Annotated in this window: 44 protein-coding genes and 1 pseudogene (2 of these 45 only partly in view); 20 read left to right on the forward strand and 25 right to left on the reverse strand. The window is 71.7% G+C overall.

Annotated features, from left to right (window positions below):
* From AQI95_RS38230 to AQI95_RS38255, 6 genes are all read right to left on the reverse strand, one after another.
* On the reverse strand, positions 1-1,728 hold the 5' portion of the coding sequence (locus tag AQI95_RS38230; protein WP_067135214.1) for an ABC transporter permease. It extends 39 nt beyond the left edge of the window; the window shows 1,728 of its 1,767 coding nt (coding positions 1-1,728); the start codon lies at positions 1,726-1,728; its stop codon lies off the left edge, out of view.
* Positions 1,729-2,128: 400 nt separating this feature from the next.
* Entirely contained in the window at positions 2,129-3,658 is a 1,530-nt protein-coding gene (gene amaB / locus AQI95_RS38235) for an L-piperidine-6-carboxylate dehydrogenase (protein ID WP_067135097.1), read from the reverse strand.
* Positions 3,659-3,681: 23 nt separating this feature from the next.
* A complete protein-coding gene (gene hglS, locus AQI95_RS38240) occupies positions 3,682-5,073 on the reverse strand; it encodes a 2-oxoadipate dioxygenase/decarboxylase (RefSeq protein ID WP_067135215.1) in 1,392 nt (463 codons plus the stop codon).
* A 28-nt stretch (positions 5,074-5,101) separates the two neighbouring features.
* The gene (locus AQI95_RS38245) at positions 5,102-6,274 is read right to left on the reverse strand and encodes an NAD(P)/FAD-dependent oxidoreductase (RefSeq protein WP_067135099.1); all 1,173 of its coding nucleotides are present in this window, start codon (positions 6,272-6,274) and stop codon (positions 5,102-5,104) included.
* Positions 6,275-6,793: 519 nt separating this feature from the next.
* On the reverse strand, positions 6,794-8,374 hold the full coding sequence (locus tag AQI95_RS38250; RefSeq protein ID WP_067135101.1) for a hypothetical protein: 1,581 nt from the start codon (positions 8,372-8,374) through the stop codon (positions 6,794-6,796).
* A 112-nt stretch (positions 8,375-8,486) separates the two neighbouring features.
* Positions 8,487-9,086, reverse strand: coding sequence for a PadR family transcriptional regulator (locus tag AQI95_RS38255; RefSeq protein ID WP_067135103.1), 600 nt, complete (start codon positions 9,084-9,086; stop codon positions 8,487-8,489).
* Between the two features lie 73 nt (positions 9,087-9,159).
* Between AQI95_RS38255 and AQI95_RS38260 the strand changes: the two genes are divergently transcribed.
* The 4 genes and pseudogenes from AQI95_RS38260 to AQI95_RS45565 all read left to right on the forward strand — a co-directional run.
* A complete protein-coding gene (locus AQI95_RS38260; RefSeq protein WP_067135105.1) occupies positions 9,160-9,630 on the forward strand; it encodes a hypothetical protein in 471 nt (156 codons plus the stop codon).
* Between the two features lies 1 nt (position 9,631).
* The gene (locus tag AQI95_RS38265; protein ID WP_067135107.1) at positions 9,632-10,798 is read left to right on the forward strand and encodes an FAD-dependent oxidoreductase; all 1,167 of its coding nucleotides are present in this window, start codon (positions 9,632-9,634) and stop codon (positions 10,796-10,798) included.
* 262 nt (positions 10,799-11,060) lie between these two features.
* Positions 11,061-12,062: an XdhC family protein gene (locus tag AQI95_RS38270; RefSeq protein ID WP_067135109.1), complete on the forward strand. Its 1,002-nt coding sequence runs from the start codon at positions 11,061-11,063 to the stop codon at positions 12,060-12,062.
* A 286-nt stretch (positions 12,063-12,348) separates the two neighbouring features.
* A pseudogene (locus AQI95_RS45565) lies at positions 12,349-13,317 on the forward strand (methyltransferase domain-containing protein); the annotation flags it as partial.
* Between the two features lie 373 nt (positions 13,318-13,690).
* Here the strand turns inward: AQI95_RS45565 and AQI95_RS38275 are convergent.
* From AQI95_RS38275 to AQI95_RS38300, 6 genes are all read right to left on the reverse strand, one after another.
* Complete coding sequence (locus AQI95_RS38275) at positions 13,691-14,962, reverse strand: SGNH/GDSL hydrolase family protein (RefSeq protein WP_244188977.1); 1,272 nt, start codon at positions 14,960-14,962, stop codon at positions 13,691-13,693.
* A gap of 86 nt (positions 14,963-15,048) precedes the next feature.
* The gene (locus tag AQI95_RS38280) at positions 15,049-17,475 is read right to left on the reverse strand and encodes a glycosyl hydrolase family 95 catalytic domain-containing protein (RefSeq protein WP_067135113.1); all 2,427 of its coding nucleotides are present in this window, start codon (positions 17,473-17,475) and stop codon (positions 15,049-15,051) included.
* Positions 17,476-17,569: 94 nt separating this feature from the next.
* Positions 17,570-19,456 (reverse strand): alpha-galactosidase D, encoded by a 1,887-nt coding sequence (locus AQI95_RS38285; protein WP_067135115.1) that lies wholly within the window; start codon positions 19,454-19,456, stop codon positions 17,570-17,572.
* Positions 19,457-19,617: 161 nt separating this feature from the next.
* Positions 19,618-20,769: an ROK family transcriptional regulator gene (locus AQI95_RS38290; RefSeq protein WP_067135117.1), complete on the reverse strand. Its 1,152-nt coding sequence runs from the start codon at positions 20,767-20,769 to the stop codon at positions 19,618-19,620.
* A 137-nt stretch (positions 20,770-20,906) separates the two neighbouring features.
* Complete coding sequence (locus AQI95_RS38295) at positions 20,907-21,563, reverse strand: response regulator transcription factor (protein ID WP_067135119.1); 657 nt, start codon at positions 21,561-21,563, stop codon at positions 20,907-20,909.
* Positions 21,503-22,816, reverse strand: a complete 1,314-nt coding sequence (locus AQI95_RS38300) for a sensor histidine kinase (protein WP_067135121.1) — start codon at positions 22,814-22,816, stop codon at positions 21,503-21,505. The genes AQI95_RS38295 and AQI95_RS38300 overlap by 61 nt, the downstream gene beginning before the upstream one ends.
* Before the next feature lie 223 nt (positions 22,817-23,039).
* Between AQI95_RS38300 and AQI95_RS38305 the strand changes: the two genes are divergently transcribed.
* Together AQI95_RS38305 and AQI95_RS38310 are read left to right on the forward strand one after the other, a co-directional pair.
* Positions 23,040-23,705, forward strand: a complete 666-nt coding sequence (locus AQI95_RS38305; protein WP_159056650.1) for a VC0807 family protein — start codon at positions 23,040-23,042, stop codon at positions 23,703-23,705.
* Positions 23,706-23,741: 36 nt separating this feature from the next.
* Entirely contained in the window at positions 23,742-24,485 is a 744-nt protein-coding gene (locus AQI95_RS38310; RefSeq protein WP_067135125.1) for an SDR family NAD(P)-dependent oxidoreductase, read from the forward strand.
* Positions 24,486-24,609: 124 nt separating this feature from the next.
* Here the strand turns inward: AQI95_RS38310 and AQI95_RS38315 are convergent, their stop codons facing one another.
* The 3 genes from AQI95_RS38315 to AQI95_RS38325 are packed head-to-tail and all read right to left on the reverse strand — an operon-like array spanning position 24,610 to position 26,760.
* Complete coding sequence (locus AQI95_RS38315; protein ID WP_067135127.1) at positions 24,610-25,668, reverse strand: LLM class flavin-dependent oxidoreductase; 1,059 nt, start codon at positions 25,666-25,668, stop codon at positions 24,610-24,612.
* Positions 25,668-26,174 (reverse strand): SRPBCC family protein, encoded by a 507-nt coding sequence (locus tag AQI95_RS38320; RefSeq protein WP_067135129.1) that lies wholly within the window; start codon positions 26,172-26,174, stop codon positions 25,668-25,670. The genes AQI95_RS38315 and AQI95_RS38320 overlap by 1 nt, the downstream gene beginning before the upstream one ends.
* Before the next feature lie 55 nt (positions 26,175-26,229).
* The gene (locus AQI95_RS38325; RefSeq protein ID WP_067135131.1) at positions 26,230-26,760 is read right to left on the reverse strand and encodes a winged helix-turn-helix transcriptional regulator; all 531 of its coding nucleotides are present in this window, start codon (positions 26,758-26,760) and stop codon (positions 26,230-26,232) included.
* Between the two features lie 181 nt (positions 26,761-26,941).
* Between AQI95_RS38325 and AQI95_RS38330 the strand changes: the two genes are divergently transcribed.
* Positions 26,942-27,559, forward strand: coding sequence for a TOPRIM nucleotidyl transferase/hydrolase domain-containing protein (locus AQI95_RS38330; protein WP_067135133.1), 618 nt, complete (start codon positions 26,942-26,944; stop codon positions 27,557-27,559).
* On the opposite strand, the gene AQI95_RS38335 is transcribed toward AQI95_RS38330, so the two are convergent.
* Positions 27,546-27,782, reverse strand: coding sequence for a hypothetical protein (locus AQI95_RS38335; protein ID WP_067135135.1), 237 nt, complete (start codon positions 27,780-27,782; stop codon positions 27,546-27,548). The two genes, AQI95_RS38330 and AQI95_RS38335, sit on opposite strands and share 14 nt — an antisense overlap.
* Before the next feature lie 470 nt (positions 27,783-28,252).
* On the opposite strand from AQI95_RS38335, the gene AQI95_RS38340 reads away from it, so the two are divergent.
* Both AQI95_RS38340 and AQI95_RS38345 read left to right on the forward strand, forming a co-directional pair.
* The gene (locus AQI95_RS38340; RefSeq protein WP_067135137.1) at positions 28,253-29,140 is read left to right on the forward strand and encodes an alpha/beta fold hydrolase; all 888 of its coding nucleotides are present in this window, start codon (positions 28,253-28,255) and stop codon (positions 29,138-29,140) included.
* A 133-nt stretch (positions 29,141-29,273) separates the two neighbouring features.
* On the forward strand, positions 29,274-29,621 hold the full coding sequence (locus AQI95_RS38345; protein WP_067135139.1) for a DUF1330 domain-containing protein: 348 nt from the start codon (positions 29,274-29,276) through the stop codon (positions 29,619-29,621).
* Between the two features lie 18 nt (positions 29,622-29,639).
* On the opposite strand, the gene AQI95_RS38350 is transcribed toward AQI95_RS38345, so the two are convergent.
* The 3 genes from AQI95_RS38350 to AQI95_RS38360 form a co-directional block, all read right to left on the reverse strand.
* The gene (locus AQI95_RS38350; protein ID WP_079071799.1) at positions 29,640-32,075 is read right to left on the reverse strand and encodes a SpoIIE family protein phosphatase; all 2,436 of its coding nucleotides are present in this window, start codon (positions 32,073-32,075) and stop codon (positions 29,640-29,642) included.
* Between the two features lie 147 nt (positions 32,076-32,222).
* Positions 32,223-32,438, reverse strand: a complete 216-nt coding sequence (locus AQI95_RS38355) for a DUF4177 domain-containing protein (RefSeq protein ID WP_067135141.1) — start codon at positions 32,436-32,438, stop codon at positions 32,223-32,225.
* A 111-nt stretch (positions 32,439-32,549) separates the two neighbouring features.
* The gene (locus tag AQI95_RS38360; RefSeq protein ID WP_067135219.1) at positions 32,550-34,925 is read right to left on the reverse strand and encodes an ArnT family glycosyltransferase; all 2,376 of its coding nucleotides are present in this window, start codon (positions 34,923-34,925) and stop codon (positions 32,550-32,552) included.
* A 489-nt stretch (positions 34,926-35,414) separates the two neighbouring features.
* Between AQI95_RS38360 and AQI95_RS38365 the strand changes: the two genes are divergently transcribed.
* Positions 35,415-36,587, forward strand: coding sequence for a carboxylate-amine ligase (locus AQI95_RS38365; RefSeq protein WP_159056651.1), 1,173 nt, complete (start codon positions 35,415-35,417; stop codon positions 36,585-36,587).
* A gap of 134 nt (positions 36,588-36,721) precedes the next feature.
* Here AQI95_RS38365 and AQI95_RS46785 read toward each other — a convergent pair whose 3' ends face one another.
* Positions 36,722-37,594: a lipocalin-like domain-containing protein gene (locus AQI95_RS46785; protein ID WP_067135143.1), complete on the reverse strand. Its 873-nt coding sequence runs from the start codon at positions 37,592-37,594 to the stop codon at positions 36,722-36,724.
* Between the two features lie 263 nt (positions 37,595-37,857).
* Here AQI95_RS46785 and AQI95_RS38375 point away from each other — a divergent pair, with 263 nt between their 5' ends.
* Positions 37,858-39,174: a C1 family peptidase gene (locus tag AQI95_RS38375; protein ID WP_244188978.1), complete on the forward strand. Its 1,317-nt coding sequence runs from the start codon at positions 37,858-37,860 to the stop codon at positions 39,172-39,174.
* A gap of 49 nt (positions 39,175-39,223) precedes the next feature.
* Here the strand turns inward: AQI95_RS38375 and AQI95_RS38380 are convergent, their stop codons facing one another.
* Both AQI95_RS38380 and AQI95_RS38385 read right to left on the reverse strand, forming a co-directional pair.
* Positions 39,224-39,646: a hypothetical protein gene (locus AQI95_RS38380; protein ID WP_159056652.1), complete on the reverse strand. Its 423-nt coding sequence runs from the start codon at positions 39,644-39,646 to the stop codon at positions 39,224-39,226.
* Between the two features lie 481 nt (positions 39,647-40,127).
* Positions 40,128-41,261 carry a hypothetical protein gene (locus AQI95_RS38385; RefSeq protein ID WP_067135147.1) on the reverse strand — a complete coding sequence of 378 codons (1,134 nt, stop codon included), beginning with the start codon at positions 41,259-41,261 and terminating at the stop codon, positions 40,128-40,130.
* Positions 41,262-41,888: 627 nt separating this feature from the next.
* Here AQI95_RS38385 and AQI95_RS38390 point away from each other — a divergent pair.
* Together AQI95_RS38390 and AQI95_RS38395 are read left to right on the forward strand one after the other, a co-directional pair.
* Positions 41,889-43,391: a serine/threonine-protein kinase gene (locus tag AQI95_RS38390; RefSeq protein ID WP_067135149.1), complete on the forward strand. Its 1,503-nt coding sequence runs from the start codon at positions 41,889-41,891 to the stop codon at positions 43,389-43,391.
* A gap of 271 nt (positions 43,392-43,662) precedes the next feature.
* Positions 43,663-45,255: an alpha/beta fold hydrolase gene (locus tag AQI95_RS38395; protein ID WP_159056653.1), complete on the forward strand. Its 1,593-nt coding sequence runs from the start codon at positions 43,663-43,665 to the stop codon at positions 45,253-45,255.
* 22 nt (positions 45,256-45,277) lie between these two features.
* On the opposite strand, the gene AQI95_RS38400 is transcribed toward AQI95_RS38395, so the two are convergent.
* Genes AQI95_RS38400 through AQI95_RS38410 form a run of 3 tightly spaced genes read right to left on the reverse strand, consistent with a single transcriptional unit; the run spans position 45,278 to position 48,485 of the window.
* Positions 45,278-46,123, reverse strand: coding sequence for a carbohydrate ABC transporter permease (locus AQI95_RS38400; protein WP_067135155.1), 846 nt, complete (start codon positions 46,121-46,123; stop codon positions 45,278-45,280).
* On the reverse strand, positions 46,123-47,067 hold the full coding sequence (locus AQI95_RS38405; RefSeq protein ID WP_067135156.1) for a carbohydrate ABC transporter permease: 945 nt from the start codon (positions 47,065-47,067) through the stop codon (positions 46,123-46,125). The genes AQI95_RS38400 and AQI95_RS38405 overlap by 1 nt, the downstream gene beginning before the upstream one ends.
* A 53-nt stretch (positions 47,068-47,120) precedes the next feature.
* Entirely contained in the window at positions 47,121-48,485 is a 1,365-nt protein-coding gene (locus AQI95_RS38410; RefSeq protein ID WP_067135225.1) for an ABC transporter substrate-binding protein, read from the reverse strand.
* A gap of 248 nt (positions 48,486-48,733) precedes the next feature.
* On the opposite strand from AQI95_RS38410, the gene AQI95_RS38415 reads away from it, so the two are divergent.
* The 7 genes from AQI95_RS38415 to AQI95_RS38445 form a co-directional block, all read left to right on the forward strand.
* Positions 48,734-49,231, forward strand: a complete 498-nt coding sequence (locus AQI95_RS38415) for an ATP-binding protein (protein ID WP_079071802.1) — start codon at positions 48,734-48,736, stop codon at positions 49,229-49,231.
* Positions 49,232-49,271: 40 nt separating this feature from the next.
* Positions 49,272-50,255, forward strand: coding sequence for a sugar-binding transcriptional regulator (locus tag AQI95_RS38420; protein WP_067135229.1), 984 nt, complete (start codon positions 49,272-49,274; stop codon positions 50,253-50,255).
* 44 nt (positions 50,256-50,299) lie between these two features.
* Positions 50,300-53,122, forward strand: a complete 2,823-nt coding sequence (locus tag AQI95_RS38425; protein WP_159056654.1) for a helix-turn-helix transcriptional regulator — start codon at positions 50,300-50,302, stop codon at positions 53,120-53,122.
* A 168-nt stretch (positions 53,123-53,290) separates the two neighbouring features.
* On the forward strand, positions 53,291-54,778 hold the full coding sequence (locus AQI95_RS38430; RefSeq protein ID WP_067135160.1) for a Y4yA family PLP-dependent enzyme: 1,488 nt from the start codon (positions 53,291-53,293) through the stop codon (positions 54,776-54,778).
* Positions 54,775-56,094, forward strand: coding sequence for a pyridoxal-phosphate dependent enzyme (locus tag AQI95_RS38435; protein WP_067135162.1), 1,320 nt, complete (start codon positions 54,775-54,777; stop codon positions 56,092-56,094). Before AQI95_RS38430 ends, AQI95_RS38435 begins: the two co-directional genes overlap by 4 nt.
* A 7-nt stretch (positions 56,095-56,101) precedes the next feature.
* Positions 56,102-57,310: an aminotransferase class V-fold PLP-dependent enzyme gene (locus tag AQI95_RS38440; RefSeq protein WP_067135164.1), complete on the forward strand. Its 1,209-nt coding sequence runs from the start codon at positions 56,102-56,104 to the stop codon at positions 57,308-57,310.
* Between the two features lie 91 nt (positions 57,311-57,401).
* Positions 57,402-57,671 carry the start of a class I SAM-dependent methyltransferase gene (locus tag AQI95_RS38445; protein ID WP_067135166.1) on the forward strand. The gene runs 495 nt beyond the window's last position, so the window shows 270 of its 765 coding nt (coding positions 1-270); its start codon is at positions 57,402-57,404; the stop codon falls past the right edge of the window.

The following is a 57,671-nucleotide window of genomic DNA, read 5'->3' on the forward strand; positions in this document are numbered from 1 at the left end:
GCGCCACAGCAGGCGGTTCAGCCCGACGACGTACAGGCTCATCACCGCGACCCCGGCGATCAGATGCGGGTAGTCGCCGCTCTCGGTGGCCTTCGCGATGTACGCGCCGAGGCCCGTGGCGGTGAGGGTGGTGCCGCCGAAGGTGACGACCTCGGAGACGATCGAGGCGTTCCAGGCACCGCCGGACGCGGTGATCCCGCCCGTGACGTACGAGGGGAAGATCCCCGGGATGATCAGCCGCCGCCACCGCTGCCAGCCGCTCACACCGAGGTCGTCCATGGCCTCGCGCAGGTCGCTGGGGATGGCCATGGCGCCGGCGATGGTGTTGAACAGGATGTACCACTGGGCGCCGAGCGCCATCAGCAGCGTGCCGCCGATGTTGATGGACACGCCGGTCCGCAGGAAGAACCACACCGCGAGCGGGAAGAGGAAGTTGGCCGGGAAGGACGCCAGCACCTGCACGACCGGCTGGGCGATCCGGGTGAGCCGCGGCGAGAAGCCGATCTTCACCCCGATCGGCACCCAGACCACGGTGGCCAGCGCGACCAGGACCACCACCCGCGCGAGGGTGGCGAGACCGAGCAGCAGCGGCTCACCGAAGACACCGAGACCGGTGCGGTCGTAGAGGTAGTGGCCGAGGTCGATCAGGCCCCACAGGATCAGCCCGCCGGCGACGGCGGTGAAGACGATGTCACCGGTGCGCTGCCGTGTGCGGTCGACGACGAGCGGGCGGTCGTCGCGGCCGAACACCCGCCCGGCGGTGCTCAGTGCGCGCCCCGCCGGCCGCAGTACCCGGCCGAGGAGTCGCGGCCAGTGCGAGCGGCGCAGGAAGTCCAGGACGAAGGACCGCTGCACCTCGCTCGCCTCGGACTGCTCGTTCTTGAACTTCTCCGCCCAGGCGGTCAGCGGCCGCCAGAACAGGAAGTTCACGCCGATCACCATCACGGCCATGGTGAGGATGGCCCAGCCGACCTTGCCCAGATCGCCGTCGGCGATCGCGGCGCCGGCGTAGGAGCCGACGCCGGGCAGCGCGTACTGCTGGTTGTTGACGCTGATCGCCTCCGAGGCCACCAGGAAGAACCAGCCGCCGCCGAAGCTCATCATGCCGTTCCAGACCAGGCCGATCATCCCGGCCGGCACCTCCACCTTCCAGAACCGCATCCAGCGGGTGAAGCCGAACGACCGTGACAGCTCGTCCAGTTCACGCGGCAGGGAGGTCAGGGACGAGTAGAAGCCGAACGTCATGTTCCACGCCTGCGAGGTGAAGATCGCGAAGATCGACGCGCACTCCAGTCCCAGCATCGAGCCCGGGAACAGGGCGATGAACCCCGTCACCGCCACCGTCAGGAAGCCCAGCACCGGCACCGACTGCAGGATGTCCAGCGTCGGGATGAGGATCCGTTCGAGCCTTCTGCTCTTCGCGGCGGCGTAGGCGTAGCAGAAGGTGAACGCGATCGACAGCGTCAGCGCGGCGAACATCCGCAGCAGCGAGCGCGCCGCGTCGTACGGCAGCTGAGTCGGATCGGTGTCCACCCTGACGTTCTGGTGGGTGTTGAAGGCCACGGTGGTGCCGTGCCCCACGCGGAGCACCACATAGAGAATCACCAGGACCGCGGCGGCCACCGCCGCGTCCACCCAGGAGAACTGGGACAGGCGTCCGGGCAGCCTCGCCACCAGCGGTGTACGTTCCACCGTCTCGGCAGGCTTGTTGTCCGTACGGATCGACATCACGAAGACCTCCGCCCCCACTCTGGGCACGCCGGCATGTCCGGCCCCGGCGGGCGCACCGACGGCAGGACAGGGGTCACCCAGGCAGCATGGGAAATACAGGTAAGTAGGAAGGGCCCGCCCGGTCGGCTGCGGCCGCCTCAGCGAGACGGACGGCCGTGCCCGGCGCGGGAAGCGGGGGCCGAGGGGCCCCGGTCGGTCAAAGTCAGCGAATGCCCCGGAGGCAGCGCGGACTGGGAGGGTCTGCACCCATGGCTGCCTCCGTTCCGTGATGTGGCTCCGCCCCGGGCGCGCTCGGCGCGCACAGGACCCGACTCCAAGAGTGTGCCCGTTGTTGCGTCGATGCGCAAATAGCCGGACGGGGTCTCGGCTGCGGACGCCGAGGATCGGAGGAAGAGGATCAGAGGAAGCTGACCCCCTGGGCGAGCGAGAGTCCGGTGGAGTAGTTGATCGTGTTGGTGGCCGAGCGCATGTAGGACTTCCAGGCGTCGGAGCCGGACTCGCGGCCGCCGCCGGTGTCCTTCTCGCCTCCGAAGGCGCCGCCGATCTCGGCTCCGGAGGTGCCGATGTTGACGTTGGCGATGCCGCAGTCGGAGCCGGCGGCCGACAGGAAGATCTCGGCCTCGCGCTGATCACGGGTGAAGATGCTGGACGACAGCCCCTGCGGGACGTCGTTGTGCAGGGCGATCGCCTCCTCCAGAGTGTCGTAGGTGAGGACGTAAAGGATCGGTGCGAAGGTCTCCTCCCGTACGACGTCGCTCTGTTCGTCGACGCGGACGAGGACGGGCTCGGTGTACGCGGCCGCGGGCGCCGCCTCGGCGAGGCGCCGGTTTCCACCGGCGAGGATCTTGCCGCCCTGCGCCTGGACCCGGGAGAGGGCATGGCGCATGGCGTCGAGCGCGGCCGTGGAGATCAGCGGGCCGACGAGTGTGGTGTCGTCGAAGGGATTGCCGACGGGGAGCCTGGTGTAGGCGCCGGTCAGCCGCTCGACGAGGGTGTCGGCGATGTCGCGGTGGACGATGAGGCGGCGCAGGGTCGTACAGCGCTGGCCCGCGGTGCCGGCCGCGGCGAAGACGATCGCCGGGACGGCGAGGTCCAGGTCGGCGGAGGGGGCGACGATCGCGGCGTTGTTGCCGCCGAGTTCCAGCAGGCTGCGGCCGAAGCGGGCGGCGACGCGCGGGCCGACCTCGCGGCCCATGCGGGTGGAGCCGGTGGCGCTGACCAGGGCGACGCGCGGGTCGTCGACGAGCCTCTCGCCGACCGCCCGGTCACCGAGGAGCAGCCGGTGCACATCACGCGGCGCGCCGACCTCGTCGGCGGCGCGCTCCAGCAGACGCGCGCAGGCCAGGGAGGTCAGCGGCGTCAGCTCCGACGGCTTCCAGACCACGGTGTCGCCGCAGACCAGGGCGACGGCGGTGTTCCAGGACCACACGGCGGCGGGGAAGTTGAAGGCGGAGACGACACCGACCACGCCGAGCGGATGCCAGGTCTCGGCCAGCCGGTGGCCGGGGCGTTCGGAGGCGATCGTACGGCCGTACAACTGCCGGGACAGACCGACGGCGAAGTCGCAGATGTCGATCATCTCCTGGACCTCGCCGAGCGCCTCGGAGCGGATCTTGCCCGCCTCGATGGTGACCAGGTCGGCCAGGTCGCCCTTGTGCTCGCGCAGCAACTCACCCAGGCGGCGCACGAGTTCACCACGGTGCGGGGCGGGCGTGGTGCGCCAGGCCAGAAAGGCCGTGCGGGCGGCGGCGACGGCCGCTTCGGTGTCGGCGTCCGTGGCGGCCGCCAGCCCGAAGAGCTGCCCGCCGGTGAGGGGCGTGCGGGCGTGGAGACCGTCCCCCTCGGCCACGTCGACGCCGATGTGCCGCAGGGACGTACGGGCACGGGCGCGCAGCTCGTCCGTGCCGGGCAGTGCGGTGCTGGTCATGGCGGTCCTTGAGGGGTGAGGGGTCAGCGGAGGATGCCGGTGAGACCGAGTGCGCGGGCGACCTCTTCGAGGGAGCGGTTCTGCTGCCGCTCGTAGAGGACGAAGGGGTCCAGGACGTCGCGGCCGATGACGCCGGAGAGCCAGTCGGCGTCGTGGACGGCGCCCTGCCGGTCGTTGTCGCGGCTGCCCCGGCCGCTGAGGTTGGACTGGAAGATGCCGGCGGCCGAGCGGGGCAGGAAGTCCTCGTGGACGAGGGGCTCGGCGCACACCCAGCCCTGCCGCACCAGTGCGCCGAGACCGGCGGGCGGTCGGCTGCCGTCGCGCGGCCGGTCGGGGCCGGGCCGGTAGGTGAAGTAGGCCAGCCCCTCGGCGGCGAGTTCCTGTTCGCTGCCGGGCATGTGCCGCTCCCACACCGCGCGCGCGATGTCACCGCGGGCCTCCCCGGGGTTCTGGGCGGCCTGCTCGGCGACACGGTCGAGGAGGCCGTCGTACAGGGCGCGGCCCTGGCGGGTGAGGGCGATGCCGCGGGCTTCGACCTCGCCGAAGCGGACCCGCAGGGCGCCGGTGACGACGTCGCCGTCCGGGGTGCGCATCGCTCGGGGTTCGGCCAGGGCCCGGAAGGAGGTCTGACGCAGCAGGACGTCGGGGCCCTTCCAGGCCGGTGGGCCCTGGATGGTGTCGATCATCTCGATTCCGCGCTCGGTCATCCTCCGGTGCAGCTCGTCGATGTCCAGGACGCGCGGGGTGAGGTGGTTGATGTGGGTGCTGCGCACGCCGCCGATGTCCGCGGCGACGGCGGAGATCCGCTCCAGGGTCTCGTACCAGGCCTGGTCGACCGGTTCGGCGGACAGCTCGAAGGCCGCCACGGCGAGCCGCAGGAACCGCTCGGCCTGCTCCTCGGGCAGCTCCCGCTCGGCGGCGGCACGGTCGGCCAGCGCGAGCAGCTCGGGTGGGAAGAGTTCGCGAGCGGCGAGGAAGGCCTCCAGCCGCGCGCGCAGATCGGCGTCGAAGAAGCGCGGGTGGGCGGGGGTGAGCAGGGAGGTGAACACCCGGAAGGGGTTGCGTGCCAGTTCCTCGCCGTCGACCGGCCGGAAGGCGGTAGAGACGACGGGGACGGCGCTGGCCGCGGCCTCCCGCAGATCGTAGAAGCCGACCGGGTGCATGCCGAGCGCGCCGAAGACGCGGGCGACCTGGCGCAGTTCTCGCGGGGTGCCGACGCGGATGGCACCGTGCCGCTCGGCGGTCACCCGGCCGATGGACCCCAGGCGTTCGGCGTCGGCTCCCCGGGCCCGCAGGACATCCTCGTTGACCTCGCGCGAGACGTCGACGAGCGTGGTGTAGGAGGGCACTTCCCGTCCGTACATCCGCGACAGGCGCTCCGCGAACGCGGCCCGCAGCCGCCACTGACTGATCATCGCCATGGTTCGGCCTTTCGGTCGGGGTTCACACCACGTGGGCTTCGGGGCGGGCGCCGGCGCCGGGGCGGAACCGGTCGGCGCCGAGCGGGGAGACGTCGGTGAACGGCTCGCGCTCCAGGTACAGATCGCGTACGACCTCCCCGACCGCGGGCGCCTGCAGGAAGCCGTGACCGGAGAATCCGGTGGCGTAGAGGAAGCCGGGCAGCTCGTCGGAGCGGCCGATCAGCGCGTTGTGGTCCGGCGTGTCCTCGTACAGGCCCGCCCATCCGTCGCCCGTGCGCATGTCGGCCAGGGCGGGGGCGCGGTCCCGGGCGACCGAGCGGAACATCTCCAGCCAGTGCGGGGTCCAGGTGGTGTCGAAGCCGTCCTGCTGACCGGGGTCGGCCAGCCCGAACAGCAGGCCGTCGTCGCTGTTGTGGAAGTAGGCCGTGGAGGAGAAGTCGATGGTGAACGGGATGCGCGGGGCGGGCGGTACCAGCGGCACGGTGAACGCCAGCTGCCGTTTCACGGGCCGTACGGGCAGGGCGATGCCGGCCATGGCGCCGATCCGCGCCGACCAGGCCCCTGCCGCGCAGATGACGGTGGGGCACGCGATGCGGCCGTGGCCGGTGCGCACACCGACGACGCGGTTCCCGGCCGTGTCGATGCCGAGGACCGGGGTGCGGGTGGCGAGGGTGACGCCGGAGCGGGCCGCGGCCCGCGCGTAGCCCTGGACGACCAGGGCGGGGCGGGCGTGTCCGTCGGCGGGGGAGTACGCGGCGGCCACCAGACCGCCGGTGCCGAGGTAGGGGCACAGGTGCCGGGCCTCGTCGGGGCTGATCATGCGGCTCGGCACGCCGAGGCTGTTCTGCAGCTCCACCGCGGCCGCGAAGTCGTGCGCCTGCTGTTCGCCGTCGAGCAGGAAGAGGTAGCCGACGGTGTCGAGCCGGATGTCGGCGCCGGGCCGGCGGTGGAAGTCCTGGTAGGCGCGCAGGCTGCGGCGGCCCAGCTCGATGTTGAGCGGATCGGAGAACTGGGCGCGGACGCCACCGATCGGCTTGCCCGAGCTGCCGCAGCCGAGGTCGCCGCGCTCGACGACCACGATGTCGCGCACGCCGGCCTCGGCGAGATGGAACGCGATGCTGACGCCCATGACGCCCCCACCGACGATCACGACATCGGCGCGGGCCGGAACGGCTCGGAAGGCGGAGGAGGACAACGGGCCACTCCCTTCCAGAGGCCACCGCGACGGACGGGGCCCAGGTCCGGGCGGCGGCGGGACGGTCGGTGACAGGGGATGCCGATCAGCTGTCTCCGCGTCATCGTGCAGCAAGCCGACCGTTGACGTCCATCAACCGTCCATGGCGTTGACCTTTTAGGGTCGCTGTACGGACTCCTGCGGGTCGGGCCGTTCGCCACGGCCGCGGCTGAGATCCTGCCCCCGGCCCTCGGCCGGATGCGCGAGAGGCATCCGGGTGTGATCGTGCGCAGCCGGGACATGGACGTGGACGAGGTGTACGACGCGGTCGTCGGCGGACCCCGCTCGCCGACGCCGCCGGCCTGGGCTGGATCCTGCCGTCGGCCGACACCTGCTGCGGCTGCGGCCGTCCCGCCTCGATGTGCTGGAGCTGCGGGAGACGCTGGAGCGGCACGTCGTGGTGGTCTTCCGCTCCTTCGCCGAGCACCGGCCGACGGTGGCGGCCCTGGTCGACGTCCCGGCCGGGACCGCCCGTGACGGTCAGCCGCCGTCGCGCACGGCGGCCAGGCCGTTGAAGGCACCGACATAGGCGGTGCCGTCGGGCCCCAGGGTGATCGGCGCCCAGTTGTTGTCGTAGCCGACGCCGGTGCCGACGAGCTGCTTCCAACGGGTCCGTCCCGTGCGGAAGTCCACGGCGGTCAGATACCAGGCGTCGATGCCGAGCCGGTCGGGATCCTTGGTGTACAGGTAGATCAGCCCGTTGCCGGTCGACAGCTTCGGCACGACGGACGGCGACCGCTCGGCGCTCTCCCACACGGTGTCGCAGCCGCTGCCGTCCGGGCGGACGTCGATGCGTGTGACCCCGCCGACGACGCTGCGGCCGAAGGTGAGCGAGGTGATGTTCTCGTAGCCGTAGTTGTTCTCGACCACGAGGCTGTCGCCCCAGCTGATCATGGAGTTGTCCGTCGTCGACGCACCCGAGCCGAAGACGGGGATCTCGCACACCAGCCGCCGGGCGGCGGGGACGTCCGCGCCGCGCCGGTAGACCAGTACGTGCATACGGTCGTCGGCGTTGTCGGTGACGGCGACGTAGCGGCCGCCGTCGCCGAAGATGTCCGGGGTGGTGCCCGAACCCTGGTTCACCGAGCCGGGCTTGGTGCCGGTGCCCCGGTCGTAGGTCTGCCGCCACACCACGGTCGGTGTTCCGTCCGGCGCGGCGGTGAATTCGTACAGCGCGTGGTCGGAGACGATCGACACGCCGTCGGCGGCGACGGAGAAGGAGTTCTGGATCTCCTCGCCGTCCAGACGGATGGAGCGCACGGTGCCGGTGGCGGGGTCGACGGTGCCGATACGGCCCTGCCGGGTGACCCACCAGATCCGGCCCTGCCAGTCCGGCATGACGGAGGTGACGGGGTCACAGGTCCCGCTGGGGTGCAGATTGGTCCAGGTCACGCAGTCGTGGGGGACCTGCGAGGTCAGGTCCCAGTCGTCGGCGACGGTGAACTCCCAACTGCCGTCCGGCTTTTGCGTGTGGGCGAGACGCAGGATGTGCTGCCGGGAGTCCGCGAGCACCAGCCGGTCCTCGTTGTCGAGGTACGAATAGGCGCCGCCGGACGTGTCCTTGAAGATCTTCGAGAAGTCCAGCCGGGTGATCGCCTCCACCGTGGACGGGCGCTGCGGCAGCTTGTACTCGGCGAGCGTCGCGAGGGTGTGCGGGTCGAGCAGCTTGACCAGGAAGCCGCTGAACGTCCCGCAGACGGTGACGATCCGCCCGGCCCGGTCGAAGGTCACCGTGGCGCACTCACCGCCCAGCAGCGCCATCCGCTCGCTGCCGACCTTCGGGTGATCACCCAGCGGACCCGGCCACGGGTACGTCGCGCTGCCCCAGCTGTCCGCGTGCATCCCGGACCGGCCGTTCGCCGCGAGATACGGGTTGTGCGGGGGCTGCGCCCCGGGCAGCGGCTGGGCCGCGGCCGGGGCGCCGGAGTACGCGTCGACCAGACGGTGGCCCGGGGCCTCGGGTATCGGATCGGCCGACGCGGGCACGGGCCCGGCGACGACCGTCCCCGTGACCACGGCCACGGCGGCGGCCGCGGCACGGCTGAACGTCCAGCGGGACATACGGCTCCTCGGAATGCTGAAGACATGGGGTCGCGCCGCCGCGACCTTAGGAGCGAGCCGCCGAAGAGTCCATGGAAACGTGAGGATTGTTCACGATCCCGCAATGGCCGACTCAGGTGGGGTCCGTGGTCCGGGCGAGGGCGGCCAGGGTTTCGAAGTCCCAGGTGAGCGCGCCCGAACGGAGGTCGGACGTGACCGCGTCGAGCCAGTTCAGCTCCGCGATCAGGACCGCGCGGCGGTACTCGTCCTCCAGCATCGTGACCCGGGGCAGCGCGAGTTGGCGGGCTCCTTCGGCTGCGGACTCCAACTCGCCGAGCCGGGCGCGCACTTGGGTGGCGCGAGCCGACAGATCGGCCTCGACCTCCTGTGGCAGCAGCATCATCGTGAACGAGAGCGCCGCCGGGAACTCCGGGTACTCCGCCCGGGGTGCGACCAGCATCTCCCGCAGCCACTCGCGCGTCGCCGCACGGCCCGCGCCGGTCACCTCGTAGACCGTGCGTTCCGGGTACTGCTGATCCCGGCTCGTCTCACGCACGGCGATCAGCCCCGCCGCCAGCAGCCGGTCGATGGTCCGGTACAGGCTCGCCCGCTGGCTGACGTTGACGACCTGGTCCTTCCCCCACTGCTTGATCAGCCGCTGGATGCCGTACGGATGCAGCGGCCGCAGGTGCAGCAGCGAGAGGACGGTGAGGCCGAGAGGGGAACTGCGCATGTCCGGAGCCTACCGGAACTGATCACAAGGGAACTAGTTGACGAGATACTAGTTTCATTGCAACTATGAAGCCATGACGACAGCGACTCCGCTCGAGTCCGCCGAGCGCATCCACGCGGACCACACCACCGTCAAACACCTGGGCCACTGGACCGAGGCCACCGCATTCGACGTGCGCGCCCGCCGCGCCGGCGTCGTGCTGGACCTCCGCTCGCCGCGGATCGGCTGGGACGAGCCGGTCACCGTACGGCTGGATCTCGTGTCCGCCGCAGTCACCCTGCTGCTGCCCGACGCCGTCACCGTGGACGGCTGGGACCTGGCCTTCGTCCGCCGCGGGCGTGTGAAGGACGCGCGGCCCGGTGCCGGACCGGCACGGCTGCGGCTGGTCGGAAAGGCCACCGACGGCGAGATCCGGATCCGTCGCGGCGGCACCGCCCAGCTCACCGCCATGTGCTCGCGTGCCTACCTCGACGACCTGCGCCGCGCCCACCGCGAGGGCGGTCTGCCCGTCGTCGACGACCCGACCCGTGAAGGGACCCGCTGACATGACCCGCACCCGTACCGCCGTCGTCGTGGGCGGCGGCATCGCCGGCCCCGTCGCGGCACTCGCACTGCGCCGGGCCGGGATCGAGGCCGCCGTGCACGAGTCCCATACGGCGACCGCCGACGGCATAGGCGGAGGCCTGGGCGTCGCGCCCAACGGCCGGGCCGCACTCGATCTGGTCGGCCTCGGCCGGGTCGGCGCCCCGATGAACGCCATCGTGCTGCAGAACCACAAGGGCAGGACCATCACCGAGATCCGCCAGCCCATGGAGTTCAGCTGGCGCGCCGATCTGTACCGGCGGCTCTACGACCTGGCCCTGAGCGAGGGCGTCGCGGTGCACCACGGCCATGAGCTGGTCGACGTCCGCGAGAGCGCGACCGGTGTGCGGGCCGTCTTCGCCGACGGGACCACCAGCGAGGAAGCCGACGTGCTGATCGGGGCGGACGGTCTGCGCTCCACGGTGCGCCGGCTGATCGACCCCCGGGCGCCCCAGCCGCGCTACTCGGGACTGCTGGGCTTCGGCGCCCGGGTCGAGGGCGCCGGACTGCCGCCCACCGGGGACCGCATGTACATGGCCTTCGGCCGCCGGGCGTTCTTCGGCTACCAGTCCTTCGACGACGGCACCGGTGTCTGGTTCGCCAACCTCCCGCACCCCTACCTGACATGGCAGCAGGTGCGGCAGACCTCGAACGAGCAGTGGCTGCACCGGCTGGGCGAGGCCTTCGCCGGGGACACCGTCCCCGCCCTGGACCTGCTGCGGCGCACCCCGCCCGAGGACCTGCTCGCCGTCGGCCCCATGGAGGACCTTCCGCATGTCCCGCACTGGCATCGCGGCCGCGCGGTGCTGGTGGGCGACTCCGCCCACGCCACCTCCCCCAGCTCCGGCCAGGGTGTCTCGCTCGCCGCGGAGAGTGCCGTGGAACTCGCCCGTGCGCTGCGGGATCTGCCGTACCCGCAGGCGTTCGCCACCTATGAGCATGCCCGCCGCGCCCGAGTCGAGCGAGTGATCGCCCAGGGCGCCCGCAGCAACACCGGCAAGACGGCCGGGCCGGTGGGCCGGGTGGTCCGGGACGCCCTCCTGCCCCTGTTCGCCCGCCTCGCCACCCCCGAGAAGATGGCCTGGCAGTACGACCACCGGATCCGCTGGGAGGACCCTGTCGCCGCGTGACGCGCCCCCCAACGGACGCCGCACGACCGGGCGTTGCCGACCCCGCGCCGCACGCGGGCGCGGCGGACAGGGCAGGACCGGCTGACGCGGGACCGATGTGTCACCGGACGGGCCGGTGGACGGCCCGGTGGACTGCCGGGCGGGTGCGAACACGACGGCGCCCTGATGCGCGGCCGTGCTCCTCACTAGACTTCCCGTGACGGCGCCCCCGCCGACCAGGCGGTTCCCGGTGCCGATGCCCGGAACGAGGAGGACCGCGAACATGCGTGAGCTGGCGGACACGGCACGGCAGTGGGTGGCACAGGGGCGTACGGGCGTGCTCGCTCGCCCCCTCACCGAGCAGGGCTTCGGCCCCCGGCACCCCGCCGACGCGCTCCTGATCGACCAGGACGGACAGTGCCACGGCACCCTGTACCGCGGTGTGTTCGACGAGTACCTGGCCGCGGAGGCCGCCGCCATGCCCGCAGGCCGCACCGCGTGTGTGCGTGCGGTGGCCGTCCACGACGACGGGGTGAAGCAGGCGGGCATGACCTGCGGCGGCCAGGCCGAGGTGCTGCTGCAGTCCCTGCAGACCGTGCCCGCCCGCTGGTGGGACCTGCTCGCCGAGGGCGCCGACGCCGCCCTGATCAGCCGGCTGGACGAGGCACAGACCCGCGTGACCAGCACCGTGGCGACGACGGCGGCACAGGAACCGCAAGGCGAGGACGGGCCCGCCCAGGCCGTCGCACGCGCTCGTGAACTGCTCCACCGCCGCCGGGCCGGCCGGGACGCCCGCTACACGGACGACGGACTCGTCCTCATCGAGACGTTCCCGGCCGTACCCCACCTGGTCATCGTGGGCGGCGGCGAACTCGCCGACCTGCTCACCGCGCAGGCCCGCCTGCTGGGCTGGCACGCCACGGTGGAGTCCGCCGCTCAGGAAGCCGTCCGACGGCTCGCCGAACGCCCGGCCGCCGCCTGCCTGATCGTCCTCAGCCATGAACCGGACGTCGACATCCCCGTCCTGTCCGCCGCGCTGACCGGCGACATCCCCTACGTCGGCGCGCTGGGCTCACGCCGCACCCAGGCCCGGCGCGCCGAGGGTCTCGCCAGGGCGGGCCTCGACGAGACACACGTCAAGCGCATCCACGGCCCCATCGGCCTCGACCTGGGCGCCCGGACCCCGGCCGAGACGGCGCTCGCCGTCTGTGCCGAGGTGCTCGCCGCCCTCGACGGGCGCGAGGCCCGTGTGCTGCGCGAGGCCGCCGGGCCGATCAACGCCTGACCGGACCGTTCGCTCCCGCCTGCCCCCGGGCGCAATTGCATGGCGGCACGGCGAGAGACGTGCGCGAATACGGGCCTCCTCCGGCTTCTGTTGTCTCATCTGCGTTTGTCGGTTCCTGCTGTCCGGGTACGGACGAGCGGGAGGTGATGGGCCGGTGATCCAGATCGTGGAGCACACAGCGCAGGCGGGGTCCCGCGCCGTCGACGCCGCGCTCGGCTCGGCCGGGCTGCCGGTCCGGGTCTGCCGGACCTGGGCAGGTGACCGCGTCCCGGACAGCGTCGACGCCATGGTGGCCCTGGTGGTGCTGGGCGAGTCGGCCGCCGCCCACCGGGACGTCCCCGGACACGGCGCCGAACTGGCCCTGCTGCGGGCCGCACTGGAGGCCGAGGTGCCCGTGCTGGCCATGTGCCTGGGCGCTCAGCTGCTGGCGATCGCGGCGGGCGGTGTCGTCCGGCCCGGCACCGGGGCGCGGATCGGCTGGGGGGAGGTGCGGACGACCGCCGCCGCACACACGGACCCGCTGTTCGCGACCGTGCCCGAGCGGCTGCGGGTCCCCCATCCGCACAGCGGCGGCACGATGGACCTACCCGCGAGGACGACGCTGCTGGCGTCCTGCGACCACCACCCGGCGCAGGCGTTCCGGATCGGCGGCTCGGCCTGGGGGATCCGCTTCCCCTGGGACCCGGACCCGGCGGAGTCGGCGTCGGCGGAGTCGATGGCACGGGCGAGCCTCGCGCGGCACCGCGACGCCCTGTTCACGTGCTTCGCCGCGTTCGTCGCGCAGCGGGCCGAGCGGACGGCGACGCGCGCGTTCTTCACCCGACGGGCGGCCACCTGGGAGGAACGCTTCGCCGACGACACCCCCCGGTACACGGCGGCCGCCGAGCGGATGGAACTGCGCCCCGGCCAGCGCGCCCTGGACGTGGGCTGTGGCACCGGCCGTGTCCTGCCCGCGCTGCGCGCCCAGGTCGGCGACGGGGGAACGGTCCTCGGAGTCGACCTCACCCCGGCGATGCTCACGGCCGCGGTGCGCGAAGGCCGCGCGGCGGACGGCTCCTTGCTGCTGGCCGACGCCTGCCGGCTGCCGCTGCCGGCCGACGCGGTCGACGCAGTCTTCAGCGCGGGCCTGCTCGACCACGTCCCCGACCCCGCGGCGGCACTGCGCGAGTGGGCCAGAGTGACCGTGTCCGGCGGCGTCCTGCTGCTGTTCCACCCCTCCGGCCGCGCCGAGCGCGCCGCCCGCCACGGCCGGCCCCTCGACCCCGCCGATCCGCTGGCCGAGGACAACCTGCGGACCGCACTGCTGGCCACCGGCTGGCATCTGACGCACTACGAGGACGCCCCCCGCCACTTCCTGGCACGCGCCGGGCGGCGTGCCCGCGCCGACCATCCGGTGCGCGAGGTCCGCCACGAGCGGATCGACGGCGCGGCCCCGGGCCTCCCGGAGAAGGTGATCCGCGCTCTCCTCGGGAGACAGGGCCGCGGTACGGAGGGTGTTGCGGTACCGGCACACGTCGATGCCCGGTGCGAGAACGACGAACAGGCCCCGTCGAGCCGGGCCGAGCGGGGCAGACGCTCGGCGATCAGTCCGGTCACCGTCGACTTCCCGGCCCCGGCCCCGAGGGACATCAGGCGCGCAGGAGCCGCAGGTCGACGGCGTCGGCCATGGCCCGCATGCCCGCGTCGCCGGGGTGGAGGTGGTCGCCCGAGTCGTAGGCCGGGGCGAGGGCGGCCGGGTTCGCGGGGTCGCGCACGGCCCGGTCGAAGTCGATGACGCCGTCGAAGGCGCCGCCGGTGCGGATCCAGCGGTTGACGGCCTGCCGGATCGCCTCGGCGGCAGGCGTGTAGTAGCCGTTGCCCTCGTCGGGCATCAGGGTCGCGCCGATGACGCGGACGTGGGCGGCGTGCGCCTCGCCGATCAGCGTGCGGTAGCCGTCGACGAGGTCCTGGGCGGTCAGCGGCTGTCCGTCGGGCCCGGCGTTGTTGCCGATGTCGTTGATGCCCTCGAAGAGGATCACGTCCTTGACGCCCGGCAGGCCGAGCGCGTCGTGGCCGAACCGCTTCAGGGCGCTGACCCCCTGCCACAGGTTCGGGACGTCGGTGAGGACGCGGTTGCCGCCGATACCGGCGTCGACGACACTCAGCCGCTGCGGGCCCGGTCCGGCACCCAGTCGGCGGCCGAGGAAGTCGGGCCAGCGGGTGTAGGTGCCCGTCGAGGAGTGGTAGCCGTCCGTGATGGAGTCGCCGAAGGCGACGACCGTGCCCCGTGCGGTCGTTGACACGACGTCCAGCCCTGCCAGGTAGTACCAGGAGGTCGTGGTGGTGCCGAACGCGTCGGCGCCGTCGTCACCGGTGTGGTTCCCGGCGGCGAGGTAGGTGGTGTCGAACGCGTCGGAGTGCCAGGTCGACATGCCCGTGGTGCCGGGCACATAGACACTGACGAGCAGGTTCTCCCCGGCGGCCACCGAGATCGGGACGACGTCGCTGACCGACTCCGTGCCGGCGGGGATCGTCACACGGCCGGACGCGCCGAAGGTGACGTTCCGCGTGGTGCCGCGCACCGCCTCTCCGCCGCTCGCCTGGACGGCCACGTCCACGGCGCCGATGTCGAGCGGGGTGGCGCTGTACCGGTTGGACAGGGTGATGCGTGCGCCCGAGCCCGAGATGCTGCTGTGCACCACCATCCGGATGGTCCGGTCGTCGAAGGACGGGCCGCCGGTCGTCATGCTGGGCGCCCAGGCGCTGACCCGGGTGCCCCTGCCCTGCGCCGACGACGTGGCGGCGCCGGCCGCGTGCGCGGTGCTCGGCGGAACGACCGCCAGGGCCAGTCCGGTCACCGCGCCCAGCAGGGACAGCAGGGACCTGCGCCACGGTCGTCGACCCGCCGCCGTTCTTCCCATGTGCGGGGACATCCTCGATCTCTCCACTCTTCTCGTCGGGGCCTTCTTTTCGTCGGGGCCTTGCGGCTGTGTCTGACGACCCGATCTCAGGCGAAGCCGCCGAGCGTGACGGAGCCACCGGGCCTGAGGCTGATCCGGCGCGAGGTGCCGCCCGCGACCACGGTCGTGTCACGGCCGCCGACGCTCTTCAGCGTCACCTGCGTGATCCTGCCGTTCTTCCATCTGAGGTCGGCGACGAAGCCGCCGCGGACACCGACGCCGGACACCGACCCGGATGCCGCCCACGCGGCGGGCAGTGCGGGCAGCAGTTCCACGTGGCCCGGCCGCGAGTAGACCAGCATCTCGACGATCGCGGAGGGGGTGCCGAAGTTCGCGTCGATCTGGAAGATGCCGCGGCCTTGTCCCATGTCCATGATGTCGAACAGGTTCGGCGCGGTGCCGTTGCCGCCGCTCACCGACGGCTTCAGGTTGGTGACGACGAGCTGGTACGCCTTCTCCGCGTCCTTCAGCCGCGACCAGCACAGGCTGCGCCAGGCGTTGGACCAGCCGTAGCTGTTCATGCCACGGGCGGTCAGCAGGGCCGTCGCGCCGGCGAGTATGTCCTTCGGCGTGGAGTCGTCCGGGCGGATCCGGTCGCCGGGGAACAGGCCGAAGAGCGGCGAGAGGTGCCGGTGCGTGGTCTCGCCGAGGTTGTCGGGCGACATCCACTCCTCCAGCCAGCCGGTCTTGGGACTGACCACGGGCAGGTACAGGCGTCGGCGCAGACCGTCGACCGTCGCGCCGTAGGAGGTGTCCCTGCCGAGCACCCGGGTCGCGGTGAGGTAGTTGCCGAACAGGTTCCACACCAGTTCCTGGGCGTAGGTGATGCCCTTGGCGTCCAGCGGCCCCTGCTCGGGAGACCAGTCGCTGTCGGCGATCAGGACCTCGCGCGAGGCTCCGGAGCCGTCGGTGACGGTCGTGGCGATCAGACGCGCCTCCCAGAACTCCACGGCTCCCTTGACGAGCGGGTAGATCCTCTCCAGGTAGGCGCGGTCCTGCGTGTACTCGTAGTGCTCGAACAGGTTGTGGCACAGCCAGGCATTTCCCGCCGGGTGCCACCACCAGCCACCACCGCCGTAGGGGTTGGTGGAGATGGCCACGGTCCAACCGGCGATCTTCCCGCTGGAGTTGCGGTACCGGTTGGTCGCGCTGTTGAACAACCTCTGCGTGACGTCCGTCCAGGACGGCAGCTGAGCGAGGCAGTAGTCGGCGAACGCGTCGAAGCAGCCGGACAGGCCGGTGCGATCGGCCATCCAGTAGTTCATCTGGACGTTGATGTCGGTGTGGTAGTCGCCCATCCAGTCCGGGGCGTTGCCGTCCAGCCACGGTCCCTGCAGACCCATCGGCAGGCCGCCCCGCGACCCCGAGATCATCAGATAGCGGCCGAACTGCAGGTAGGACGCCTCGAGTTCGGGGTCCGGGACATTGTCCCGGTAGCGGGCCTGGACCCGCTGCCAGGTGTCCAGCCCGCGTTGCGAGGCCGACGACGTACCGAGGTCGATGTCCAGTTGCTCGAACGCCGGGCGGAAGTCGGCGACATGGGTGCGCAGCAGGGTGTCCACGGAGTGGCCGGCCGCGTCGAGGACCTTGGTGCGCGCGAGGTGCTCCGGGTCCACGGACGGATCGCGGAAGCCGGCGTCCGCGTCGGGAGCGTAGTCGGTGCCGCCGCTGACCACGACGGTGAGGTCCTTGCAGCCCGTGAAGGAGATCGCTCCACCGTCGACGGCGACCGTGCCGGTGCTGCTGCGGGCCGTGACGGCGGCGCCGTACGTGAGCCCGTTGGCGAGGGAGGCGCCGAACGAGGCGCAGCGCCCCGTGCCGGTCGCGGTGGTGGACTCGCCGTGGGTGCCGGCGAGGGAGACGGTACCGGTGTATGTGCCGCCGCCCTGCTGGGAGAAGTGCAGGACGATGACGTCGTCGGGGCGGCTGGCGAAGATCTGCCGCCGATAGGTGACCCCGGACAGCTCGTACGACGCGGTCACCAGGCCCTGGGCCAGGTCCAGGGTGCGGCGGTAGCCGTCGACGGAGCCCAGGTCGTGCCCGGGGATGTCGACGGTGAGCTCGGCCAGCAGGGTCAGTGAGCCGAAGTCGTCCCGGCCGTAGGGGAATTGGCCGTCGCTCTGCAGGGTGTCGTTGAGACCGCCGGTCCACAGCGTGGCGTCCGTGATCATCAGCAGTTCACCGGAGGGGTCGTTGCCCGCCAGTGCTCCGAGGCGGCCGTTCCCGACCGGAAGGCCCTGCTGGATCATCGAGCCGGAGGAGGCGGGGGCCTGCCACCACAGCTGGTTCCTCGCGGCGGCGGACGTGGACAGCAGTGGTGAGGAGGTGGGCCGCGCGGGGGCCGCCGACGCGGTGAAGGCGGGCAGTCCGCCGAGGGCGGCGGCCGCGCCGGCCGTGGCGGCGAGGGCGAGGAAGCCCCTGCGGCTCGAGTGGTTGTCGCGCGATTCGGTGTGCTCGGTGTGCTCGGTGTCCACGTGTGCACTCCAGGTCCGGGGGAACGGCGCATGCGGGGGTGGGGCGGGGGCGGTCCGTGGGTGCCCGGGGCGCGTCCCCGGGACCCACCGGGTGTCAGAGGGACTTGGGTACGTCGATCCTGTCGATGTCAGGTGCGTAGCCCGAGCCGCTGTCGAACGTGATGGTGTTGGAGCCCGCCTTCAGGGCCAGCTGGACGCTGACGGTGTCGACCGTGCCCCAGTCGCCCGTGGAGGGGAACTTCACACTGGTGCCGTTGCCGCTGTCGGAGGAGACGGTCACCGAGCGGGAGTCGCCGCTGACGTAGGCGACGCCGACGGTGTAGATGCCGTCCTTCCTGACCGTGACGTCGTTGAACTGCAGCTTGCCGCCCAGGTAGAGGTTGCCGACCTTCTTGCCGCCCGAGCAGGAGTCGCATCCGGCGACCGAGGCGTTGCCGGTCAGGGTGTTGTCGGCGGACTCGGCCTCGTAGCCGGTGGTCGCGAGCCGTCCGCCGCCCGGCCTCACGGTGAAGAGCCGTGAACCGTGGGCGGGCAGCGTCGCGGTGATCCTCTTCTTGTACGTGCCGAGGTTCTGGTGGTTCCACAGATCGCGCACGGAGGCCGAGCCGGTGAAGCCGAAGGAGGCCCAGTCGGCGGTCACCGAGGACGCCGAGGCGCCGAGGTTGAACAGCGCCACGGTGTAACTGCCGTCGGGGTTCTCGGTTCCCCAGACCTGCTGGTCGCCCATCGGGGTGACCGGGCGCGCGACGGGGGAGTCGCTCTGGTCGACGCCGATGACCTCCTGGTTCGTCAGCAGGGAGAGGCCGTAGCCGTCCAGCTGGGTGAGGTCGTCCCCGGTGAACAGCGGTGACTTGCTGATCGCCCACAGGGTCATGTAGCTCTGCCGTTCGGCGCGGGTGAGGCCGTCCATCGCCCCGTTGCCGACGTCGATCGCGTCCAGGTCGTTCCAGCCGCCGGGGCCCGCCTCATGGCTCCACGCGGGGGCGTCGTTCCACCGGTCGTCGACCGAGTTCTCCCACGTGACCAGGGTGTCGCAGTAGCACTCGACGTCGGTGTCGATGCGCCAGCCGTTGGAGTACGTCTTCCAGTCGGCGGCGTGCCCGATGTCGAGCGACCAGGAGATCTCCAGGTGGATCGGGCGGCCGGTGGCGGCGATGGCCCGGTGCCAGGCGGCGACGTCCGCGACGTTGTCGTAGTTGTCACCGGACTTGGAGGAGCCGGGGCCCACACCGTCCAGCTTGAGGAAGTCGAACCCCCAGTCCGCGAGCATCCGCGCCTGTGAGTCGATGTACTTCTGGGCGCAGGGCTTGCCGAAGTCCAGCTTGTAGGCGCTGTCCCAGCCGTTGGTGGTGCGCAGGTCCGGGTAGACGACGTCCGCGGTGGTGCAGCCGGGGGCGTCGCGGACCGGTACCTTGCCCGCGCCGTACGCGCCCTTCTCCAGACCGACGGGCAGGTAGATGCCGGCCTTGAGCCCCTTGGCGTGGATGTGGTCGGCGACCGCCTTCATGCCGTGCGGGAAGCGCACCGGGTCGGGCGTCTGCCGGCCGTACCGGTCGAACTCCGATGTCCAGGAACTGTCCATCCACCAGCCGGCATCGATGTTGACGTGGTCGTAGCCGTACTTCTTCAGCGTGGTCGCGAGCGCGTCCGTCTGCTTCAGGACGTTCGCCTCGGTGAGATAGCTGTAGTCGCCGTTCGGGTTCAGGCCCGGGTAGTGGGACGACTGCATGCTCCAACTGGACCAGCCCATGTACGGCTTGGCCGCGATGGGTGGGGCGGAGTCGGGTGTGCTCGCGGCCGAAGCGCCTGAACCGGTGGCGGAATCCAGGGACTTGGGAGCCACGGCCATGGCCGGTCCGGCGGCGGCCGGGACCGCTGTGGCGAGTCCGGCCGCGACGGCCAGGACCAGTGTCGCTCTGACGGTGCGGCGCGGGCGGCCGGGGAGGGCTCCGCGCAGGGCTCTGTACGGGGATGACCGCATGGGTGGTCGCCTCCAGGGGTGAGGTCAGCGGAAACGTGCGGTGACACCGGTGGGGCAGGGGCGTCGGCGGCGGACGGGAGAACGGACGTGCGGTGCAGGGCGCGGGGGAGAGGCGGCCGGGGCGCCGGACCGGCGGCTCGGCCGCCGCCCGAGCCGATGGTTCATCGAGGCTCCTCCCACATGCCCGATCCCATGAACGACTGGATGGCGGTGGCCGCGGCCCCCCGCGCCCACTCCGCGAAGGGCAGGGGGCGGGTCGTCACGTCGCACTGCGAGGCGGTGCCGAACGCGGACGCCGCGAACGCGCCCCGGACGCCCTCGGCGACCAGGTCGTAGGCTGCCAGGCCCTCCCCGGAGATGATCACCCGCTCGGGACCGAGGATGTTCACCAGAACTCCGATGGCCTGGCCGATGGCTTCACCGGCCCGTGCGTAGACCCCTGTGACACCCGGGTCTCCGCCGTGGGCCAGAGCCAGTGCGTCGGCGGCGTCGGTCACCGGCCTGTCGGTGGCGGCGCGGACCGCGCGCAGGATCGCCGGATCCGACGCGATCGCCTCCACGCACCCCCGGTTGCCGCAGTGGCACAGCGGGCCGAGCGGGTCGATGGGCAGGTGCCCGATCTCGCCGGCCACGCCGTGCGCGCCGGACACCACCTGTCCGTGCACCACGAGACCGCAGCCGATTCCGGCGCCCACGGTCACCAGGGCGAAGTCCGAGAGACCGACACCGGCTCCGAACCAGTGCTCGGCGACCGTGAGCGCCCGTACGTCGTTGTCGACCGTGACCGGCAGGCCCGTCTCCGTCGCGGCGATGTCGGCGAGGGGCACGTCCCGCCACCCCAGGAAGGGGGAGTAGCGGACCACACCGCCGGCGCGGTCCACGTCCCCCGCGATCGCGATGCCCAGCCCTTCGACCCGCACACCGAATCCGTCGGCCTCGGTGAGCAACTCCCGCACCAGCGCGGCGAGGGCGGGGAGCACCGTCCACGGCTCCCGGCCGGTGAGCGGTACGTGCCGGACCAGCCGGATACGGCAACGCAGGTCGGTCAGTACGGCGATGATCTCGTCGCCGGTCACCTTGATCCCGATGAACAGCGCCCTCCCCCCGTCCACCCACACCAGGTTGGCGGGGCGTCCCACCGCGGGCCGCGCCTCCTCGTCCTCGCCCTCGACCAGGTAGCCGAGCCGCATCAGCGGGCGCACCGCCTTGGTGACGGCGGCCGGGGAGAGGCTGGTGCGGCGCCCCACCTCGGCCCGAGTGAGGGGGCCGTGGGAGAGCAGGGTGGTGAAAACCGAGGAGGCGGCCGAGCGCATGGCCGGAAACTTAGAGAGGTTCTTTTTCGCTGTCAATGAATTGCGCATACCCCTTTGCAAGGGCATGAGTCGACCGCACGTCGCCTGGAAATCAGAGGCACCGAGGCCGAGTTGCCGTGGACCACAGAAGGCAGACGTCAGGGGGTGGCAGACCCGTTCAGGTAGGTCAGCACGGCCTGTACCCGACGGTTGGTCTCCTCGGAGGCGGTGATGCCCAGCTTGCCGAAGATGTTCGCGGAGTGCTTGCCGACGGCGCTCTCGCTGACGAACAGCCGGGTGGCGATGGCGGTGTTCGAGTAGCCCTCGGCCATCAGCGCCAGCACCTCACGCTCACGCGGCGTGAGCGCGGCGAGGGGATCGTCGCGGCGGCGGCCGCCGAGCAGTTTCGCCACGACCTCGGGGTCCATGGCGGTGCCGCCGTCCGCCACGCGGCGTACGGCCTCGACGAACTCCGCGGCGCCGAGCACCCGGTCCTTGAGCAGATAGCCGACACCGCCCGAGCCGTCGGCCAGCAACTCGCGGGCGTACAACTGCTCGACGTGCTGCGAGAGCACGAGCACCGGCAGCCCCGGCCGGCTGCGGCGGGCCTCCAGTGCCGCCTGCAGGCCCTCGTCGGTGAAGGTGGGCGGCAGCCGCACGTCCACCACGGCGACGTCCAGTTCCTCCTCGGCCAGCGCGCGGCGCAGCTCCGGCCCGCTGGCCACGGCGGCGGCAATGGTGAAGCCGTGCGCCGTCAGGAGGGTGCAGAGCCCTTCCCGGAGGAGGAAGAGGTCTTCGGCGAGGACAACACGCAAGGCAGCTCCATCGTCACCAGGGTCGGCCCTCCGACCGGGCTCTGGATGGCGATGCTACCGTCGAAGGCCGACAGGCGGCGGCGGATGCCCCGCAGGCCGCTGCCGCCCGCCCCGAGCACCGGCCCGTCCTCCTCGTGGGCGCCCCCGCACCCGTCGTCCCGGACCGCGCAGCGCAGCACTCGGCCGGTGTGGCTCAGCTGGATGCGGGCGTGCGTCGCGTCCCCGTGCCGGGCGGCATTGGTCAGCAGCTCGGCGACGGCGAAGTACAGCGCCGCCTCGATCGGCCCCTCCGCACGGCCCGCCAGCCCGTCGGCATCGACCTCCGCCTCCAGCGGGGCGTCCAGGGCGAGCGCACGCAGCGCGTCCACCAGCCCGCGCTCGGCGAGCACCGGCGGGTGGATGCCCCGGACCAGGCCACGCAGTTCGGTCAGGGCGCGCGCCGAGTTCTCGCGTGTCTGGCGCACCAGCTCGCGCGCCCGGTCCGGGTCGGTGTCCATCAGTGTCTCCAGGGCACCGAGGGCGAGGCCCATGGCCACCAGCCGGGCCTGCGCACCGTCGTGCAGGTCGCGTTCGATGCGCCGCAGTTCCGCCTCGCGGCTGTCCACGGCCGCGGCGCGGGTCTCGGTCAGTTCCTCGACGCGCTCGGCCAGCCGACGGCGCTCCACCTCGACGGCCACGGACGGGGCGGGCCCGAGCAGCAACGGCAGCCAGCGACGGCTGTGCAGCCGGGAGGCGGGGCCGGCCAGCCGCAGCCCGGCGTAGTAGAGCGCGAGGCCGGCCGGCAGCGCCACGGCCGGCGAGTCGAGCACCGTGCCCTGGGGCAGGCCGCCCCGGCTGCCGAGGAGCGTGGCGATGCCCGGAGCCAGCAGCCCGAAGAGGCCGTACCACACGAGCGCGCCGGGCCCGAGCAGCAGCACCGGCCCGATGAGCGACTCCAGCGCGAGAAAGGCGAGGTCGCGGCGGGTGGCCGGGTCCTCGCGCGGCGGTCGGTCGCGCAGATGGGGGCGCACGATGGCGCTGCCGCCGAAGCGTCCGGGCACCTTGCGGTACATGTCGGTCAGCTTGCGCCTCGCGCGCAGCAGGCCCCGGTCGGGGTCGCCGTCCGTGAGAAGGCTCGCCGGCAGACACACCAACAGCATCACCAGGGCCGCGGGGCTGCACCAGCCGACCGCCCAGCAGTACCCCAGCTCCCGGTGCCGCCGCCCGAAGCGGCGCAGGGCGGTGCCGGTGACGCGTCCGGCGGTCGTGGTCATGGGGGCAGCCTCCCGAAAGGGTCGCGCGGTTCCTCACCTGAACCGGTTCACCAGTGTGACGCGACCGGAGGCCGGACACGGTGGGGCCGGGGCCCGCCCGGGGGTGGGGCCAGCCCCACCCGGCGTCGGCGTCTGGGCCCAATGTGCGCGTTCCCGCAGCTCCGTAGCGTCGAAGGCAACAGGAACGGACACCGATCACGGACCGGGGACCAAGGTGAGGGACATGACGGGGACACGTGGTGTGAACAAGCACGAGAGGGCGTCGAACGGGCCGCTGCTGCAGAGTCTGGCGCTGAACGTCGTCGGGCCACTGGCCGTGTTCTACGGCTTGCGGGCGGCCGGGGTCGACCTGTGGTGGGCGGTGCTGGCGAGTGCCGTTCCGCCCCTGGTGGAGGCGCTGCTGACCGTGGTGCGGGAGCGGCGCGTCGGGATGCTGGGCATCCTGGTGCTGACCATGGTGGCCCTGGGCGCGGCGCTGTCGGCGGTGACCGGCAGCCCGCGGTTCATGTTCGCCAAGGACGGCTGGATGACGGGGATCGTCGGGCTGGTGTTCCTCGCGACGCTGCGCGGACAGCCGATCATCTACCGGATCGTCCTTTCGGTGGCGAAGGGGAAGAAGCGCGCGGAGCTGGAACACAACTGGCAGGCCTCGCCCACCTTCCGTCATGTGATGCGGCTGCTGACGGCGGTCTGGGGCATGGGTCTGCTGCTGGACTCGGCGGTGCGGGTGATGCTCGCGTACACGCTGCCCGTCGACTCGGTGATGCTGGTGACCACGCTCCAGTACGTGGCGCTGTTCGTGGCCCTGGAGATCGTGAGCCGTCGCTACGGGCGCAACCCGGCGCGTGTCGCCGTCATTCACGGCGAGGCCGCGGCGACGGCCGCCTGAGAGAGCCATCGGGACCGAAGACGCAGGAGCGGGATCATGACGCGGGTGGTAGTGGTCACGGGGGCGGCGAGCGGGATCGGTGCCGCGGTGGCGCGGCACTTCGGCCGGCTCGGTGCGCAGGTGGTCGTGGCGGACATCGACGTGGCGGGCGGTACGGCCGTCGCCGAGGAGGTGGGCGGGCTGTTCGTCCGTACCGACACCACGCGGGAGGAGGACAACCTCGCGCTGGTCGCCGCCGCCGTGGAGGCCTACGGCGGGCTGGACTTCGTCCACCTGAACGCCGGGATCGGCGACGGCGGCGGCTTCGGCCGGGACGACTACGACGCGGCGCGGCAGCACCGGGTGCTCACGGTGAACCTGCACGGTGTGATGTTCGGGCTGCACGCGGCCCTGCCGGTGCTGGCCGCGCACGGCGGGGGCTCGCTGGTGGTGACGTCCAGCATGGCCGGGGTCGGCATGGCGCCCTTCGACCCGGTGTACGCGGCGACCAAGTACGGCGTGATCGGCCTGGTCCGCTCGCTGGCCCCGCCGTGGCAGGCGCAGGGGGTGCGGATCAACGCGATCTGCCCGGGCTTCGTCCGTACGCCGATCCTGCCGCCGGAGGCGATCGACCACATCGTCGGTGAGGGCTTCGCCCTGGCGGATCCCGCCGAGATCGCGGCGTCGGTCGCCGAGATCGCGGCGGGCGAGGAGGTGGGGCAGGCCTATGTGCTGCAGGCGGGCCGCGCCCCGGAGCCCGTGGCCTTCCCGCGGCTCGACCTGGCGCGCGCCGACGCCTGAGGGCCGTGCGGCGACCTGGTCGCCCGCCTGGACCTCGCGGTGCCGGCGAGCACCGCGGACGTCCTGCTCGCCTCGGCCGGCCCGCCGGGCGCCCGGCGCGGCACGGGCCCTCGGGCGGCGGCGCTCACGAGGTGCGGTCGACCTCGCGCACCAGCTCGATCGCCCGTGCCAAGGTGCCGAGCCGGGCTTCCAGGGTGTTGCCCGCCGGGTACAGGCGCACCGTGTCGACACCGGCGGCGCGCCACACCCGGAGCCGTTCGCGGACCATGGCTTCGGTACCGATCAGCGTCGTGCCCAGGACCATGTCGTCGGTCACCAGTGCCGCCGCGCTCTCCCGGTCACCCGCCTGCCAGCGCTCGCGCACCTCGGCGGCGACCTCGGCCCAACCCTGGCGGCTGTAGGCGTTGTTGTAGAAGTTGGTGGACGCCGAGCCCATCCCGCCCAGGCTGAAGGCCAGCTCCTTCTTGCGCCGCGCGGTCATCGCGCCGAGGGCCTCCTCGTCGGACGCGAAGGCGACCTCGGCGCCCTGGCAGATGTCCAGGTCGCCGCGTGTGCGGCCGCGGCGGGACAGGCCGTCGTCGAGGTGGGCGAAGTAGGCGCCGTCCGCGCCCTCGGGAACGAAACTGGTGCCCAGCCAGCCGTCGGCGACTTCCCCGGTCAGACGCAGCATGGCCGGTGACAGAGCGGCCAGGTACAGCGGGATCCGATGCTCGGCGCGCGTCGACAGCCGCATCGGAACCGCGTCGCCGTCGGGCAGGGGGATGGTGAACTCCCTCCCGGAGTAGGCGAGTCTGCCGCCGTCGAACAGCTGCCGGACGATCTCGACGGTCTCCCGCATACGGCGCAGCGGCCGGGCGAACGGCACCCCGTGCAGCCCCTCCATCACCTGCGGGCCCGAGGCTCCGAGACCGAGCAGGAAGCGGCCGCCCGAGAGGTTCGACAGCGTGATGGCGGTCTGCGCGACGGCGGCGGGGGTGCGGGTGCCCAGCTGTATGACACCGGATCCCAGAAGCATGCGGTCGGTGCGGGCGGCGTAGTAGCCCAGCGCGGAGGGAGCGTCGGAGCCCCAGGCCTCGGCCACCCAGCAGATGTCCAGGCCCAGCTTCTCCGCCTCGACGACGAAGTCCGCCTGCTGGGTCCAGTTCTCGCTGCCCGAGGCCTCGACCGTGGTGGCCGTACGCATCACGCCTCCGCCCGCTTCTTGATGTGCCCGAGCGTCGAGGCGATGTTCCGCTCGAACTCACGCAGTCGTACGAACACGATCTTCTGCTCCTTGTCCGGCATCCGGTCGATGGCGGCCGACAGCCCCGAGCGCCCCGGGCCCAGCTGCATCCACTCCGACAGTGCCGTCCCGCCGTTCTCCGGCCGAAGGCGGAAGCGCCAGATCGCGGAGGGGTTCGCGGGGTCCTGCACCGCCCAGGCGAAGACCCGCCCCGGTTCGCACTCGATGACGTGCGAGGTCGTCGACCATGCGCCGAGCGCCTCGTGCCCGCTGTGGCCGACGAACCGGGCGCCCACGGCCGGACCGTCCGCACCGTCGAGCCAGGCGACGGACCGGAGTTCCCCGCTCATGCCCGGCATCAGGGTGACGTCGCTGACCAGTGCCCACACCCGCTCCGGTGGGGCGTCGATCCAGGTCCCCACCTCGACCGTGGGTTTGTCCGCGTAGCGCGCGCCCGTCCACTCCACGTCCGCAGGCCTCCTCGCCGTAAGGGGTGTGACCTCCAGAGTTGCTTTATGAGACTCACCTGTCAAGGGGGCCGGACGGCCCCGGTCGGGCCGTACCGAATCGGCGCACCACATCCGGCCGGCGTGCGAGCCGCTCGGGATAGCCGGGGCCCATCCGCATCGAGGTCTCCTGGGCCGCCAGGGGCTTTCGGCAGACGGAGCACACCACCTCGGCCGTGGTGTCGTGGCCGCACGCGTCGTGATGGAAGACCACCGGGACGCCCTCCTCGCCGGCCAGCCATCGGTCGCCCCATCTGGACATCGCGGCCAGCACCGTGAACAGGTCGCGGCCCATCTCCGTGAGGACGTAGTCGTAGCGCGGTGGCTCGCTGTCGTAGAGCCGCTTCTCCAGGACCCCCTCGTCCACCAGGCGGCGCAGCCGGTCGGTCAGGGTGTTGCGCGCGATGCCCAACTCCTGCTGGAACTCGTCGAAGCGGCGGATGCCGTAGAACGCCTCCCGTACGACGAGGGGCGTCCAGTGGTCACCCAGCAGGTCGAGGGTGCGGGCGATGGAGCACGGCCAGTTGGCGAACGACGTCCGTTTCATGTCTCCGATGATAGGCAGTCTCACGAAGAGACTCAGCAGATGGAATTTCCTTTGAGTGAAGGGCGGGACTCCCGATCGAGGGCGAACGCCGGGCCGCCGCCGGGCTGCGCCGCTCGGCCACTGTCCGCGCGCCGACGGATATTCGCTGGCCGAGCGGGCGGAAAGGGCGGACGCTCGTCCCATGGCTGACATGGGGGCGTTCCGGCAGGCGGTCACCGCATGGGCGGCCGGTGGCCCCGGTGACCCCGCGCACGAGCTGGCCTTGCGGCTCGCCGTGCGGACCGCCGTCCTGCTGGAAGGGCCGAGCGACGCGGCGGCGGTCGACGCACTGGCCGCGCGCCGCGGCCGGGACCTCGCGGCCGAAGGAGTCTGCGTCCTGCCGATGGGCGGTGCGATGAACGTCGGACGCTTCGCCCGCCTGCTGGGACCGCCTGGCCTTGGGCTCCCTCTCACGGGACTGTGCGACGAGGCGGAGCGCCCCTACTACGCTCGCGGCCTGGAGCGGGCCGGTGCGGCAGCGCGAGGGTTCTTCGTCTGCGCGGCGGATCTGGAGGACGAACTCATCCGCGCGCTGGGCGTCGCGCGGGTGGAGGAACTCGTCCGGGCGGAGGGCGACGTGCGCGCCCTGCGGACCTTCCTGCACCAGCCGGCACAGCAGGGCCGCACCGCACAGCAGCAGATGCGCCGCTTCCTCGGCACGAAGAAGGGGCGCAAGATCCACTACGGCCGTGTCCTGGTGGAGGCCCTCGACCCCGAGCGCGTACCCGCCCCGCTCGACGGCCTGCTCACGAGCCTGTGACGGCGGAGGGCGCCGGTTCGCCGACGCCACCGGCGATCACCAGTGGATCCGCACCGACCGGAGCGTCGGCGACAAAACGACCGCCGTACAACCTTGGCGCCGGGTGACCGGTCTTCATCGCCGTACGGTGCCCGCTCACCGGCAGCGGTGCCGTCTGCCAGTTCTCCACCGCGAGCACGGAGCCCGCGCCGCTCACCGTGAGCCTGCTGATCACACCGTCCATCGGCTGTTCCGGGCCGGCGCACTACGTCGTCAAGCAGGGCAGGGTCTTCGCCGGCTGATCCGCACCCGCCCCGCGCCCGCTCCGCCCATGAGTCGGCGCGGGAACGTCGACCGGGAGGCGGCCCGTGCTTGAGAGGCGTCCACCGGACGCATAAAGTGCGTCCGGTGGACGCGTAGTCCGCCCGGCGTCGGGCGGGCGTGCGGTGCGTCCGCGACGCCATGCCCGTGTTCCCTGCCTCACGCTTCATGTGCCGCCGCGTCCTGCTCGTACACCGCGCACTGCCTGCACCTGCTGACGCGGGGTCACCTCCTCGGCCCCCACGCCCCGCGCGCCCGCGAACGCGGACTCGCGCTGCCGACCGAGGCGGGCCGGCCCGCCGACAGCGCCGTACGCATCCATCTGACCGTCACGCACTACGTCGTCGGCGCCGTACTCCTGGACGGCGTGACCGCGACACGAGAGGCACGCCGATGACCCGGAACACCCTGCCCTCCGGCACGCATTGGGCATCCGGAGGCAGCAGGATCACCGTGCACGGGCGCACCGGAGACCACACGCTGTTCGTCCGCCAGGACGGTCCCACCGCCGGCCCGCCCGTGACCCTCGTGCACGGCTTCCCCACCTCCTCCCACGACTGGTCCCTGATCGTGCCCCGGCTGGCGGCACGAGGGCACCGGGTCACCACCTTCGACCTGCTCGGCTTCGGACACAGCGACAAACCCCGCCGGCACCCCTACTCCGTGCTGGAGCAGGCCGACCTGGCACAGGACGTCTGGCGCCGTCTCGGCATCGGCGACACGGCACTGGTCGCCCACGACTACGGCGTCAGCGTGGCCCAGGAACTCCTCGCCCGCGCTCCCGACCGGATCACCCGCATGGCCTGGCTCAACGGCGGCCTCTACCCGGACCTGCACCGGCCCGTGCGCGTACAGCGGCTGCTCCACGGCCCGTTCGGCCCGCTGCTCGCGTACGCCGTCACCGAACGCGGCTTCCGCATGACGATGCGCCAGATCCTCGGCAGGGACGTCCCGGACGACGATCTGCATACCATGTGGGAGAGCATCCGCCAGGACGGGGGCCGCCTGCTGGCCCCGCGGCTGCTGCGCTACATCGACGAGCGGCGCACCCATCAGGCGCGCTGGATCCCGGCCCTGGAGGGCTACTCGGGCCCCACCCTGTTCCTCTGGGGACCCGCCGACCCGATCAGCGGTGCCCATGTGCTGCCCCGGATCCGGCAGCGCATGCCGTCCGCCACCGTCATCGAACTCGCCGGACCGCCCGCCGTCGGCCACTATCCGCAGGTGGAGGCGCCGGACGAGGTCGCCGCACACCTCGAACGCTTCCTCGGCACCCGGTGATCCGGCCCCACCGGATCACCGCACCGCTCACCGCGCGCCCCACGGTGATTACCTGACACGTCATCGACCGCAGCGGCGCCCCGGTGACAGGATCGTGGACATCAGCAGCCCGCCCAGCCGGAAGGATGCCACCATGTCCGCCTACGCCATCGCCCACCTGCAGGAAGCCGCACCGCACCCGGAGATCGCCGAGTACATCGCGCGCATCACCGACACCTTCGAACCGTACGGCGGACGCTTCCTCGTCCACGGCGCCGCGCACGAGGTGAAGGAGGGCACATGGCCCGGCCACATCGTCGTGATCGGCTTCCCGTCGTTCGACCGGGCGCGCGCATGGTGGGACTCCGACGCCTACCAGGCCATCGCGCCCCTGCGGTCACGGCACATCGACGGCGACATCATCCTGGTGCCGGGCGTCGGAGAGGACTACGACGCGAACGCCACCGCACGGACCATGCTGGAGGCGCTCGACGTCCGCTGACGAGCGACAGGCGGCCCGTCAGCCGCCGGCGTCGGTCGGCAACTGCTGCTCCGCCCAGATGGTCTTGCCCGTCTCGGTGTACCGCGTGCCCCAGCGCTGGGCGATCTGCGCGACCAGGAAGAGGCCTCGCCCGCCCTCGTCGGTGTTGCGGGCACGGCGCAGATGGGGCGAGGTGTTGCTGGCGTCCGACACCTCGCAGATGAGACACCGTTCGTGGATCAGACGCAGGCTGATCGGTCCGCCGGCATGCGTGATGGCGTTGGTGATCAGTTCGCTCACGATCAGCTCGGTGGTGAAGGCGATGTCCTGCAGACCCCACGCGGCCAGCTGCCGCGCGGTGTTGTCCCGCGCATCGTGCACCGCGCGGGCCTCGGCGGGCACCTCCCAGGAGGCGACGCGGTCCGGGGCCAGGGCGCGCGTCCGGGCGACGAGGAAGGCGACGTCGTCGTGCGGATGGTCCGGCAGCAGAATGCGCACCATGGTGTCGCAGATCTCCTCCAGCGGCCGGTCGGGGTGGGCGAGCGCGAAGCAGAGACGCTCGAAGCCGATGTCGACATCGCGGTCCGAGGCCTCGATCAGGCCGTCGGTGTAGAGGGCGACGACGCTGCCCTCCTCCAGCTCGATCTCGGCCGACTCGAAGGGCAGACCCCCCAGTCCCAGCGGGGGGCCGGCGGGGATGTCGGGCAGTTCCACCGGCTCGCTGAGGCGGGCGATGGCGGGTGTGGGGTGTCCGGCACGCGCCACGGTGAGCCTGCGCGAGATGGGGTCGTAGACCGCGTAGACGCAGGTCGCGCCGATCACGATCGGCCCGTCCGTGGCCGCTTCGGCCTCGTCCGCGAGGCGCAGGACGAGGTCGTCGACATGGGCGAGCAGTTCGTCCGGGGGCAGGTCCAGATCGGCGAGGGTCTGTACGGCCGCCCGCAGCCGGCCCATGCTCGCCGCGGCGTGGATGCCATGGCCGACGACATCGCCCACGACCAGGGCGACGCGGGCACCGGAGAGCGGGATGACGTCGAACCAGTCGCCGCCCACACCGGCCTCCGCGTCGGTCGGCAGATAGCGGTAGGCGACGTCGACGGCGCAGTGCTCGGGCAGATCGGGGGGCAGCAGGCTGGTCTGCAGGGCGAGGGCCGCGTTGTGCTCGCGCAGGAAACGCCGGGCGTTGTCCACGCACACCGCCGCCCTGGCCACCAGCTCCTCCACCAGCAGCAGGTCGTCCTCGTCGAACGGGTTGGGGTTCTCCCAGCGCAGGAGGGTGACCACCCCCATGGTCGTGCCGCGCGCCCGCAGCGGCACGACCAGGTGCGTGTGCACACCGAGCCGCACGAGTCTGGACAGGCGCCGCGGATCACCGGCCAGCCACCACGTCGTCGGATCCAGCACCGGATCGAGGATCGGCCGGCCCGTGGCCAGGCAGCGCTGCTGCGGTGACTGCGCCGGGTATCCGGTGGGCTCCCCGACGGGAACGATCGCCTCCGGCTGCTCCTCGTGGATCGACAGATGCGCCGCCCGCCGCAGCGTGCCACCGGTGACCGGTCCCGGGGCGAGGTCCCCGGCCCCGAGGACGCCCTGGAAGAGGTCGATCGCCACGAAGTCGGCGAGCTGCGGCACGACGACCTCGGCCAGTTCCCGCACCGTGCGGTCGAGGTCGAGGGTGGTGCCGATCCGCTGCGCCGCCTCGTTGACCAGGGCGAGCCGCTCCCGTGCCCGGTCCTGGGCGGTGAAGTCGACGGCGGTGTGACACACCCCGAGCGACTTGCCGTCGAGGTCCTTCAGCGGGAACGACGAACGGAGCCTGAGGTGGCCGTGCGAGTTCCGGCGGGACCTGCCGTGCGCGGGCGGCACGTGCTCCACGGCCGGCGTGACGCGCCCCGAGGACAGGGCCTGGCGCGCCTGCCAGTCCACGGCCGACGGCACCTGCTCCGGCCCGGGGGCCGTGGACGTGGAGTGGGCACCGAGGTGGACGGGCAGCCCCTCCATGGCGACCAGCACCTTGTTCACCCACTGGAAGCGCAGGTCGCTGTCCAGGACGGCGATGCCGATCGGTGACTCCTCCAGGAGACCGCGCACCACCGCCTGATCCAGTTCCCACTGGTGCGAGTCCTCGACCCCGCACGCCACGGCGAGCCACACGGAGCCGTGCTCCGCGCGCAGCGGACACGCTCGTACGGCCAGGTCGACCGGGTGTCCCGCACAGTGACGCAGGGTGACCAAGCCCTCCCAGCCATCTCCGGTCCGCTGCGCCGCGGCCAGCGCCGACGCCGGTGAGTCCTTGCTCGTCAGGAGCGAGGCCGCGGCCCGCCCCAGCACACGCGACGCCGGATACCCGAGAAGGTCTTCCGCCGTCCGGCTCCAGTGGCGAATCAGGCCGTGTACGTCCACGAGGGCGACTGCGGCAGACGTGATGCCGAACGGGTCGCCCTGGTGCATGTCGGCAAGATCTCTGAGATCCATGGTGTCTGCCGCATCCGCAGGCGGGATTCCTGACACCACGGTCTCACATGGACCCGGGAGTGTCCTCGGGCCGACGGCCCCGGCATCCGCGCAGGCCGCAGCGGCTCACTCGGGTGGGCCACTGCGGCCGCCGGCCGGCTGCGGGCGTTACGCGCGCGGGCGCTCGAAGGTCAGCAGCAGTCCTTCCACGGCTCCGGGGCCTATGCGGCCCTTCACGTCGGCGGCGGTGATGGCCTTGAGGCCCCAGCCGTCCTCGGCGTGCTTGTTCAGAACCTTCTCCAGCTTGTCGCTGTCCAGCGCGTCGCCGATCAGCGACTCACGGAAGGTGACGACCTTGTACTCGTACGCGTAGCCGTTGCTCATGGGGCGAAGTCCTCCTGACTGCCGGGCGGGTGGTGGTCCGACGACCGGGGCAAGCTAACCATCACCGAGCCCCGCGACAGAAGACAGAAGGACGTAGGGGTGAAGGCACCGTCACCGGCCGGGACCGCACCGGTACAGAGCCTGCTCGACGGGGTCGGCCTCACCATGACCGGAGGAGCCGGAGGCGGCGCCGAAGACGGCGTCGGGGACGAGCCGGCAGGAGGACCGGACCCACGAGGTGATGTGCGCAGTGGCCGTCGTGGCCGCCCCGGCCGAACCGACCATGCCGCCACCGCCGCCACCGCGCCCCGCGCCGCCCAGCAGTACGTACGTCAGCCTGCCGGAGTCGACCAGCCGCCGGAACTGTTCCGGGCTCGGGAAGGGCACCTTGCCGCTGAAGCCGCCGAGCGGCAGCACATGGGCCCCGGTGGAGAGGATGTACGGAGCCGCGCCGTTCCAGTTCGTCGTGGCGAACACGTACGTCGCCGATCCGCGGCGGGCCGACGTGTAGGCCAGCAACTTCCGCTGATCAGCGGTGAGTTCGCCGCTCGCGCCGGCACCGCCCTGCCCCCTGGAGACGCCGTGGCCTCCGAGGCCGCCGTAACCTCCGAAGGCGCTGAAGCCGCCGAAGCCGGGGGCCCCTTCGGTTCCTGCCGCTCGGCCGCGCTGCGTCCCGCCCGACCACGCCGTCCGCCCGGTCCGAGCGCCTGCCGGCATCACGGAACCGTGGCCGCGGCTCATGCCGGACGGGCCGACCGCGCCCATCCCCGAGTCCCGGTACGAGGGGCTCAGCACCTGCGCCGCCCATGAACCCGGTGCGAGGAGCATCGCCACGAGGGACACGGCCAGACCGGCCAGGGCGAGTCGGCCGACGGAGGCGGTACCGCCGGCGGACGTGCCACGGCCCGGCCGGGCCAGCGCCAGCAGCACGACGGCGGCGAGACCGAGCACGCCCACCACGGGCGCCAGCCACGGCAGGAACGAGGGGAACCTGCCGGCGACGTACGCGCTCCACGCCGCCGTCGCGGCCACCGCACCGGGCAGCGCCCAGGCGCGAGGGCCGCCCGCCCGGTACGCCCGCCACAGCACGGCGACGCCGCCACCGGTGAGCGCGGCGAGGGGAACCGCGATGACGCCCATGTAATAGGTGTGGCCGCCGACGCTGCCGGCGCTGAAGACCAGGAAGTACGTGGTCAGCCAGGCGCCCCACAGGACGAACCCGGCGCGCAACCCGTCGGTGCGCGGCTTGCCGCGGCGCCACAGGAGGCCGCAGACGCCGGCGAAAGCACCCATCGGATACAGCCAGCCGGTCTGCGAGGCCAGCGACGCGTCGAACATCTTCGACCAGCCGTCCTGTCCACCTCCCCGGCCGCCACCGGTGCGGAACCCGCCCAGGGCACCGGGCGCGGCTCCTGCCGCCCGCCCCGGTGCACGGTCCCGGGCCTGCCGCACGCCCTGGGGCCCGCTCGCCCCGGCAGAACCACGGGGAGCGGTGCGGTCGGTCCGGTCACTTCGGCCGGTCCGGCCGCCTACGACGCCGCCTGCCCCGCCGGTCGCGCCCGCCGCCCGGCTCTGCGGACCGCCGCCTCCGCCGCCCTGCGTGGAACTCACGCTGCCGGTGGAAGCAGCGGTGATGCCGAGGGACGAGAAACGGTTCAGGAAGTTGTAGCCGACCACCATGCTGAACGCCGAGTTGTTGGTGGTGCCATCCACATAGGGCCGGTCCTGGGCCGGGACGAGCGTGACCGCGAGCATCCAGGAGGCCGACACGGCGGTCATCGCCACGGCGGACAGTACGAGATGCGCCAGCCGCCTGCGCAGCGCGATCGGCGCCGAGATCAGGTGGACGAGGGCGAGCGCCGGCAGCACCGCCCATGCCTCCAGCATCTTGGCCTGGAAGCCGACGCCGACCCACACACCGGCGATCACCAAGGGGCGCAACCGGCCGCTCATGGCCGCGCGTTGGGTCGCCTCGGCCGCCAACAGCACACAGAGTGTGAAGGCGGGATCCTCGACGGCGGTGCGGAACAGCCCCACGGCCACCGGGGTCACCAAGAACGCCGCGTCGGCGATCAGCGCCGCATGGGCACCGGCCCAGCGGTTCACCACGCGGTGCAGGACCAGCAGGCTCGCCACCCCCTCCAGGACCTGGGGGAGGACCAGCGCCCACGGATGAAATCCGAAGACACGGGCGGAAATTGCCTGGGGCCAGAGGAATCCCGGCAACTTGTCCAGGGTGATGGAGTTCCCAGGGTCGAAAGAGCCGTAGAGGAAAGCCTTCCAGCTCTCCGTCATGCTGCGTGCGGCGGTCGCGTAAAACGTGTGATATTGACTGTGCTCGATACCCCATGTGTACAGCACCGCCGCGAGCATGGTGATGACCAGCAGTGTCGGACGCACGTATCCGGGCTGGTCCGCCGGCGACCTCCAGGGAGCGAGGCGAAGGGTGCGGCGGGAGGCCGCCGGCCTGAGAACTGTCGTAGCCATGACCGGCATTCTTCGGTACCGCCGGAGCCCGTCAGGAAGAAGCAGCGGCTTTCAAGGAAATTCTTGTCGGATCGAGGGAGATCCTTTACTGGCCTTGCCCTGCCTTAAATCCTGGAAGTGCTCCGCATTGCCTGCCGCACAATTGTGCCGTACACAGAAGACGGACAGTCGATGCACAGGTTTCTGGATATTCGCGTCGTGATGCCCGCGTCGTGCCGCCACGGGACCTTCTCGGACCTTCTCCCTCCCCGTGTGCACCTCCGGCGGGCCGGGCCACGGCGGCCACGCGGGTCACGGGCGCGCTACGCGGTCCGATGGTGGCCGGGCAACCGCTTGCAGCGACCTCGCCGAAGCCCCAGCATGGCCCTTCCCACCCGTTGTTCGGCAGGGAGTGGTCCATGCGCTCGAGCGTGTGCAGTGATCGCGAGCCGCACAGAGTCCGTGACAGGTGGATGTCGGTGTCCCATGTCTCTTCGGAAGGGGCTGGACGTGCCAGAGCCGTTTGATGCCGTGACTCCTGCCGTCGCCGGCGGACCCGGGCTCCCATCGGAGGCGACCGCACCGCTGACGGTCGGGGTGGAGGAGGAGTTCGTCCTGGCGGACCGGCACAGCAGGTCGGTCGTGTACAGGGCGGTCTCCGTCGTGGGCGCCGCTCGTGCCCACCTCGGCGGGCCGCACGTCACTCCCGAGCTGTCGCAGTCCCAGGTGGAGACCGTCAGCGCGGTGTGCCGTACCGCGGCCGAACTGGAGTCGGAGATCCTGCGATTACGCACCGGTGCGGCTGCCGCAGCGGCCGAGCACGACTGCCTGCTGGTGCCCAGCGGCATGGCGGTCCTCGGCCGTCCCGGCCCACCGCCCCTCCTCGACCAGGCACGTTACCGCGCCCTTGTGCGCCGCTTCGGGCCCGTGGTCCACGGGCAGGGCGTGAACTCCTGCCATGTGCACATCGGCGTGGCCGACAAAGAAGAAGCGATACAGACGGTCAACCACCTGCGGGGCTGGATGCCCCTTCTGCTGGCTCTCACGGCCAACTCGCCCTACTGCGACGGGGCGGACACCGGTTACGCGAGCTGGCGCTCGATGGTCTGGAGCCGGTGGCCCTCGGCCGGACCTCCGCCCTACCTGCGAGGCGTCGCCCATTACGAATGGATGGTCGACCAGCTCGTGGCGAGCGGAGCGGCGATGGATCCGGCCATGCTCTACTGGCACATCCGACCCTCGGCACACCTTCCCACCATCGAGGCACGCGTCGCGGACGTGATGCCCGACGCGCGGACCACCACCGCCTACGCGCTGCTCGTCCGCGCCCTCGTGGGCAACGCCGTCGAGGCGGTACGCGCCGGCGAACGAGCGCCCGAGGTCCCCGACCTGCTGTTGCGGGCGGCCAGCTGGCAGGCTGCTCGGCACGGTCCGACCGGCACCCTGCCCGGCACCCACGCCCGCGACTGCGCACCCATGGCCGTCAGCCGGCTGATCGAGGAACTGTGGAAGCGGGTCGAGCCGCAGCTCAGCCGGCACGGTGACGACCAGCGTGTCAGCGACTGGCTGAGCGACGTCCAGCTCCAGGGGTCCGGGGCCGCGCGGCAGAGGCGTATCGCGCGGCAGCACGAGGACGGCCTGCGGGCCGTGGTGGACGACCTCGCCGTCGAGCTGCCTTCGTGATTCCGCGCCGACCAGCCGACTGTCCGGCCGACTGTCCGACCGGCCGTCCGACCGACTTTCGCGGTCCAGATGCCGTGTCCGTGTCCGTGTCCGTGTTCGTGACCGCTCCCGCTCACCGCGAGGCCGGGGCCGTATCAGCCGATGACATCCGTGAAGCCGTGTCCGGTGATGTCCTCGCCCGCGAGTGTGCCGGTCACCTGGCATGCGCCCGTGTAGGCGCCTTCGGTGCCGAAGAGTGTCTGACGGGTGATGGCAAGGGAGGCGTCGAGGGCGGGAACGGTCAGAACCCAGTGCCCGTCGTGGTCGGTCCGTCGGCCCTCGGTGATCAGGTGTGAGCCGTCGGCCGTGACCTGGGTGAGCCAGCACGTACCGTCTCCCGCGGCGTCCCAGACGCTCAGATACCGGCCCGCGCCGAGATCGAGTCCGAGCCATGTGAAGCGCGGCGGCTGGGTGATGCCGGCGACCCACTGACGGTCCAGCCAGGTACGTCCGCCGACCTGATGCGTGACGCCCCCCACGGTGATGGTTCCCGACGTGGTCAGGCCGGGCAGTGCGTACTGCCCGGTCGTGCCGCCGAAGAAGGGGAACACCCCACCGCCGCCGTTGTAGAGGACGGGCGCCTCGCGCCGCAGGGAGAGCCGAATCGAGGCGGTGTCCGTCGTGCCGGAGATGTCGAGCCGGTCCAGGTCTCCGCTCACGGTCAGGGCCGATGTCTGCACAGAGAGGGAATCGGCGGACACCTTCACATCGGCCACGGCTTCGACGGTGTGCCTGGCGCTGGTGCGGCCGTGCCCGTTCTCGCTGTCCCCGTCCCCGTCCCCACCGTCGTCCAGGAGCGCGACGGTACTGAGGCAGGCGCCCTGCATCAGTATCGTGTGGATCTTCACCCAGAAGACCTTCTCGTGGTCGTGCACCTTGGCACAGAACCACCAGGAGTCCGTGTTGTCGGGGGAGGTCGGGGTGAGAACCTGGGCGGCGTCGATCAGTGTGGGACGGGTCGTGGTCATCGAATCTCCTTTCACCGGGCGGCTGTTGCTGCCTGATCACATTGAATCAAAGGGACACGGCCGACGATCGGCCCGGGAGGCGGCGGACGAACCGGCGTGCGGGTACATCGCGGTCGCGGCAGCTCACCCTCAATTCTCCGTTGACTCCGGGCGAACGGCCGTGCAACGGTGAGAGCGCGGTCCTTTCGAGCATCATTGTGAACTGGAGGCAGAACGCTGTGACCTTCGGAAGCGACGACTCCCCCCAGGCGATGGATCGCAGTTTGACTCCGGATCAGCTCGAGTTCTTCGAGAAGGAGTTCGCCGCTCGCCCGGTGAACCGGCTGATGCAGAACGCCGTCACCCAGACGCCGGTGGACGACGTGGCCCTGGACCGCCGGATCCTCACCGGCATCGACCACTCGGTCTCCCACCACCTGGACGACTGGAGGGTCACCAACCAGAAGCAGAGCGGGCGCTGCTGGATGTTCGCCGGGCTCAATCTGCTGCGGGTCGGCGCCGCGCGAAAGCTGGGCGTGAAGGACTTCGAGTTCTCCCAGAACTACCTGCTCTGGTGGGACAAGTTCGAGCGGGCCAACCATCTCCTGGAGGCGGTCATCGAGACCTCGGACCGGGATGTGGACGACCGTACGGTGGCCCATCTGCTGGCCGACCCGATCGGTGACGGCGGGCAGTGGAACATGTTCGTGGCGCTGGTCGCCAAGCACGGCCTGGTGCCCAAGTCGGCCATGCCGGAGACCGACAGCTCCTCCGCGACCCGGGCGATGAACCGGGCCCTGAAGACCCTGCTCCGCCAGGGCGCCCACGAACTGCGCGAGCGGGCAGCCGAGGGAGTCGCCGCCCAGCGGGAGCACAAGCGGGACGTGCTGGCCGCCGTCCACCGGGTGCTCAGCATTCACCTCGGCACGCCTCCGCAGCGATTCCTGTGGCAGTGGGAGGACAAGGACAAGCAGTTCCACCGCGACGGCTGGCTCACCCCGGCGGAGTTCGCAGCCGCGTATGTGCGGCTCCCGCTGGAGGAGTACGTCTGCCTGGTGCACGACCCCCGGGAGTCGAGCCCGGTCGGCCGCACCTTCACCGTCGAGTACCTGGGCAATGTCGTGGACGCCCCGCCGGTGGTCTACCTCAATGTGCAGATGGAACTGCTGAAGCGGCTGGCGATGGAGGCGATCGTCGGCGGCGAGCCGGTGTGGTTCGGCTGCGACGTGACCAAGATGATGCGCTCGGACGCCGGCGTCTGGGACGCCGGGCTCTTCGACTACGCGGCCGTCTACGACGCTCCCTTCACCATGGACAAGGCCACCCGGCTGCTCCACCACGACACGCAGATGACACACGCGATGCTGTTCACCGGCGTCGACGTGGTGGACGGGAACCCGCGCCGCTGGCGGGTGGAGAACAGCTGGGGCGAGGAGAAGGCCGACAAGGGCTTCTGGACGATGAACGACTCGTGGTTCGGTGAGCATGTCTTCGAGATCGCCGTCCGGCGTTCCGCGCTGCCGCCGGAGCTGGCTGCCGCCCTCGACCTACCGCCCATCGTCCTCCCCGCCTGGGACCCCATGGGCGCCCTCGCCGACTGAGCCACTCTCCTCGCACGCCGCCTGACTCTGCGACGTGGCGCACCGGAGGTCAGCCGATGAGCGTGCGGAACTCCTCGATCGTACGACGCCGCATGGTGAGGAAGGCGTGCCAGGAGCCGTCGGCGTAGTGCAGGCGGAAGCGGGCCATCAGCTGGGTCCGGGGCCGGCGTTCGACCCGGGTCACCCAGGCGCGCGGCACCTCCCACACCGGGGTGCCGTCCAGGGGCTTGACCAGCCCGACGCGCTGGTCGGTCACGCGGAGCAGCAGCGCGCCGGAGGTGCGCGGCATTCCCGCGGCGATACTGCCGGCTCCGCCGGACTCCGCCCCGACATGGTTCACCAGCGCGCTCGCTACGGCCCCACCGATACCGACGCCTTTGGCGCCGCTCGCGGGGACGACGGAGGCGTACCCCAAGAGCCGTTCGCCGGGGGCCAGTTGACTGTGCGCGGAACGCTCGCGGAGTGCGGACATGTGCATGATCATAGACGGCGCAGAGTGACCGCGGCGACTCCGTAGACATATCCCCCCGCCCCCGTGGGCAACGTGCGGGGACCGCGCAGTGTTCGCCGTGTCCCTGACGCGGGCAATTCACTTGTCGCGTCCGTCGGCCAGCCGCTGAAGGGTACGTCCGCGGACGCCGCCTGCAACCGGCACGATGCCGCGTACCGCACCCTTCAGCAGAGCGGCAGGTGGAGTCCGAACAGCCATGCCGAAGCGGACCGACGATTCGCCGCCGATCTCCACGGTCTCGAGCAGGCCGGAAAGATCTGGCGACGGCTTGGTACAGCGCTTGGACGTAGCGTTCGTCGTCGTAGATCGTCCCACCGATGTCGAAGAGCACCGCGTCGGTCCGCTCGGCCGACCGCTCTTCTCGCTCCGTTCTGAGTGTGTCGCTGTATTCGAATATGACGCCCCACGACGCGTGCTGTGGTGGAAGCAGGCAGGGACCTGTTCATGTCTTCGGCGGCAGGGGCGAATTCCTGCGGACCTGGCGACCGCAGGTGGGCGGGACGCTGAAGACATGTGCCTCGGGTGCGGAGGGAATGCGCCCCGGCACTGTTGTCGCCGCCCCGCCGGCGCCGACCTGACCGTCGCGGTGCCCTGCCGACCTGCCGCGTGGTGCGCCGCGGGAAGGATGCGGGGCGTCGCTCGGGTGGGGAGTGGTCCGGACTGAGTCAGCGGGCACCGGACGGGTGGCGCCGGTGTCGTGGCTGTGCAGGGACAGGTGGAGCGCGGTGGCGGCGGCCGCGAGGATCCCCACAGCTGCTGCGACGCTCGTTGTCGGATGCCTGCGGCTGCCCTGCCACAGCCGGGGGAGGGCCGGCGCTGTCGCCGTACGCGGCCCGGCGTGGCCGACGGTGTGCGGCATGGACTCGGACCGTGCGTGGGCAGGGCGCCTCCCTCGGGCGGCGGCGAATGCGGCTCCACCCCAGGGGAGCAGGGCGTCGGCGAGTAGCGCGCCCGGCCGTTCGTTGATGCCGGTCAGCTCGGAGTGGGCGAGGGAACAGGCGCGGCAGTCGGCCAGGTGCTGGTCGAGATCGGCACTCGGGTAGGCGCCCCTGAGCCGGGTGGCGGCTTCCAGGAGGGAGCCGAAGAGACGGCAGTGCCCGTTGTCGGACCGCTCGGCGTGGTGGTCCATGCAGATGTGGCGGAGTTCTTCGAGCGCACTGCGGCGGAGCTGCGACACCCTGTCGGGGTGCACGTCGAGGGACCGTCCCGCCGAGAGGGAGTCGTCCCGCTGTACGACGGTGTGCCACAGGACGGCCTGGGTGCGCCGGGGAAGGCGGTGGTAGGCCCAGGAGATGGTGCCGGGGTGCGCGCAGGACGGCTCGGTGGAAGGCGGGCCGGGCAGAGGGTGTGGCGTACGGTCCAGCCACGAGACGAACGCGGCGGAGAGTTCCGATCGCCGTGTGGTGCCGGCCCATACCCTGGCCGTCCTCTCGGCCAGGAGGAGTGGGTGGTGGAGCGGCGGTTGGTCGGTGCCCGCAGCGGTGCGTATGTCGAGCACGGCGCGCTGGAGCGCCTCCAGCGCCAAGAGCCGCACCGACGCCCCGGTTGCGAGGAGAGCGGCGTAGTCGAGCAGCACGGGTAGGCGGCGCCTGCGCAGTTCGGCCGCGGCTGCCGCGATCTGTCGTCTACGGGCTCTGGGTTCGTCCCCCGGTCCTCGGTCGCCCGGCCTGGACGTGGCCGGGATGCGCAGGCTCGCGACAAGTGCCGCGTCGGGCAGGTCGGCCCATGGCCGGGTTGCCTCGCTGTCTTCCGGCTCGGCCTTCTCGGACCGGTGGCGTCGGGGCACTCCCGTGCCGGAAACGCGGAATCGGGCAGCACGAGGCGACATGGCGTGCATCCGTTCTCTCGAGCGGGCGGACTCGAATCGCCGCCCCGTGGGTCACCGATGGATCGCCGGGTTCGACGCCTGACGGGGGAGTGCCCGCCGGGGCGGCATTGCGGGAAGTCAATGAGGCGCGCCGTCGCGTCCGCAATGACATGCGCGTACTGCTGCGGCTGACTCTGTGCCCCATCGGCGAACTGCTACGGAAGCCGGTGCCGATCTTCAGAGGCCGAACCTCGATTTCCGCCGGTACAGGCGGCCCCGAGGTACGGATGCCCCCTGTCGGCGGGTGCTGGGGCGGCTGCCCGCGAACCGCACGCGCTAAGGTGCTTGCGCAAATGTCATGCATGCTCAGGCGTGCGAGGAGGGGGAGGTTCCGCGGTGTCGGATCTGGGGCGGCTCATAGCCGGCCGATACCGGTTGGTGGAGCGCGTGGGCCGCGGCGGGATGGGTACCGTGTGGCGGGCCGAGGACGAGTTGCTCGGCCGGCACGTGGCGGTGAAGAAACTGCATGTCCCGCCGCACCTGCACGACGACGACATCCAGCGGCTCTACGAGCGCACCCGCCGCGAGGCCCGCAGCGCCGCCCGGATCACCCACTCCCATGTGATCGTGGTGCACGACGTCGTCGACGACGAGGGGCTGCCGTGCATCGTCATGGAGTACATACCCTCGCTCACCCTGAGTGACGTCCTCAAGCGGCAGGGCACGCTGTCGCCCACCGAGGCGGCACGCATCGGCCGCGCCATGGCCGCCGCGTTGCGCGCCGCGCACGCCGTCGGAGTGCTGCACCGGGACGTCAAGCCCGCCAACGTCCTGCTCGGACACGACGGACGGATCGTCCTCACCGACTTCGGGATCGCCGTCGAGCCCGGCACGCCGTCACTGACCAGGACCGGCGAGCTGGTCGGCTCGATCCACTACCTGGCGCCGGAACGCCTCCGCAGCGGCATCGCCGAGCCCGGCCCCGCGTCCGACCTGTGGGCGCTCGGCGCGACGCTGTACCAGGCGGTGCAGGGGACGCCGCCGTTCCACCGGGACACCCCGATCGAGACGGCGTACGCCATCGCCACCGAGGAGTGCCCTCCCGCGAGCGACGCCGGACACCTCACCTCGGTGATCGAGGGGCTGCTGGTGAAGGACCCCGGCCAGCGCATGGACGCCGACGAGGCCGAACGTCTCCTGAGCGGTGCGGCCGACACCACGGGCACCGCCCTGCTCGAACCGCCCACGGAACCAAAGACGCGTGGCGACAGCCCCGAGGCCCCTGCGCGCGAGGGCAGGTGGGGCCGCCGCAGAGCGCTGTGGATCGTCCCGGCCGTCCTGGTGGCCGCCGTCGCGGCGGGCGGGGCGCTCTGGCTCGGACGGGGGGACGCTGCGCGCGGTGACGGGGCCTCGGGTCGCCCGGGGACACCGAGCGCTTCCTCGTCGTCGTCACTGCCGCCGCTTCCTCACGGCTACCGCCTCGAGCAGGCGGCACAGGGCATCTCCGTCCCCGTGCCCGACGGCTGGACCTTCAAGAACATGCCCGGCGGCGAGGTCGCCTACATCTCCGGGCTGGCCGGCATGAGGATCAACGTCGTCCAGTTCGCGGGGAACGATCCCGTGCGGCACTGGCGCGACACCGAAGAGGCCCAGACACGACAGGACAACCCGGGCTACGAGCGGGTCAGGATGGACCGGACGACCTTCCGGGGGCGGCCCGCAGGGTACTGGGAGTTCACGTTCCAGGGCAGGGTGCGCAAATACCGGGCGGTCGAGCTGGCCTTCAGCGGCTCCGACGGCACCCAGTACGTGATCTACCTCTCCGCGCCGAACGACGAATGGAGCCGGTACCGCCCGGTCTTCGACAATGCCGCCAAGGGCATCCGCCTGCGCGGCTAGCCGCAGCTCTCCCCGCGGTCCCCGCGGGGCCGCGTGCCGGCTGGTCGGATGTCGCCGCTGAGCTGGGACGTTACCGATCCGAGCGGGGAGGGTCGGCTGGCTGTCGCCGAACCGCAGCGCCCGTGTGACCGCGACGGGATCCGGTTGCCGACCGCGCGGGCCACAGTGGCGGTGCCCCGTGTTCCGGCCGCGACCGGCCGGCGACGCACTGCATCCATGCGAGTGGTGACCGTCGTGCATGTCGCGAGGGGACGAGAAGGCGAGAACGGCGATGGGTATGTCGCGTGGGAAGTCCCTGCCCCTCTCCGCGGCCGTCCTCGCCGTGGCCACCCTGGTGGTGACGGCGTGTTCCGTTGAAGGCGGTGCCGCCTCCCGGCGCGAGCACGGCGACAAGGGCGCGTCCCTGCCGCCGCTGCCGGCGCGCTTCGCACAGCAGACGGTCGACTGGGCCGGCTGCGAGGGCGTCTCGTCCGAACCGGTCGCCGGCGCGGAGTGCGGCTGGGTCGAGGTGCCGGTCGACTACGCGGCTCCCGACAAGGAGACCATCAGGCTGCGGGTGTCCCGGGTGAAGGCGCAGGACCGCAGCCGCAGGCTCGGCTCGCTGCTCTACAACCCCGGCGGTCCCGGCGCACCGGGCGCCGCGGACGTGGCCGACGGCACCTGGACGGCCGGCGAGAGGGCCCGCGCCCGCTACGACCTGGTCGGCTTCGATCCGCGCGGACTGGGCGCCTCCGCGCCGATCGAATGCCCCGGCGGCGTGCCGCAGGAGCCCGAGGACCTGCCCCGGACGGTGGCGGACGCGGAGAAGGCCTTCACCGCGGCCCGTGCGCTCGCCCGGTCCTGCCATCGGGGCAGCGGCACGGTCCTCGCGCACATGGACAGCGCGAGCGTCGCACGCGACCTCGAGGTCCTGCGCAGGGTCCTCGGGGACGACAGGCTCAACTACACGGGCATCTCGTACGGCACCTTCCTCGGCCGGCAGTACATGAGGCTGTTCCCCGACAAGGTCGGTCGGTTCGTGCTCGACGGTGTCGTCGACCCGGCCCGCGACATGCGGCAGGTCGCCCTCCTCGACGTCAGGACCGACGAGGAGGCGCTGCGCCGCTACGCCGCCGACCTCGTGGCCCGCGGCGACCTGCGCCTCGGAGCCACGTCCGAGGACGTCGTCCGGCGCATCACGGGCCTGGTCGCGGATCTGGAGCGCACACCGCTGCGGGGCCCCGGAGGCCGACGGCTGACCGGTTCCGCCGTGTCCGCGTACCTGCGTACGGTGACCCGCCAGGAGAACTGGGGCCGGCTGACCGACGCCCTGGCGGCCGCCGTGGACGGTGACGCCGGCGCGTTCGACGACATGGCGCGGGACGGCGCCGCGGGAGCGGGCGAGGAGGGCGCGGCCGGCGACGAGGAATCCGCACCGGGGCAGGAGGAACAGGAGCGGACCGAAGCCATGGGCAACCCGGCCGTGCTGTGCCTGGACTCCCGTGGCGCGCCGAGGTCCCCGCGGGAGATGCTCGACCTGGCCGACGAGTTCGCCCGGAAGTCGCCGCTGTTCGGGCGTGGCATCGCCTGGCAGATGCTCGACTGCGCGACCTGGCCGATCGCCCCGACCGGGAAGGTCGAGCCCGTCACGGCGCCCGGCGCGCCGCCGGTGCTGCTGGTGTCCTACACCGATGATCCCCAGACCCCGCTGGAGAACGCGCGGGCCGTGAAAGCGCAGTTGGCGGACAGCGCACTCCTGGTGCGCACGGGGCAGGGGCACGGGGCGTACGCCTCCGAGACCCCCTCCCAGTGCACGGATCGCGTCGTCGACGCCTACCTCGTCGACGGGAGGCTTCCCGAGGGGATCACCAACTGCCCCGGTTGAGAAGGGAGGTGCGACGTCCGGTTCACTTCACGGCTCCCATGGACAGTCCGCGGACGAGCTGCTTCTGGGCGATCCATCCCGCGAGCAGGACGGGCAGGCAGGCCAGGGTCGCGGCGGCGGCGAGCCTGGCCCAGTAGAGGCCCTCGCTGGTCATGAAGCCGATCAGGAAGACGGGCATGGTGGCGGCTCGGACCGAGGTGAGGTTGAGGGCGAGGAAGAACTCGTTCCAGGAGAAGATCACGCAGATCAGCGCGGTCGCCGCGATGCCGGGAGCGACCATCGGCAGCAGCACCTGGGTGATCTCCTGGCGCTGGGTCGCGCCGTCGACGCGGGCGGCCTCCAGGACTTCACCGGGGACTTCGAGGAAGAAGGAGCGCAGCATCCACACCGCGATCGGCAGGTTCATCGCCGTGTACAGCACGATGAGGGTGCCGATGTCGTCCAGGGCCCCGATGTCCCGTACGGCGAGGTAGATGGGGACGATGGCGGCGACGACGGGGAGCATCTTGGTGGAGATGAAGAAGAACAGCGCGTCGCGCCACTTGCGGACCGATCGGATCGACAGCGCGTAGGCGGCCGGAACGCCGAGCGCGAGCACGAGGAGCGTGGACAGCACCGTCGCCAGTGCCGAGTTGGCGAGATAGGGGCCGATGCCGCTCGCGAACACCGCCCGGAACTGGTCGAGGGTGGGGGAGAAGACGAGCTGCGGGGTGGTGGTGTAGGCGTCCGACTCCTGCTTGAAGGCGGTCAGTGCCATCCAGAGCACGGGGAAGAAGAACACCAGCCCGGCCAGCCAGGCGCCGGCGGTCCAAGCGCTCCTTCCCAGCAGGCGCTTGACGCGGCGGGCGGAGGGTTCGGCGGCGTTCATCACGCCCTCCCTTCGGTGGTGCTGAAGACGGTGAAGAGCATGCGCAGGGCGATCGAGGCGACGGCGATGGTTCCGGCCACGGTGACCACGCCGAGGGCCGACGCCTGCCCGACGTCGAAGCCGAGGAAGGCCCGTTGGTAGAGGTAGTACGGCAGATTGGTGGTTGCCGTACCCGGGCCGCCCTGGGTCATCATGAAGATCACGTCGAAGGTGTTGATCAGGTAGATCGCGCCGAGCAGTACACCGAGTTCGATGTAGGGCCTCAGATGCGGCACGGTGATGGCCCTGAAGGTGGTCCAGGGGCCGGCGCCGTCGATCTGCGCGGCCTCCAGTACGTCGCCCGACTGGCTCTGCAGCCCGGCGAGGACGATCAGCGTCATGAACGGTGTCCACTGCCACACCAGCACCGTGACGATCGACGCCATCGGGAACCGGCTGACGAAGTCGACGGGGGCGACGCCGACCAGGTGCAGGAGGAAGTTGACGATGCCGTACACCGGGTCGAGCATCGTGGTCCGCCACAGCAGTCCCGCGACCGTCGGCATGATCAGAAACGGGGCGATCAGCAGGGTCCTGACCACCGCGCGGCCGGGGAACTCGCGGTCCAGCAGGACGGCGAGGCCGACACCGAGCGCCATCGAGACGGCCACCGCGAGGACGGTCATCTCGATCTCGGTGAAGAGTGCGTCGCGGAAGGCGCTGTCGGTGAAGACATCGCGGTAGTTGCTCAGGCCCACCCAGTGCCGGGAGTGCGGCCGGACCAGATTCCAGGACTGGAACGAGAAGAGCACCGTGAAGACGAACGGGATCTGGGTGGCGATGATCACGAGGAGCAGCGCCGGGCTCAGCGGCAGCCGGCGCCGCCATGCCTCGCGGCGCGGCAGCCGTACGGACTGCCCGCCCGGTGTCAGGGGAACGGGGCTGGACGGGGCCAGGGTCGCCATGGCGCCTCCTCGGACGGCGGGGCTGGGAGCGGTTGTCGGTGCTGGTGGGAAGGTCAGCGGCGCTGGTAGGTGCGGCCGACCGTCCGGGCGTATTGCTGGGACTGGGACAGGGCGGCGCGCACCGACTTCCGTCCGGCGATCACCGCGGTGATCTGCTGACTGACCCGGGTGCCGAGATCCTGGAACTCGGGGATGTCCAGGAACTGCACGCCCGTGTAGGGCACGGGGGCCACGGTGGGGTGTGCGGGATCGGCGCCGTCGATCGCCCGCAGTGTGGGCCCGGCGAAGGCGGCGGCCGCCTCGGCGTACCGGGGGATGCGGTAGGTCGAGACGCGGCTTCCCGGAGGGACGTGGGACCAGCCGAGCCTGCCGCCCACGAACCGGATGTACTCCTTGGAGGTCGCCCACGACAGGAACTGCCAGGCGGCGTCCCGGCGCCGGCTGGTCCTGGGGATCGCCAGCGACCAGGAGTACAGCCACCCCGAGGACCGGGTCCGCTCGACGGGGGCGGGTGCGTAGCCGATCCTGCCGACGACCTTGCTGCTGCTCGGGTCCTCCAGCGAGCCCGCCGCCACGGTCGCGTCGTACCACATGGCGGCATTGCCCTGGGCCATGTCCGTACCGCACTCGGTGTATCCGGCGGTCGCCGCGCCCGGTTCGCCGACCGTACGGAGCAGGTCGGTGTAGAAGGCGACCGCCTTCGTCACCTCGGGCGAGGTGAGCTGGGCGTTCCACCTCAGGTCGTACCAGCGTCCGCCGAAGGTGTTGATCACGGTGTTCAGCGGTGCCAGGTTCTCGCCCCAGCCGGGGACCCCGCGCAGGCAGATCCCGGCGATGCGGTGCGCCGGGTCGTCCAGCTTCCGGGCCAGCGCGGCGACCTGGTCCCAGGTGGGACGGGCGGGCATGGCCAGGCGGTGGGCGGCGAGGAGATCCCTGCGGTACATCAGGTACGACGACTCGCCGTAGAACGGCACCGAGTACAGGTCGCCCCGGTAGGACAGGGACTGCCGGATCGGGGCGATGAAGTCGCCCGGGTCGTATCCCCGGGTGCGGTCGGCGTACGGCTGGAGGTCCACCAGCCAGCCGTTCCTCGCCCACATCGGGGTCTCGTAGTTGCTGATCATCACCACGTCGAACTCTCTGCCGCCGGTCGCCACCGACTCGGTGATCTTCTGACGGGCCACGTTCTCCGGCAGCGTGACGTACCGGACGTGGACACCCGGGTGGGCGCGCTCGAAGTACGGGGTGAGTTTCTGTACGTCCTGCATCTGCGGGTTGGCGACGATGGCCACCGTGATCGAGCCGGAGCCGCCGCCGACTGCTCCGGCCCCGGCGCAGCCGGCCGCCGGCAGCAATGCGGACAGGGCCGCGGCGACGGCCGCGACGGAGCGTCGTCGCCGGGTCTTCAGGAATCGCATCGTGGAGTACTCCTCGTTGTTCCGGCTGTACAACGACGAGGTCACCGAAATAATGCTCGTGTGAGCACTTTTCGCTCGGATTTCCCATCATCGCCGCGATCCCATTGACGTCGACCTGACACGGCCTTTAATGGGAAGTACCTGAAACGCATGAGGTCTATATGCTCGATTGAGCAGAAACCCGCGCGGTGAACTCAGGGCAGCCCCACCGGGGCGATCCAGACTCTTCTGAAAGATCGGAAGACGCCATGAACGCTGTGGCCGAACGCGACGTTCCGTGCGCTGATGCCGAAGTCGCCTCCGTCTCCATCGAATTGCCGCCCGTCCTGACCGCGCCCCGGCAGGCGAGAGCCTTCACCAGAAAGTCCCTGTGCCACTGGGGAGAGGCGGAGGAACTCGTCGAAGCGGCCGTCCTGGTCGTGTGCGAACTGGTCACGAATTCCGTCTGCCACGGCTCGCGACCACCACCGGCCCGACACCGGCACGCCGCGTGCCCCGATGAACGCGGACCCGGATCGCCGATCACGCTCACGCTGGAACTGAGGCCGGACGTACTCCACGCCGAGGTGCACGACCGGTCACCGGAGCTGCCGGTGCCCCGCTCGGCGGGGAACGACGACGACTGCGGGCGCGGGCTTGCGATCGTCACCGCGCTCGCCGGGTCCTGGACGGCCGGGTGGGCACCCGGAGGCGGCAAGTGGGTCCGGGCGTGTCTGCCGCGTGCGGTCGCTCCCGTCCTCGGCTGACACGGGAAGGAGCGGTCATGGACAAGGGGTGGTGGACGGCATGAGCACGCAGCACGGGCCGCGAGTCGGCAGGCCCCCGCACCACACGGGTCCGGAAGAGCTGGTCCAGACGGCGGCCATGGCCCGTCGCTTCTACCTCGAGGGCAGGTCGAAGACCGAGATCGCGCAGGAGTTCGGCATCAGCCGCTTCAAGGTCGCCCGCATGCTGGAGACCGCCCTGCACAACGGCCTGATCCGACTCGAAGTCCGGCTGCCCGCCGAACTGGACGCCGAACGCTCCGACGCGCTGCGCACCCGGTACAACCTCCGCCACTGCGTCGTCCTCGCCTCGACGGAGGGGGAGCCCGGCGGCGCGGTGCTCGCCACCCGGCGCCTCGGCGCCGTCGCCGCGGGGCTGCTCACCGAGATCGTCACGGAGGCCGACGTCCTCGGACTCGTCTGGGGCCCCGAGATCGAAGCGCTCGGTCGCGAACTGACCGTGCTCGCCCGGTGCAAGGTGGTGCAGCTGTGCGGGGTGACCCCGCTGCGGCCCGTGGACAGCAGTGCCGTGGAAGCCGTACGCCGAGCCGCCTCGATCGCGCGAGGCCCCGTGTACGCGATCCACGCGCCACTGCTTCTTCCTGACGGCGCGGCGGCCCGGATGCTCCGCCGACAGCCAGGCATCACCGAAGCGGTCAACCAGTTCCGCCACCTCACCAAGGCCGTCGTCTCCGTCGGCGCGTGGGGGCCCGGGCTGTCCACCATCTACGACGCGCTCGACGACGACGCGCGCGAGCAGTACCGGAGCCTCGGAACATGCGCCGAAGTCGTGGGCCAACTGCTGGACGCGGACGGGCGTCCCGTCGCCCCGGAACTCACCGAGCGGATCATCGCGATCAGCTTCGACGAACTGCGCGACGTGCCCGACGTCATCCTCCTCGCCGACGGTGAGGAGCGGGCTGCCGCCACCTCGGCGGCGCTGAAGACGGGCCTGTTCAACGGCATCGTCACCCACACGGCCGTCGCCGAGCACCTGCTTCGGTGACGCGCGAGCCGACGCAGCCCATCGACACCATGTACGGAGCGGCCATGACGCCTCTCGTGGAACGCGGCTTCGACCTGGAGGTGCTGGACGCCCTCCTCCGCCGAGTCGTCGAGGGCGACGGCACGGCTGTGTCGGTCGACGCACCGGCGGGGGCCGGAAAGAGCGCACTGCTGGCCGAAGCCGCGACGCGTGCCCGTCAGCGCAAGGCTCGAGTGCTGCGGGCACGCTGCTGTCCGCAGGAGGAGCGGGTGCCGTGGGGAACCGTACGGCAGTTGCTCGATCCGCTGCTGAGCGACGAGGACCTCGACCGGCCGGACCGCGGCCCTGTCCCACCCTCCGACGGGCGAGGCGATCAGGCCCTTCCCGTCGAGCGTTTCCACGGCCTGTATCTGGTGCTGCTGCGTCTGTCGCGGAACGCTCCGGTCGTCCTGCTGATCGACGACGCCCACCACGCCGACGACCTCTCGCAGCAGTGGCTGGCCTACCTGGCCCGTCGCCTGGACGGTGTCCGGATCGCACTGGTCGTGGCCACCCGTACGGCCTGCGGAGCCGCCCGCGGGCCGCTCGAGGCGGCCTTGGCGGCATGCCCGGAATTCCCCCGCCTGCGACTGCGGCCCCTGTCCGAGCGGGGAACGGCCGACGCCCTGGCCGGCAAGCTCGGCCAGGCCCTGGAACAGGACAGCGCGGCGATGTGCCATGCCGCGACCGGTGGCAACCCGGGGCTGCTCGGCGCCGTGGCCGACGCCGTCGCCCGCACCGGCATCCCGGCCGCCCAGGTCACGCCGGAACAAGCGGCCGACATCTGCTCCCGCGCCGTCCTGCGTGCCCTGCCCCGGCTGCTGGGCCGCCACGGGCCCGCGGTGACCGCCGTGGCCACGGCGACAGCAGCCCTCGGCCGGGCGACCGGCCTGCCCCTGCTGGCACGGACGGCCGGGATCGCCGCACCGGCCGCGGAAGAGGCGGTCACCGCCCTGGAGGACGCCGGGCTGCTGTGCGCGGGGCCGCCGTGGCACCTCGGCTCCGCCGCCGTCGTGCGGGTCCTCACCGCGCGAGCGGGCGAGCACACGCTCGACGCACTGCGTTCCCGGGCGGCCGAGGCGTTGCGCGATCTCGGCGCCGCTGCCCCCGAGATCGCCGACATGCTGCTGCTCACGCCACCCGACGGGCAGGCATGGCGGGTGCCGGTACTGCGGGAGGCGGCCCGCATCGCCGAGGAGGGCTCCGATCCGCCCGCTGCCGGCGCGTATCTGACCCGAGCCCTGGCAGAGCCGCCCGCGGACACCGACCGTCCCGCGCTCCTGGCCCGGCTGGGCATCGCCGAGGTGCACCTCGACCCGGACTCGGCCGCCTCCCGTCTGCGTACCGTCCTGGACGGCGAGGAGGACGTCCGCAGGCGGGCGACCCTGGCGCCGCACCTGGCCGAGGCACTGGTGCGCACCGGCCGCCCCGAGGCGGCCGTGGCCCTCCTGGACGATCTCGCCGGCCAGATAGGCGAGGACGACCGCGAGACGCTGTACCGGCTGTGGGCCCAGGGCATCCTGGTCCTCCTGGAGGAGACCCCGCACGCGGCCGACGCCTGGACGGCCCGCGGCGACATCGCCGGCGACCTGGCCGGCACGAGCCCGGGGCAGCGACTGCTGCTCGCGGCACTCGCCCTGAAGGCCACACTGACCGGCCAGTGCGCCCACGCCGCCGCCGATCTCGCCGACCGGGCGCTCGCCCGGCCCGCACCGTCGCAGGAACCCGCCCTCACCACCGCATTCGCGGCGACCGCGCTGCTGCACGCGGGCCGCCTCACGGACGCCGCCCGCTGCTGCGACCAGCTCCTCGGCGACGGCACACCCCGCGGCCCCGCCCCCGTGCGGTCCCTCTTCCTGGCCCTGCGCGCCAAGATCGCCCACCGCACCGGCGACATCACGTCCGCCCTGTCACTCGGCCGCCAGGCCCTCGCCGCGGCACCCCCGGGGCAGCGCTACCAGCCCTACGCCACCGCCCAGGTCATCCATGCCCTGCTCGACCTCGGCGCCCGCGAAGAGGCGGAGCACGCCTGCCACACCTCGTACCAGAGTCCTGCCGGCCACCACTGGAGCTGGGCGCCCCTGCACGCCGCACGCGCCCGGAACCACCACACCCAGGGCAACCCGCACGCCGCCCTGGACGAACTCGGCGCCTGCGCACGGCTGATGCGCGACGGCGGATACGACAACCCCGCTCTCGTCCCATGGCGCTCCCATGCCGCCCTCGTCCACCAGTGCCTCGGCAACCACGACACCGCCGTGGAGCTGGCCGACGAGGAGCTGGTACGAGCACGCCGCTGGGGCGCCCCGCACACGGTCGCCACCACCTTGCGCATCCTCGGCCGCCTGCACACCGGCGACGGCGCCGTCGCCGCCCTGACCGAGGCGGCCTCCCTCCTCCAGGGCACACCCGCACGGCGCGCCCTCGCCCACACCCTCGCGGACCTCGGCGAAGCACTCCACGAGACCGGCCGTCCCACGGAGGCGCGGACAGCCCTGCGCCAGGCACTCGACCTCGCCGACGCCTCGGGCGCCGCCCCCCTGTCCGAACGCGCCCACCGCGCGCTCCTGGCCACCGGCGCGCGCCCCCGCCGCAGACGCCAGTCCGGAGTGGGCGCGCTCACCGAACGCGAACACCGCATCGCCGCGCTCGCCGCCACCGGCATGGACAACCAGGCCATCGCCACCGCCCTGTTCGTCAGCCGGCGCACCGTGGAGTTCCACCTCACACACGTCTACCGCAAGCTCGCCATCGACGGCAGAGCCGAACTGGGCACGGCACTGACCACCGGCCCCCGCACACAACCCGCGCTTCCCGCCCTGCCCCGCCCCACACCGCGCAGCGGCTGACTCGCCCACTCGCCCGAAGCTGACAAGAATCGTTCGCTTTCCGTCCACTTTTGGAGTCCCAGGGGATAGAGCGACTGGCGGACGGGAAGGGTGCTACACGGCGCACCGCGGGGAGCGGGGGGAGCGTGCCCGGCAAGCCGGGCCCGAAGGGCAGGGGGAGGGCCGGTTATGGGCGGGCAGCCCTTGTATCTCGCACCGCGGCTGGGAGACCGGCTGCGCTCGCTGCTGGCGTCGCCCGAGCTGCTGCACCCGCTCACCGACGCCCTCGGCTCTCCGCTGAACGTGGTCGTGCCCGATCAACTCGCCGCCAATCTGGAGCAGTTCAGGGCGGTGTACGACAGGCACCATCTGTCCGGTCAGGTGCTCTTCGCCCACAAGGCCAATCGCTCCAGTGCCCTGCTGCGTCGGTTGGCGGCGACGGACGCCGGCGTCGACGTCGCCTCGCTCGGGGAACTGCAGCACGCGCTCGGCGCCGGCTTCACTCCCGACCGCATCACGGCCACCGGCCCGAAGAACCCGGAATTCCTGTGGCTGGCCGCGCGCACCTCGGTCACCGTCGCTGTCGACAGCCCGGCCGAACTGGTTCAACTCGCCATGCTGGTACGCAAGTTCGCACTTCCTCGGGCGTGCGTCCTGTTCCGGCTGGCCGGGTTCGAGACGTCCGGTGTGCGGGTGCTGAGCCGACGCAGTCGTTTCGGAACACCCGTGAAGGAGTGGGCGGGACTGCTGGACGCGGTCGAGCGGCACAGTGATGCCGTGGAACCGGTGGGCGCGGCCTATCACCTCGACACGACGAGCCTCACCGAGAAGGCGACCGCGCTGGAAGGCTGCCTGCGGGTGCTGGAGGAGTGCCGAAGCCGAGGACTGCGGCCTTCGACCGTGGACATCGGCGGCGGATTCGGCGTCGACTACCTTGCCGACGGCGAGCAGTGGGAGCGCTACACCACCGGTCTCACCGCGGCCGTCCTCGGCACCCGGCCGCCCCTGACCTGGGGCGGGCACGGCTACGGGCTGCGCAACGAGAGCGGCACGCTCCGGGGATCGCTCGCCCTCTACCCCGCCCACCGCCCGCTCGCCGGGCCCCGCTACCTCGACGGACTGCTCGGGCACCCGGCCGCGTCCTTCGACGGCCGGCCCCTCGCCGCGCTGCTGCTGGAGCACCTGTACGACCTGCGGATCGAACCGGGCCGAGCCCTGCTCGACCAGTGCGGGCTGACCCTGGCCAAAGTGCTGGAGGTGCGTGAACCGGAGAACGGCGGCGAACTCCTCGTACGGCTCGCGGCCAAGGCCGACGACGTGGCCCTGGAGGAGCACGGGGTGCTGATGGACCCCGTCGTCGTCCCGAGGGATCCGAAGCGGGCGGCCGCGGGACCGGTCGCCGTCCACCTCTTCGGCACGCTGTGCCTGGAAACCGACCTGATCACGCGCCGGACGGTCTTCCTGCCGCACCGGCCCGAACCGGGCGACCTGCTGGCCTTCGCCAACACCGCCGGCTACTGCATGGACTTCCACGCCACCCGTGCCCAGCGGCAGCCGGTCGCGCGCAAGGTCGCCGCCTGGCAGGAGGACGGCGCGTGGCGCTGGTGCCTGGACGACCAGTACTGGCCGACGACGTCCGGGGGCGCGCCGGGGTACGACATGGGGGGAGCACAGTGAGGTACGACAGCATCACCGAGGCCATAGGCAACACACCGCTGGTGCGCATCGACCCGGCCGTGCACGGTCTGGAACACATCGACCTGTACGCCAAGCTCGAACTGCTCAATCCGTTCGGCTCGGTCAAGGACCGCGCCGCCTGGAACATGACCGGCCTGCGTCTCGCCGACGCCGCCGAGCACGGCAGCCAGGTCGTGGAGCTGTCCAGCGGCAACACCGCCAAGGCCCTGGCCGTCCTCGCCGGGATGCACGGTCTGGCCTTCAAGAGCGTGACCAACCGGATGCGCGTCCCGGAGATCAAGGATCTGCTCCTGCTGCTCGGCGCCGAGATCGAGGAACTGCCGGGCCAGAGCGAATGCCTGGACCCGACCGCCACCGACGACCCGCTGACCCTCTTCCACCGGAGCCTGTCCGAGCCCGGCAGCGCCTATCTGCACACGGACCAGTACTTCAACCCGCGCAACACCGAGGCCCACCTCACCGGGACCGGCCCGGAGATCGTCAAGGACCTGGACGGCCGCGCCCCGGACTGGTTCATCGCCTGCGTGGGGACGGCGGGTTCCTCGACGGGCGTCGCCCGGGTCCTGCGCGAACACGATCCCGCCGTACAGGTCGTCGGGCTCGTCGCCGCCAAGTCCGACTTCATCCCCGGCATCCGCACCATCGACGAGGCGCACCAGGTCGGCCTCTTCGACCCCGGCACCTACGACTCGATCGAAGCGGTGAACTCGGACGAGGCGATCGAGGGGATGCTGACCCTGAACCGCCGTTGCGGCATCCTGGCCGGACCCACCGGGGGTGCCGCCTACTTCGGCGCCGTACGCCGTCTGAAAGCCGTCGAGGCCGACACGGCCGAGCGGCGGAGCGCCGTCTTCATCGTCTGCGACCGCGTCGAGAGCTATGTGAGCTACGTCAGGCAGCGCCGCCCCGATCTGTTCGGCCGCCCTCGCCGCGCCAACTCCCCGGCCGATCTCACCGACGCCGAGGTGCGGACGGCGCCCGCCATCGGAGTGACGCAGGCCCGGACGTGGATCGGCACGGGCGCCCCGCTCGTGGTCGACCTGCGCAGCCCCTACGCCTTCGCCGCCCTGCACATCGACGGCTCGGTCAACATCGTCGACGAGCTGTTCGAGGAGCTCGTGCACGGCGGGCTGCCGTTCAGCCGCACTCGCCCGGTGCTGCTGGCCTGCCCGGTCGGCGAGAAGTCCGCCCGGTACGCCGCGCTGCTGACCCGGATGGGCCACCCCGACGTACGCAGCCTGGCCGGCGGCATCATCGCCTGGCGGGACGCGGGCGCCCCGCTGGTACGGGACTGACCGCCCCATGACCTCATGTGCCGACAGCACAGCGGCCGTCGGGGAGTTGGGGGAGTGGCAGCGTGCGCTGCGGGCCCAGTTCCCGATCGTCACCGGGAACCCGGACCTGGCCTACCTCGACAGCGCGGCCACCGCCCAGAAGCCCCGGGCGGTCCTCGACGCCGTGGAGACCTACCTCACCACGACCAACGCCAACGCCGGGCGTGGCACATACCCGTGGGCCAACCGCACCACAGCGCTGGTCGAGCAGACCCGTGACCAGGTCCGGAGCTTCCTCGACGACCCGGCCCCGCAGCGCTCGGCCGTCCACTTCACCAGCGGCACCACCGAGGGCCTGCGGACGATCGCCCGCGACTGGCTCCCCGGGTTCCTGGAGGACGGCGACGAGATCGTCGTACCCGTCGCCGATCACCAGGCCAACATCGAGCCCTGGCTGGAGACACAGCGGCAGCTGGCCCGCCAGGGCACCCACGTCCGGATCCTGCCGATGCCCTACCAGCAGGCGTCCGGCGACTACGACCACACGGCCCTCGCACAACTCGGCGGGCCGCGCACCCGGTTCGTCGCCGTCACCCACGTCCACCACGTCTACGGCGGCGACATGAACATCCACCGCATCCGGCGGGCGGTCGGCCCGAACGCGGTCATCTGCCTGGACGCCGCCCAGAGCATCGGCCACCTGCCGCTGTCCGTGGCCGACCTGGACGTCGACTTCGTCGTGTTCTCCGGGCACAAGGCCCTGGCCCTGCCCGGCTCGGGAGCGGTCTGGGCCCGTCAGGCGCGCGGCCCGCGGTTCGTGCCCGGCGGCTGGTCCGGCACCCCCAACACGGTGGGCATCGTCTCGCTGGCCGCCGCGCTGGACTGGCTTCGGGCCGCGGGCCCGGACCGTATCGAACGATGGACGGTCGCCCTGGCGTCCCGTCTCACCGACGGACTGCGCCACCTGGACGCCTACGAGGTCCTCGGCTGCCAGACCAGTCTGGCCGCCGACTCACCGGTCCAGCGGCGCCAGGGCATCGTCACCTTCCGGCACCGCGGGATCAGCTCCGGCGACCTGGGGTTCATCCTCTTCAGCCACGGCTTCATGGTCCGCTGCGACCACCACTGCCAGGGCGGTGCGGGGGAGCGGAGCGAGTCGGTGCGGGTGAGCCTGCACGTCTACACCATCGTCGAGGAGATCGACCGGCTGCTGTCGGTCCTTGCCACTCTCGGGTGACAGGACCTTCCCCGAAATGTAATGGAAACCGTTTCCATCGTAGGGTGCGGGGGAAGGGAACGCGCGCGAGACGGCAAGGTGGCACGACCGGATGGGACTGAGCCTGGCGACGGCCGAGAAGTGGGTGGAGCGCTGGGAACTCCAGCAGCAGCGGTACGCCGTCGACCGCGAGGATCGCTTCACGGTGATCGCCGACGTCGTCGAGCACATCACCGCGGACCGCACCGACCGGCCCACGGTCGTGGACCTCGGCTGCGGCCCCGGATCGCTGGCGGCCCGGCTGACCCGCAGGCTGCCGCACGCCGACATCGTGGCCGTGGACCGGGACCCCCTGCTCCTGGAGCTGGCCCGCGTCCACCGC

This window comes from Streptomyces yokosukanensis, assembly GCF_001514035.1.
Taxonomy (GTDB): Bacteria; Actinomycetota; Actinomycetes; order Streptomycetales; family Streptomycetaceae; genus Streptomyces; species Streptomyces yokosukanensis.

Coding starts and splice junctions, on each gene's coding strand:
- AQI95_RS38265 (WP_067135107.1), top strand. CDS start 9,632: ATGACCCGCACCCGTACCGCCGTCGTCGTGGGCGGCGGCATCGCCGGC.
- AQI95_RS38430 (WP_067135160.1), top strand. CDS start 53,291: ATGGGCGGGCAGCCCTTGTATCTCGCACCGCGGCTGGGAGACCGGCTG.
- AQI95_RS38415 (WP_079071802.1), top strand. CDS start 48,734: ATGAACGCTGTGGCCGAACGCGACGTTCCGTGCGCTGATGCCGAAGTC.
- AQI95_RS38330 (WP_067135133.1), top strand. CDS start 26,942: ATGGCTGACATGGGGGCGTTCCGGCAGGCGGTCACCGCATGGGCGGCC.
- AQI95_RS38275 (WP_244188977.1), bottom strand. CDS start 14,962: ATGGGAAGAACGGCGGCGGGTCGACGACCGTGGCGCAGGTCCCTGCTG.
- amaB (WP_067135097.1), bottom strand. CDS start 3,658: ATGACCAGCACCGCACTGCCCGGCACGGACGAGCTGCGCGCCCGTGCC.
- AQI95_RS38380 (WP_159056652.1), bottom strand. CDS start 39,646: ATGTCCGCACTCCGCGAGCGTTCCGCGCACAGTCAACTGGCCCCCGGC.
- AQI95_RS38425 (WP_159056654.1), top strand. CDS start 50,300: ATGACGCCTCTCGTGGAACGCGGCTTCGACCTGGAGGTGCTGGACGCC.
- hglS (WP_067135215.1), bottom strand. CDS start 5,073: ATGATCAGTCAGTGGCGGCTGCGGGCCGCGTTCGCGGAGCGCCTGTCG.
- AQI95_RS38355 (WP_067135141.1), bottom strand. CDS start 32,438: ATGAGCAACGGCTACGCGTACGAGTACAAGGTCGTCACCTTCCGTGAG.
- AQI95_RS38300 (WP_067135121.1), bottom strand. CDS start 22,816: ATGACCACGACCGCCGGACGCGTCACCGGCACCGCCCTGCGCCGCTTC.
- AQI95_RS38360 (WP_067135219.1), bottom strand. CDS start 34,925: ATGGCTACGACAGTTCTCAGGCCGGCGGCCTCCCGCCGCACCCTTCGC.
- AQI95_RS38405 (WP_067135156.1), bottom strand. CDS start 47,067: ATGGCGACCCTGGCCCCGTCCAGCCCCGTTCCCCTGACACCGGGCGGG.
- AQI95_RS38340 (WP_067135137.1), top strand. CDS start 28,253: ATGACCCGGAACACCCTGCCCTCCGGCACGCATTGGGCATCCGGAGGC.
- AQI95_RS38255 (WP_067135103.1), bottom strand. CDS start 9,086: ATGCGCAGTTCCCCTCTCGGCCTCACCGTCCTCTCGCTGCTGCACCTG.
- AQI95_RS38310 (WP_067135125.1), top strand. CDS start 23,742: ATGACGCGGGTGGTAGTGGTCACGGGGGCGGCGAGCGGGATCGGTGCC.
- AQI95_RS38305 (WP_159056650.1), top strand. CDS start 23,040: ATGACGGGGACACGTGGTGTGAACAAGCACGAGAGGGCGTCGAACGGG.
- AQI95_RS38270 (WP_067135109.1), top strand. CDS start 11,061: ATGCGTGAGCTGGCGGACACGGCACGGCAGTGGGTGGCACAGGGGCGT.
- AQI95_RS38325 (WP_067135131.1), bottom strand. CDS start 26,760: ATGAAACGGACGTCGTTCGCCAACTGGCCGTGCTCCATCGCCCGCACC.
- AQI95_RS38350 (WP_079071799.1), bottom strand. CDS start 32,075: ATGGATCTCAGAGATCTTGCCGACATGCACCAGGGCGACCCGTTCGGC.
- AQI95_RS38285 (WP_067135115.1), bottom strand. CDS start 19,456: ATGCGGTCATCCCCGTACAGAGCCCTGCGCGGAGCCCTCCCCGGCCGC.
- AQI95_RS38250 (WP_067135101.1), bottom strand. CDS start 8,374: ATGTCCCGCTGGACGTTCAGCCGTGCCGCGGCCGCCGCCGTGGCCGTG.
- AQI95_RS38335 (WP_067135135.1), bottom strand. CDS start 27,782: ATGGACGGTGTGATCAGCAGGCTCACGGTGAGCGGCGCGGGCTCCGTG.
- AQI95_RS38260 (WP_067135105.1), top strand. CDS start 9,160: ATGACGACAGCGACTCCGCTCGAGTCCGCCGAGCGCATCCACGCGGAC.
- AQI95_RS38290 (WP_067135117.1), bottom strand. CDS start 20,769: ATGCGCTCGGCCGCCTCCTCGGTTTTCACCACCCTGCTCTCCCACGGC.
- AQI95_RS38345 (WP_067135139.1), top strand. CDS start 29,274: ATGTCCGCCTACGCCATCGCCCACCTGCAGGAAGCCGCACCGCACCCG.
- AQI95_RS38410 (WP_067135225.1), bottom strand. CDS start 48,485: ATGCGATTCCTGAAGACCCGGCGACGACGCTCCGTCGCGGCCGTCGCC.
- AQI95_RS38395 (WP_159056653.1), top strand. CDS start 43,663: ATGGGTATGTCGCGTGGGAAGTCCCTGCCCCTCTCCGCGGCCGTCCTC.
- AQI95_RS38315 (WP_067135127.1), bottom strand. CDS start 25,668: ATGCGTACGGCCACCACGGTCGAGGCCTCGGGCAGCGAGAACTGGACC.
- AQI95_RS38420 (WP_067135229.1), top strand. CDS start 49,272: ATGAGCACGCAGCACGGGCCGCGAGTCGGCAGGCCCCCGCACCACACG.
- AQI95_RS38400 (WP_067135155.1), bottom strand. CDS start 46,123: ATGAACGCCGCCGAACCCTCCGCCCGCCGCGTCAAGCGCCTGCTGGGA.
- AQI95_RS38440 (WP_067135164.1), top strand. CDS start 56,102: ATGACCTCATGTGCCGACAGCACAGCGGCCGTCGGGGAGTTGGGGGAG.
- AQI95_RS46785 (WP_067135143.1), bottom strand. CDS start 37,594: ATGACCACGACCCGTCCCACACTGATCGACGCCGCCCAGGTTCTCACC.